This is a genomic window from Lysinibacillus sp. K60 (assembly GCF_019731275.1).
Classification (GTDB): domain Bacteria; phylum Bacillota; class Bacilli; order Bacillales_A; family Planococcaceae; genus Lysinibacillus; species Lysinibacillus capsici.
On record NZ_JAASJR010000003.1, the window covers coordinates 115,343 to 173,013 of the forward strand.

Here is a 57,671-nt window from a genome sequence, read left to right on the forward strand (position 1 = left end):
GTAAAAATGTTTTAATGGCAAGTGTTGTTACCAATGTCCTATCTGTTATATTAATGGGCTTAATAGAAGTGTATAGTGTCTGGCTAGTTCTGCGTTTAATTGCTGGCATTACAGGGGGCCTTATTTTTGTGTTAACATCGAGTATTATTATGGATTACTTGGCGAAGCATTCATTATCACGATGGTCTGGCTATGTATTTAGTGGCATAGGCTTAGGGATTGCTATTTCAGGTTTATGTGTACCTGCTATAGAAGCAAAATTTGCTTGGCAGGGTGCATGGTCGGGCTTAGGAATTTTATCAGCGATTTTTTTATTTATCACCTCTTATTTATGGAGAAGTTTAGTGGTGCAGGACAGCACAAAAGTTACGAAATCTCTTGATACAAAAATGACAAAGGGTTTTATGCCATGGCTGATTTTATCCTATGGCTTAGAGGGGTTAGGCTATATTATTACAGGTACTTTTTTAGTCGATATTATTCATAATATTCCTTCTCTTCAAGCTTACTCTTCCTATAGCTGGGTCATTGTGGGGCTAGCGGCTATTCCATCTGCTCCTGTTTGGACGGTCTTATTAGAGAAGTTTTCAGCTATAAAAATTTTGTTTGTGGCGTACATACTGCAGGTGGTTGGTATCCTGCTACCTGTTTTTGCGCAAACGGTATGGAGCGTTTTACTAGCATCGTTTTTATTCGGTCTAACCTTTGTAGGAATTGTCACGCTAACTACTTCCTATGCAAGACAGCTTTTCCCGACAAAGAGCGGATTGGTTGTTTCCTTATTAACAACCTTTTATGCTTTTGGACAAATTATTGGACCGATCATCGCAGGAAAACTGGTTGAAGTTTATAGTAGCTATAAAGCAGCACTTGTATTTGCTGGTGTCATTGTGTTTCTTGCATTGCTCGTTATGGTAATTGGTAGATGGCTAACTGTAAAAAAAGAAGCTGTTGCTGAACATACAATTTCTATATAACGCATAAAAGCCAGAAATCCTATTTGGATTTCTGGCTTTATCATTTACTTAAAGAAGCCGTGCCTCTATCTACATGATATTAAAAAATAAAATAAAAGTCTATATATTTTTTTCTTTATATGGAAAAATAGACAAGTGCACAAAGAACGTAACGTTACGATTTTACTTTGAAATGGGGACTTTATATGAACACAGAACAAGCCATTCAACGCTGGAATCGATATGCGGAAAGGTATACAGCTAACTACGATGAGCAGGGTGACATACATCGTGTCGTACTGTTAAATCCCACTATCTTTTCTTTGCTAGGAGAGGTAGATGGAAAGCATCTATTAGATGCAGGATGTGGAGAAGGCTATTTAAGCAGATTGCTGGGAAAGAAGGGTGCAAGAGTAACAGCTGTTGATTTTTCACAAAAAATGCTAGATATTGCTATGCAAAGAACACCACAGCAGGAAGCTATTCAATTTTTACACGGGAATTGTGAAAATCTATCATTTTTAGCAGATGAACAATTTGATGGTATTGTTTCAAATATGGTTCTCCAAGATTTAGAGGATTATCAGGGTGCTCTATGTGAGATGTATCGATTATTAAAACCTAATTGCACTTTTATTTTTTCAATTTTACACCCATGCTTTGTGACACCAAATAGTGGATGGATAAGACATGAGCAGCTAGATCAACAGTATTGGAAAGTCCAACGTTATTTTTATGAAGGGGAGTATCACCAGCTAGATGCTGACCCACCGATCGTTCTATACCATCGAACATTAACAAGCTATGTGCAAGCAATTAGGCAAGCTGGATTTACTATTGAGGCTATTGTAGAGCCCAAGCCATCACAAGACATGCTAGAGAAGTATCCTCAATTTGTGGAAGATTTGCATTGTGCAGATTTTATTGTTTTTAAATTAAGGAAATAAAGGAGAAATAGCCATGCGTTTATTTCATGTCAGTGAAGACCCTACTATTATGATTTTTCATCCTCGACTGCCTGAGCGACCAGATTTAGATGCCACAAAATGGCTAGTATGGGCAATCAACGAAAGATGCTTGCCAAACTATTTAACGCCAAGAGATTGTCCGCGTGTCTGCTTTCATGCAGGAGACCAAACAACAGAGCAGGACAGGCAGCACTATCTACCTCAAGCTTCACATGTAGTAGTTATAGAAAACAAGTGGTTGGAAGTATTGAAGACTACAAGTCTTTACCTATATGAGTTTGATAGTAATGGATTCACTTTACAGGATGATATTGCAGGCTATTATACGAGTGAAATAACACAAATGCCCTTCAATGTCTCTGAGATCAACGATATAACGAAAGCATTAAGAGAACGGAATGTTGAATTGCGAATCGTAGATAGCTTATGGGAAATACATGATGAAATCCAAAATACAAGCTTAAATTGGTCGATGTGCAGAATGCGCTTTGCACAACCGAGATTCTAAAATCAAGCCTCGTTATGCACCTATTGCATGGACGAGGCTTATTTTTTATTAGACAGTAGATGTTTGTTCAATTGGTGCTGAAGAGATATTGACTAATTTCTTGTCTTGATAGGTAAAAATATAGTCATAGTTAGTTGTTTCATTGAGCATCGTAGGTAAATAATATTTTAAGTCCGCAATCCCTACATTTTCAGGGTGGAAAATCCAAGTAAGCTCCTTCCAATCAAGAATGCCCTCAGCAACCTTTATCGGTGTTACATATGTAAAAGATTCAGGTAGTTCCGCTATAAATGCATACATACAGCCATAATTAACAACGCCATCTGTCCAGGTTATTTTACCCTTATAGGTAATATCCTCAACCGTAATGCCTGTTTCTTCTTTAATTTCTCGTAAGGCACCAGCTAATGGTGTTTCATTCTGTTCAATTTTGCCACCTACACCATTCCATGCTCCCATCCATTGTGGCTTGTCTCTATTTAGTAAAAGGATATCATCACCCTTCTTCAGAAAACAAATTGTAAATTCAGCCAAGTTTGTTCCTCCTTTTTTAGTTATCTGAATTGGCAGGAGACCAGCCAGTCTGCTGACTCCAATGATTTGCTTGTTTTAAAATTTCCCATATAATCGATTCTTTAGATTTTGTATAGTGTTGACGATTAAGTTTGTATTTCTTAGCCAATTCATATTTTACCTGCTCATAGCGATGACAGTAATCTGGATGACAGCGCAAAAAATCTCGAAATAATAAGGCTAGCTGCTCTGCCCAACTCCCAGCTTGTCGAACATGAATATGTACTCGTTTATCTCCTGAAGCCTCTCGAAAATAGCGTTTAGACTTGTCTGGATTTTCTACTCGATAGCTAAAACCTAGAGATTCTAATGGAGCTTTAAATGCTGCCAATGGTGTAAACGATGCGACGGATATTTGTATATCAATTACAGGTTTTGCTGCTAAGCCGGTTACAGCGGTTGAGCCAATATGATCAATTCTCAGCGCTATGTTTCCTAAGGCCTCCCGCAATTGACAGCCTATGCTCTGAAATTCCTTAGCCCATTCATCTGTATAAGGTAAAATCAAAATAGGATCAGGCATTTTATCTCCTCCCTTAGTCCTCATAAAATTATTGTAGCACGCGTGTTATAGTGGAATAAAGATAGTAGAGGGAGTGAGAAAACGATGATTTTAATAAGTGCTTGCTTAGCAGGTTTAAATGTTCGTTATAATGGCACAAACAGTCTAGATGAAAAAATACAAAAGCTTGTGTTAGAAAATAAAGCTGTCACGGTTTGTCCAGAGCTGATGGGAGGTTTTTCAACGCCCCGTGAGCCCGCTGAAATTGTGGGAGGCAATGGACAAGATGTACTTGATGGCAACGCAACAGTGGTTGAAAGTTCTGGACAAGATGTCACAGATTTATATCTGAAGGGAGCCTATGCAACCTTACAAAAAGCGCTTGAGGTGGGAGCAACTCATGTCATTTTAAAGGAATATAGTCCATCCTGTGGCAGTGCAAAGATTTATAATGGTAAGTTTAACGGAACAAAACGAGCTGGTGAAGGAGTAACTACGGCTTTGCTGCGAAGAAACAATATTATCGTGCTATTTGAAGAGAATTTTTTGGAATGATTAAAGAAGAGGCCCCTAAACTAGTAGGGGCCAAAATATTTATTCAACAATTAATATGCGAGGCGACGTTTTAGCAATTACTTTGGTCGAAATCCAGCCGCCCAAAATGGCAGCTATCACACTTACAAAGCTTATACCGATACTTGTTGGCCAGTTGATAACAAGCGGTAGTTCGAGTAAGCCATAATCTAAAATAATCGACTGAAGTGCAAGAGGAATTAATTTTATCCCGATAAAGATTCCTGCTAATGCACCTATTATGGATAGAATTAAAATACCTATTGTAATCGACCATCTAATATTTGTAGAGCTCATTCCAATGGATTTATAAATGCCATACGTGCTACTTTCTTTTCTAACATTAATTCGCGATACACTAAAAATAATAATGCAGGTTACGATGATAAATAAAATACCAACGATTGAAAGGGGAATGACTAAAACGGCCACGACTTCTTTAAAGACGGCATCTAATAATAGCTGTTGTGTGACAGCTGATACAGAACTTTTAAAGTGCGTATTTAAATCCTCAACGAATGGCTTAGCGACTGTTTCATCTAAAAGATTAATCATACTTACCTCTGAAGTAGTATAGGTAGTGTTATAAACTTTAATAACCTCTGCTGTAATTCTTGCTGAATTCGACATGTTCGCTATAGATTGATAGATTCCGGTCACAATAAGAAAATGCGGTTTCCCCTCAAGATAAACTTCTACAATATCGCCTATATTTTTATTTAAAGCGCGAGCGACATTGAGTCCAATCGCGATTTCGTTCTTACTGATTGGATTACGGCCAGACATTGTTTTATAGCCAGCAGCATCAAAACTACCCTCGATTACATTGACATTAATATTTAATGGAGGATGGCTGTCATTAGGAAGTACGCCTGTGAATTGATCAAGCCATGCATGATCCTTAACCCGTTCATCAGCCTTTAAAAAATCTTCAAAATGTCGTTTTGAGAAGGTTTCTTTATTAGATACTGTTACTACTACATGTGAGTCATCATATCCCCATGAAGGAGATGTTTCCTTGATGGAAATAAAACTATTTAATATGACTACACTAAAGACTAGTATGGCAGATGTAATGGAAGTAAGTGAAATGACAAGGATAGAACTTTTTATGTTTTTGGTGATACTTTTAAGACCAATTTGAAGTTGAATCGGTAGACTACTTAATCGAAATAATCTATTCGAGCTGTTTCTGCGCCGATTCATTTTACTATTTGCACTTTCTGACATCCCATATTTGATGGCTTGAACAGGCTCTACATTTCGAGCCTTGTGTGAGTAGAAATAGGCAGTGAGTAGCACAATGCCAAATAAGATGAGAGCAATCACCATATTGAGTAGAGTATCTTGATGTATGGTTAAATGATTTCCTGCCTTCATATAGGATAAGGAGCTTTCTATAATTATTCTGGAAAGGAATTTACTAATGATGATGCCAGGAATAATCGCGACAGCAGATAACAATCCGAATTGCAATACATAAGTGATACTTATCTCTCGAGAAGAAAGACCCAATGATTTTATAACACCTATAGTTCTGTAATTCGTTAAAATGGCATCGGAAATGCTAAAACCAATAACAAACAAGGAAACCAAAAGCATAGCTATACCAAAGGCGATCATGATAAAGCCAATGAATTTATTAATAATCAAATAAAAAGAAGCCATTTCTTCATATTCCATTTTAGATTCAAGATAAGGTCCCTGCAGATATTTTTCAAAATCAGCCCAATAATTGGTGTTTTGCTGATAGTCATTAAAGCGTAATGCCATCATGTACTGATCAGAACCTGTTATGGTTGCTAAATGCTGTTGATAGTCAGTATTGTTCATCCAGATACGGGCATTTGTTGTAAAAGGGCCTCCATATGGCATATCAACCACAATACCTGACACTGTTAAATTAAACGTGCTCTCACCTGTATGAAATTCAATTGCATCACCGAGCGAAATGGTAGCGCTTGATGCCAATGATGTGGGAATCCAAATCGTACCCTCAGGAGGAGAGAGTTGCTTTTCACCCTCAGAAAATAGTAATTGATCAATTATAAACGGTGTATTTGGCGTATTCATCATAAATAAATAGAAATTGGATATTTCTTTCCCATTGAGGGTAAATCTAGATAAATTTCTATAGGGTATGAGACTGGAGGTAGTCACGCCTGGTTGCCCCTGCCACCAATCGTTTACAGCGATCGGGTTATGAATATTGTTACCCATTGTTAAAATTTGATGGGCACCATTTGAATCATGATGAGCCTTTTCAAAAATATTGTTTGTATTGGTCAGTATAGTGACAGAAGTCGCCAGTAAAAGTGTTGATAGAAAAATAAGGACAACCATTAGTCCATTTTGTATTTTCCGTTTTCTTATATAGGAAGAGCAAAGGGTAATAATCGCGTACATTTTTTACTCCTTCCCGGCAACATAAGAAAAGATAATGTGTTCCCGTTCTTGTATGTTGGTATGATCATATTTTTCAAAGTTTAAGATCCCATCTATCTTTCCATCCTGAATGATGATTAGGCGATTCGCACGACAAGCTGCCTTCATATCATGTGTAATCATGACAATGGATTGCCCATTTCTATTTAAATTCGTTAAGGTATCTAATACTGCTACACCTTGATCAAAATTTAAACTGCCAGTAGGTTCATCTGCAAATAACACTTCAGGATTGTTGACCAATGCTCTAGCAATGGCAGCTCTTTGTTGCTGTCCACCTGATGTTTGAGAGGGTAATCGATTTCTTTGCTTTTCAAGTCCCATTAAACTTAGTAGTTGCTCCGCTTTTTGTATGACTTCCTTTTTATTTTTTTTCGCGATGTATCCAGGAAGAGCAATATTTTCTAGTAGCGTCATATCTGGAATGAGATTGCTACTTTGATAGATATAGCCAACCTTCTGTGAACGAAAGGTAGCTAACTTTCGTTCAGAAAAGGTATCAAGTTTTTCTCCTTGAAAATAAACTTCACCTGCTGTAAGGGCATCAAGCCCACTTAAAAGATAAAGAAGCGTTGATTTACCAGAACCAGAATTCCCCATAATAACGGTGAAATCCCCTTTATAAATGTCCACATTCATATTCTTAATAGCATGGAATTGTTCGCTGCCTGTTGAATAGGTTTTACATAAATTTTGGGCTCGAATCAGTATCTCTTTTTCCATGATAAGGCCTCCTTGACTCATTTTCTTTAGTGTAATATGTAATTATTAGTAAGCCCTTATGAAATTATTAATAAATTCTTACAGAAGAGTAACCTTTCTTAATAGTAAACGTTATAATATGCGATTTAATAGATGTAATAAATAAGGAGGTTAGAGATATGCCCTTAACATTTGCTCATCCAGCGGCAGTCTTACCTTTTTCTCGAAAAAGTAAATATATCCGTTTTTCTGCATTGGTTTTAGGAAGTATGGCTCCAGATTTTGAATATTTTTTAAGAGGTCGGCCGATAGGGGAGATTGGTCATACCTTTGCAGGGTTCTTTTTATTCAATCTTCCGCTCGTTCTTTTAATCTACTTGATTTATCAAAGGTTTATCCAACAGCCAATCATGAGCCATTTACCACAGTTTTTACAAGATACAGAAAGCCATCAAATTGCAGGAAATAACATATGGAAAATCTTTGTTTTTGGCTATTCTGCATTGCTGGGCATGTTAACACATGTCATATGGGATTCATTTACACATCAAAATGGGCTTATGGTGACAAAACTCCGAGTTCTTACTCAAACATATACTTTCTTTGGCTATCAAATACCGATTTATAAATTTCTACAACACGGGAGTACATTGCTAGGAATTGTGCTAATCTTTGGATATGTATATTACAGAGCAACTTTAAGCAAAGATAAAAAAACACCAGCTATATCTTCACGGAAAAAAATCATCTTTTGGAGTTTACTAGCTGTTTTAACGCTCGGATATATATGTCTATGGCAGCTTATTAACGGCATTTCTTTAAGAAATTATGGAGTATGGGTTGTCCGTATTATCGATTCATTCTTTGGTAGTATACTTACCCTTTCTTTCTTTTTAGCATATAAGAAAAGAACGTTGAAAGAAAAAAAGACTTCCTAAAACGGGAGTCTTTTTACGAGATGGGAAGTATAAGTGTAAAGGTAGTGCCTTCATCAGGTTTACTATGAAATGAAATGGACCCATGGTGCGCTTCCATAATATGCTGACAAATGGATAGGCCAAGTCCTGCTCCTTCATTTTTAATGACTGATTCACTTCCAGGTTGCCGACCTCTAAAGTAACGTTCAAAAATAAAAGGCATATCTTCGGGAAGCATCCCATTTCCAGTATCTATTACTTGGATATAGAGTGATTGATTTTTGATATAGGTAGTAATGGTGATGGTATCTTCATGAGAAGAATGCTTTAACGCATTGGTAATAAGATTGGAGATCACCTGCTCTAGTCGATCCGCATCTACTAGAATAAGGACATTAGGAATCCTAGTAGGTCTTATAAAATGAATATTGGTTGTTTGGACATAATATTGAATTGGTTTCAAAATGTTTGTAAGAACGTCTTGGCTATATTGTTCTTTTAAATGGATCGGGATATGACCAAGCTCCTTTAAGGTATGAATAAATAAATCATCAACTAGCCTCGACATCTTATCCGTATTAGACTGCATGATTTGAATATAGGCCATAAGCGAATCTTCATCTCGACAAATCCCCTCTGAAATAGCGTCTAAATATGCTTTGATGGTGGTTAAGGGAGTTCTCACTTCATGAGATATATTAGATATGAGTTTCTTTTGAGTTTGCTCTTGTTCATTGTGCTGGATGGCTAACTGTTTAATCTCTAATCGCATTTGATCAAATACTGCATACAATTCACCAATCTCATCAATTTTCGAGTGGATGGTAATTTGTTCGTAATTTCCTTTTACAATTTCCTCTGTGTTGTCCTTCAGCTCATGTAAAGGCTTTAAAATATCTTGATGAACTTTCCTTACTATGAATAGGGCAAGGCAAATAATCAAAAGACTCAAGAAGCTAATAAAGACTAATAAAAGAATTGAGCTGGAATTCGTCTGTTTTAAAGGAAAGAGAATGTCTTTGTTCAGGGAAAAAATAGCATTACCTATTTGTTCATTGTTTTCTCCATTCATAATCGGAAAGGCTATATTAATCTTTCCAAGCTCTTGTTGTGAGGTAAATAAATCATAATGTATATCATGTTTAATATGAATAGTTGAAACATCATTTTTAAATGAAGTGTAACTTACTGTTCCATCTAGTTGAACTACTGTAATATCAATATTCTTGTCATCACTCATTTGTTGTAGCGTGCTACGTATAGCCGAATCTAATGCTAAATTTGGAAAATGATCTTCTATGTACAATAATAATGGATTTACTGATAAACGAATTTGATTAATAACATATTTATCTTGTGATTCTTTTTGAGAAGGCTCTGTTGCAAAGAATAGTGAAAGGACAACGATAAACAATAGTACAACACAGATTAATAGGGCCCATATCCACTTACTCATCCAATTTTTTAGGTACATTTGATTCTCCTATGAGTGATTGGCTGTACTGAATTTATATCCGACTCCCCAAACTGTTTGAAGATAAACAGGATGAGAAGGGCTGACTTCAATTTTTTCTCGAAGCCTTCTAATATAAACCGTAATTGTATTTTCATCTCCATAGGTCTCATAACCCCAAACGGCATCAAGTAACTGACCTTTAGAGAAAACATGATTTCTATTTTTAGCTAGGAAAAATAGCAGTTCAAACTCTTTTGCTGACAGTGGTATTGGCTTGCTATCACGTAAAAAAATATATTCCTGTTTATTTATGACCATATTATCTATGTGAATGACATCTACTCCCATTTGACCACCATTATGCTGAAGCCATCTATCCTGTCTTCGTAAATGAGCGTTTATTCTCGCGACAAGTTCACTTAAAGAGAATGGTTTTGTCATATAATCATCTGCTCCAAAACCTAAACCCAGTACTTTATCTGTCTCACTTCCTCTAGCACTTAAAATAAGAATGGCAACATTGCTATTTTCACGGATTTTACGACATATTTCAATGCCATCACAATCTGGTAGAGAAAGATCAAGGATAATGAAATCAGGTTTAGATTCTTGCAAATAATGGATTGCTTCATGACCTGTTCGAACAATATGAGAATCGAACTGATGAACACTTAAGTAGTCCCTTATAATATTAGCTATATCATTTTCGTCTTCAACAATTAGTACTGTGATGTTCCTGTTGCTCATACATACTATCTCTCCTTAGTAAGATGTCTAAATCATTTTCTTCGGTTGACTAGGAAAAAAAACAAAACAATGATAAGGAATGCATAAATTATAATCCATGTGTATTGCCAATAAAAAACATTGGGTATCACTTCAATTTGATCGCCCACACTCATCATTTCTAATGAAAAATGAAGAGGAGGCAGTAACCAAAGAAGTCCAGTTAGAATAGAATCTTTTAAAGTAGCGATAACGACAGAAATAATAAGGATGCCTATTACACCCCACCATGTATTTCTTCTATTTTTCACGAGTTCCCTAGTAAATAAAGCAGTGAGTGCAATGGCAAGTAACGATAAACTAAAATGAGACAAGAAACCAAGTAAAATATGTAATAGTTTAGGCTTCTCAAAAAATGCCTCTATTAGGATTGGATAGATGACAGAAACACAGCTTAGGCTAAAGGCAAGCAGCCCACAAATTATGAATATCCCTAAATTGTAGTCTAATGTTTTTTTCGTATGAAGGGTAGTAATCATTTTTTGTCCTTCATCTTCAGCATGAAATAATGTAACAGTAAACCAGCCCATTAAAAAAAAGAGCACAAGAGATGTAAATGAATAACTATCTAATATTGGATTAGGGACAAAAGTATAATTAACGATAAGACATAGAATGAAGATTGTAAAAGGTGGAACGTATTGATAGGTTCTTAAATAATTTATCAATTGATAACGTACTAAACTGCTCATCTTTTTCGATTCCTCCTTTCAAAAATGAGAAGAGAATTGTTCTTTTTTGTAGTGGACAGTAGCTAAATATTTAATTGAAGCATTTTGTTGTAATAATTTCAGTAAAATTTGATCTGAATCCTTTGCTGGAACAATCGTCACTATTTCATAATGTCCATTCACTAAAAGTTGTTGTTGTTGAATCTCTATCGAAGGTATGATTTCATCGAGTAATGATAGGCTAGCAATCTCAAAAATTAATCGATGCGTTGGATTGCGATCGAAATCCTCTATCTGAAAGATCGTATTCTCTTGAATAAGTAAAACGGAGTCTACAAGGTTTTCGAGTAATTTGGTTTCATGACAGGTTAAGAGGATACTGAGTCCTTTGCTTCTTACTCTAGCTAAGATTTGTTCGAAATCATTTTGTGCCTTGACATCAAGTCCTGACAATGGTTCATCCATTATCAGTAGATCAGTTTCTTCTAGCATCGCCTGCATAATCATCACCTTTTGCTTCATCCCTTTAGAGAAATGGACAATCCTTGTATCTTTTTCCTCTTTTAGTTGAAACATCTCAAGTAATTCTTCTATCTTCTGCAAAAGCTGCTTTTTAGCCATACCTCGTATACAGCCCATGTGATAAAGATATTCTTGAGGCGTAAATAAAATATGAGTAGGAGTTATTTCTGGTACATAGCCAACTTTTAATGATGTTTTAAGCTTCACAATAGAACCACTGTCTGGTTTAATGAATGCTGCAATAATTTTGAGTAAAGTGCTTTTTCCAGAACCATTTTTCCCTACTAGAGCAATGATTTGATTGGACGCAATTGAAAACGATACATTCTCTAAAATTTTTTTCCCATTGTATTGTTTACAGATGTTTTGTACTTCCAAAATAGTAGTCATCTTCACACACCTTTATTTTTGGATAATCTTCTCCATAAAATAATTATAATGAAAATCGACCATTCACTTCAATTAAATTGGTTATATTTCCTGTTTTTAGTTATTTCAATTACATAAAAAAGCTCTGCCTTTCAAATAGCAGAACTTTTAAGGATTGATTACAACGAACGATATTTTTTTAAACTGATAATATTTAATGTAATGAAAACAATGGCAAAACAAGTAAGAATGCTGAGATTCACTATAATATCAGGAAGTGAATAACCTTTATACATTACACCATTCAATGCGTCCGCAGCATAGTATAGAGGCATGATACGCCCAATATTTTGAAGCCATTCCGCCATACTATCCAGCGGGAAAATACCCGAAAAGAACACTTGAGGAACAATAACAAGCGGAATAAATTGCATCATTTGAAATTCTGAAGCGGCAAAGCTAGATAGCAACGCACCTAAGGATAACGATACAAGAGCGACCATCATATTGATGAGTAGGACAAGCCAGATGGAGCCTACATGAACAATATCGAGCACATAAATACCAAACAGGACGATAATAATTGTTTGCAGGAACGCAAATAAACCATAGCCAACCATATAGCCTGCTACAATTTCTGAGCGTTTAATCGGTGTCGCTAGTAAACGCTCCAATGTTCCAGAAGTACGCTCCTTTAATAAGGCAATGCCAGTAATTAAAAAAACAAAGAAAAAAACAAAGAAGCCAATGAGCATAGGACTAAATATATCAAAAATAGCCGTATCCTGATCTCCATAAACATAGTCCGTTTTCATACTACCTATAGAGGCTTGTGTAGGCTGTAAGATTTGAGCAAGTTGCATCGTTAAAGCCTTTGCACGAGAAGGATCATCATTTAATAAAGTTAACTTACTAGTATTTTGCTCTACAGCTAGCCAACCACTATACTCTTTATCTTGTAGCTGTTTTTTTGAAAAACCATTGTCCACGATAATGGTAAGATCAGCCTCTTTTAATTTGTCGATTAATGGGGCGGGCGCATTAGAGACAACAAGTGTGACGGAAACCTCGTTACTATTAAAAATAAAATACATTAAGGACAAGACAAGAAGTGGAGCTAAAAATAATAGAGCAAGTGTCCGTCTATCTCTTTTCATTTGTTGGATGATTCTTGTGATGATAGCACCTATTCTCATTGAACGTCACCTCCAGCTTTTACAAACACCTCATCAAAGTCTTTTGCTTGATAATGATCTTTTAACTCCTGTGGGGTACCCTGTGCAATAATATGCCCACTTCTCAGCATGGCCAATTGATCACATCTTTCCGCTTCATCCATCGCATGTGTCGTCACTAAAATGGTTTTTTGTTCTTGATCTTTTAAACGAATAAGTTCTTGCCAAATTTCCTTTTTTAAGACAGGATCTATCCCCACCGTTGGTTCATCCAAAATGAGTAATTTAGGATTTTGAATAAGGGCAATAGCAAGAGATAATCGACGTTTCATTCCTCCCGAATAATTTTCCACTTTTAGTCGTAAGTCATCTGTTAAACGAACGAGGCTTGCCGCATAGGCTACTCTTTCTATTCGTTCCGCCTTTGCTAAGGAATAAAGCTTTGCAAAAAAATGTAGATTTTCTTCCCCAGTTAAATCTGTATAAAGTGCATCTGATTGTGCCATATAGCCAATGTCATTTAATAATTGTCTATGAGGAACATTCAAATCTAACACTTGAATAGTACCACCATCAGGTTTCAGCATTCCCATAATCATTTTGATTAGTGTTGTTTTCCCACAGCCTGACGGACCGAGTAAGCCCATTAACTGTCCTCTAGGAACATCCAAAGATAGGGGAGCAATAACTTGCTTATGTTGAAATCGTTTTTCGAGAGATTGAATAGAGATTGCCTGGTTGCCCATATGGTCCTCACTCCTTCACTGAACACAATGTTGATTTGATAAAAATTTTACGGTAGCATGTGAGCAAATACAATCAACAGTTTGCCAGCAAGTGTTAAGTAAATGGAGGGAATTATGTGTCTGTACATGAAAAAATGAATTTTGAAACGAAGCAAGCCATTAAAAATGCTTTTATACAACAAGTAGAGGAGGTAGGCTTTGAGCGTGTGACTGTAAAGAATTTAGCGTTAGTAGCTGAAATTAATCGTGGCACGTTTTACTTACATTATTCAGATAAATATGATGTGATGGAGGACTTGCAGCAAGAGCTATTAATGGAGTTGGAGCGCTATGTCAAACATGTTCAGCCGTTGGATGCTTTTCAAACGCTAAAAATGGGGCAACTCTATCAGCCATTTATCAAGGTGATAACGTGTATAAAAGAGCATGCACCAGCTTTTCGTATGTTATTAGGAGAGCAGGGGAGTCCTAGCTTTACACAAAAGGTGAAAATGATCTTTGGGAGTCATATTTTGGACAGATTATCGCTTATACGCAAGGAAGCACAAGATCCCGAGTTTCAGCAATATATACAAGCCTTTATAGCATCCGCCATTTTAGGGGTCATTCAGCAGTGGTTGGACAAGGGGAACGAGAACTTAACGGTAGAAGAAATGGTCGCTCTACATTTTCGATTAATACGTTTTTTAGGAAATGTAGTAGGTACTATTTAATAGAAAACCGCTACAGTATTGGAACTGTAGCGATTAGAAATTAGAGATGTAAATCTCGCTTTACAAAAAAACGAATGGCTAGACTATAGCAAAGCAAACCAATAAGTAAAAGTGTACCTAGCATCCACCAGCAAGAGCTATTTTGTTGGATTAATTGAACGGAATCGAACAATGAATAGATTGTAATGTATTGTAATTTGTCTAGTGAACCACCCATATTGCTCAGTGCCTCAATCAGATAAAAGACAATGGGAATGCCAGCACTATAGGCATAAGATGTTCTTAAATCTTTGCTGCTGCAAGACATAAGAAAGCAGAATCCACTAATGGCAAAGTGCAATAAAAATAGCCCGAAATTTAACAGCAGTAGAGCCGTTATGTCCAGCTCATTAGGGAATAATATTTCCGCAAAGACAATCATGACCAACGTAGTAACAGCAAGAAGTGTAAAAAGACTAATGATCAAAAATAGTGCTTGTGTAAAGACAATTTTAAAACGTGTATTCGGTGTAGCGATTAAATATGCCATCGAACCATTATCAATATAGCCCATGATGAGCTTATTGGCTAACATGATAGAAAATACCATAGGAAGAATCATTAATAAAAATCCATATAAATAGGTGGAGAGAAATTCTATCAAGGTATCGCCAATGCTGGTCATACCAAAGGCTGCCATCATCTCAGGCATTGTTTCTGTTAATTTTTTTAGCGTATCCGTCATTTCTGGGTTATACATATAAATCACACTGACAATATATAGCATTAGTACACCTATAATAATGGTGAATAGTTTAAGAGAGGCTAATAACTCATGCTTGAATAAGGTAAAATTCATGATTGAGCACCTCCACTTTCGTAATAATGCATAAAAATATCTTCAAGTGATTGGGAAATAACGTCTAAGTCTATAATTTTATAATTAGATAGCGTATGGAGAAATGCTTGAAGGTCTCCCATTATAGTAATCATCACTTTTGTAGAAGAGATTCGTTCAAGTACATATTCCTCATCAAGGAAGCGAGTGAGCTCTTGCTCATCTTGAAACTCAAGCATGTATTTTTTAGATTTACGTTTCTTTAAATCTGTAATGGTTTCAGTCGCTACGATTTTACCTGCATTAATAATCGCTACACGATCACAAGTTTTCTCTACTTCTTCAATCATATGGGAGGACATAAAAATGGTTGTTCCTTTGTTCTTTTCAGCTAAAATGAATTCAATAAATTTTGTTTGCATGAGCGGGTCTAAACCACTAGTAGGTTCATCTAGAATGACAATTTCGGGATGATGCATGAAGGCACAAACTAAGCCAACCTTCTGCTTCATACCTTTCGACATTTTTTTTATGAGCCCAGAAGCATCTAATTCAAAGAAATGCATTAATTCCTCGGCATGCGTGTAATCATTCATACCTCTTAACTTAGCAATAAAGTGAATAAATTGCTTACCCGTCATTTTATCAATAAACGCAATTTCTCCAGGTAAATAGCCAACAAATTGTTGAATGGTTGCAGATGCTTCCCGACAATTTAAACCGTTAATGAAACAAGAGCCCTCAGTTGGCTGTAAAAAACCCATTAAATGGCGAATGGTTGTGGATTTTCCTGCCCCATTTGGTCCTAAAAAACCGAATACTTCACCCTTTGGGATTTGTAGATGAACATTTTGTATACTATAAAAATCGCCAAACTTTTTAGTTAAATGGTTTACTTCAATCATGGACACGACACACACCCCATTTTATTGATACAATAATGTTTTCAAAAATAGAAAATATTCACTAGCCTCCTCCATGCATTGCTCAATTAATTCGTTAAAGAGCTCTTGATTATCTGCATGCGCTTTTAATCTTTCCTCATAACGATGACTGATGCCATCTGTTACCCATTGAATGGTATCAATTGCCTTTTTTATTTCCAAATTTTCTCGGAATAAACTCGTATCAATTCCTTCAAATGCAGTTGCATAAGCATTTTTTTGAAAAGCGGCATTGTAATGATTTAGTTCATCTCGTACCTCAGAGCTTGTTTCAGCATAGGCCTTTTTCAAAAAATCAAACAGCGCATGATATTGCTTCATAAGATCAATTTTAATTTTCATGATCTGTTCATAACGCTTAAAAATATCAGGCTCTGCTAAATCAATTTGGCGATTAAGTGCCTCGGAGAATATAGTAGTTGTATAGTCATATAAGAAAAGATATAAATTTTTTTTACTACCAAAATAGTGATATAAAATGCCCTTTGAAATATTAGCATTGCTCACAATTTTGTTTGTTGAAGCGGTAGCATAGTTATTGAGTGAAAATTCCCTTAAGGCAGCATTAATAATTGCTTGGCGCTTTTCTTCGGTTAAATTCATAAAAGCTTGATACAATTTTTTACTCCTTTCCATGCTATTTTATGCCATTACATAGAAATTGACTACTGTGGTCAACGTGATTTGGAAAAATAAAAAAGAACATGATTGTGACCATTTCCAATAGTCTCACTCATGCTCTCCATTGCTCTAGTTTACTTATCATAATAATCGTTCAATGCAATTTCTAAACGTTCTTCTAAATGCTTTGAAATATAGCTTAGAACGAATTGCTCTTTGTCCATTTCAATTTGTGCGGACTTAAAAAATTTGGTGAAAAAACCGATTTTATTATTTTGGGAATATTGCTGTAATGCTTCTGTTCGTAATGTAGAAACGATTTCATTTTCTATATGACGCTCTCTAATCTTTTGTACAATGTCTTTCACGCTATTTTCTTGCAGCTCGGTAATTTGCTTTTGAAGATGTTCATTTTCCTGCTTTAGTTCCAACGTTTCTTTTTGAATTTCTTCCACTTGAAGGGCAGAATCGGTCGAAAAACGTTGAATGTTTTTGTCAAGAAAGTCCTGATTAATGTTAACTTGTAACGTCCCTTGCTCTTCATTCGGCAAAATCTGAAAAAGACCTGTTTGAATCATCTGCTGTAGGACGTTTCCAAGCAAATCAATTTTATGTGATAAATCCTCAGAATCCATGGTCGTTGCGGTAATTTGGTGTTTCAGCAGCTGTCCGTTATCATCAATACCTAGCAATAATTTAATCCCCCTGACACGATACTCATCCTTCAATAATAAAATCATGCGCAATCTCAATATAGCAGGTAGGTTTAAACGAATATTACTATTTGTATTGGGCGAAGCATTGTCAAAAATATACTGTTCAAACGGCTTTAAATAGTAGCGAAGCATGGCGTCTGTAATATCAAACCAGCCCGCGACTTCTGCAATTGTATAGTGTTTCGATTCATCGATCTCTGCTAAATACCCATCATTATAGAGGTTTTCCTCTAAAGGTGTATGTTGCAGTGCAACATACAATGGGTCATCTTGCACAATTTCAAGTACCATTTCTTTTGCATCATTTACCTTAAGCATCCTTACACACCCCACTTTATTTTTCCCATGACTAATGGTCTCTATATAGGTTTCTATTCGATTGGCAGCAATTGTATGCCTATTTTATGTAGGAAATTGTCATTAGAACGAAGTACCTTTTAATCTTTTATGAACCTTAAGGGAAATTGTACTGATGTTCAGGAGGAAGTTAATGCAGAAGAATTACCGTCCTATACATTTTATTTTTTATAGATAAAAGATTATTTTTAGGGTAAAATTACACTTTAATAATCATATTATATTTTTATCAAGGTGTAGCTGAAATGAAAAGATTTATTCAACGTATTTTGTCGCTATTTCCATTTCCGTTTTTATTTCATTTTTATGAGTATAATAGCCACCTCTCAAATCAAGAGGCTAGCTTCTTATTTCCATTATTTCTTTTTTTCATCATTGGAGTTGGCATAGTATCTAGAAATGATCATCTACCTTTGTTCATTGTCCTAAATTTTTTAATGACTGCTTTGTCTTTAATGTTAGGCCATTTTTTTATAGATGATGATGGAAGTTGGTTTAAGCCTTTTGGAAGAGATGTAGCCATTATCTTTGTTTCATTCTTTTATGTTTTAGGGCAATTAATTATAAGAGGGATTAATAACGGAATCATGGGAAATAAAGTAAATGATGAAAATAACAATTAGTTATATAAGAAAGGATCATGTCTTTATACTGCTGTTAAGAAAAGAGGATACACCTAAAAATGAAGATTATATTGTGTTTAATCATCTTGTGAGCAGAAGAGCACGAAGAACAAGCTATGAAAGGGCCAACAGTTTTTAAAAATGTTGAATCTGTGATCCAGATGTTTCATTATAGGCTTTGCTGTCGTTGGTATTGAATGTGCACCTTCATTCCATTCTTTAATAGAGCGTCAATATGCGTATATTCATGATTTTGGTGTGAGTTCAATACTAATGAAATGGAATTTTATGAGCGAAAAATGAAGATGAATATAGAAATTAAGCAATTAAGTCACTCATGAATAAAAGTGAGCGACTTTTTTTGTTTTCACCATAGGGTATCGTGTTAATCTACTAACTAAATAATGTCAATTATTAAGAAAAAGTTAAGAATTCTCCTTGCAAATCTTTAAGAAAGTCTCTTTATAGTTAAAACCATCAATAAAGAACGCAAAGCGAGGAGACAACGAAATGCAGCTTATCACCTTCCTTACTGAATTTATAAAGCATCCAAAAACAATAGGCGCCATATCACCTAGTTCTAAGAAATTAGCGCATAAAATGGTGCAACCTATTTGCTTTGAAACGGCTCAATGCATTATAGAGCTTGGCCCAGGGATGGGGGCCTTTACAAAGGAGCTTGTGAAAAGAAAAAAGCCAGCTACATGGCTTGTTCTCATTGAACATAATGCGATTTTTTGTGAGAAACTGCGTAGGCAATTTGCTCATGTAGCTAATGTTGTAGTGATCCATGGTTCAGCAGAAAATTTGAAGCAATATTTGACGGACTTAAATATCGAAAATATAGATTATGTTATTTCTGGACTGCCATTTACATCGTTAAAGGCGGAAGTATCGTGTTGCATTTTAAGAAATGTGAGGGATTGTTTGTATAATGGAAAATTCATTACTTTCCAATATTCACTTGTGAAAAAATCATTTTTTCAAACCTATTTTCAGGATATTTCACATGAGAAAGTATGGATCAATATGCCACCAGCGTATGTATTGAGCTGTAGGTTAGGAAATACGAGGGTCAGCTAATGGAGCTACAGGATCTTTTATTATTTATAGAACAATATGGCTATTTTGCTTTGTTTTTTAGTTTATGGCTAGGGATCATAGGCATGCCGCTACCAGATGAAATGATTGTCATGAGTGGTGGTTTTCTATCTTCGCTAGGAAAATTGGTCATATGGAAATCTTTTTTACTTACTTATTTAGGCGTTGTTTCAGGGCTTTCTCTAGGATTTATACTTGGAAAACTGTTTGGTCATCGTGTACTCGATAAACTTGTGAAAAAGAAAAAGGCAAAGTACTTATCTAAATCAAAAGAATTGTTAGATCAATATGGACGTTTTGCATTAGTCCTGAGTTACTTTATTCCAATTGTTCGACATATTCTCCCTTACTTGGTGGGAATGAATAATATGCCTTTTAAAACATATGCCTTATTTTCCTATACAACAGGCTTTGTTTGGACATTGATTTATTTTACACTAGGTTTATTGTTCGGCAGTCAAATTGAATATATTTCTGTTATTGCTACGAAATATGGTATTTACTTTGGGTTATTCATCGTGACTGTTAGCTGTATTTATTATTTTTATATACGGAAATTTAAAAAATAGCTAAAATGGAGGAACATTATGAATGGAAAATATTTGATTAATGGTGGGATTAGATGAGTAATGAAACAATTTTAATTGTAGATGATGAAAAAGAGATAAGAAATCTGATTTCAATTTATTTGAAAAATGAGGGGTTTCAGGTGTTAGAGGCATGTGATGGAGAAGAGGGTTTACAGTTAGTAAAGAAGCATAAAGTACATTTAATTGTATTGGATTTAATGATGCCTAAAGTAGATGGCATTAAAATGTGTATGAAGGTAAGAGAAGTAGCAGAAATGCCTATTATTATGCTAACTGCCAAATCTCAAGATATGGATAAGATTGGTGGTTTAACAATAGGTGCTGATGATTATGTGACGAAGCCCTTTAATCCGTTAGAGCTGATTGCCCGCATTAAATCACAGCTTCGTCGCTATCTGAAAATGAGTGGCTTACATAGCAGCTATAAAGAGGAGCTGGAAGTTGGTGATTTACGTATCAATACGGCGACACATGAAGTTTTTGTTAACAATGAAAGAGTAAAGCTGACACCTAGGGAATTTGCTATTTTGGAATTGCTTGTTAGTAATCCTGGCATTGTCATGAGTGCAGAGCAAATCTATGAAAAAGTTTGGAAAGAGGAAGCATTTCAATCGGAAAATACTGTAATGGTACATATTCGAAAAATTCGAGAGCGAATTGAGACAAATCCAAGGAATCCACAATATATTAAAACCGTATGGGGAGTAGGGTATAAAGTTGAAAAAGTTCTTTAGGCTTTTAAAGATCCCAAGGTTTCTGAAGCATATTGGTGCGAAAATAAAAAATAATATTCAACGTAGCATTCGTATTCAACTATTTACAACGTTTTTATTATGTGCACTCGGCAGTTTTTTAGTGGCACGTGCAATAGTGCCATTTTTTGAGAATATCAATGAGACAGTGATTGTGGATTATAGTGGTAGTATGAAGTTGATGTATTATCATGCGCAGGATACAGCAGCAATGGCAACTCAAGAAAATAGTGTTAAAGCATTAAGAGAATTGATCGATCAAGAAAATGGAAAAATAGAAAATGAGGATAATGCATTAAAAATAGTCGTCACAGATGAGACAGGGAAGATCTTATATAAAACAAAGCAGGTGAAGGAGCAACAAATCGATTTGCACGAAGAGATAAGGCATGTCATGGACTTTACAATGAATCAACCTTTTGAAAATGCCTATCATGTGATCGAAACGTCTCGTGAGGAGTTTACAACATTAGTGCCACTAACTTTACAAGATAAAAATTATTATTTCTTTGTTAGTGGGCTTCCACAAGGAGAAGCCATCACAAGTACGAATGAAGGCCCCATACCTTTTTTCATTGGTGTTATGTTGTTTATCGTATCATTTTTCTCTATAACAAAACGCAAAATGAATCAAATTGAGGCATTAGCGGAGGGGGTTATGGAAATCGCAAAAGGAAATTTAGCCTTTCGTATTGAGAAAAAAGGCCAGGATGAAATTGCTTTACTCACGGATAATGTTAATCAAATGGCAGAAGAAATTATGACAAGTATCGAGATGGAGAGGAAAATTGAACAACAAAAAAACGAGCTCATTACAAATGTTTCACATGACCTTAGAACACCTCTTACCTCAATCATGGGTTATTTGCGTTTATTAAGAGAGGAGAAGTATGAGACGAAAGAGCAATATGACGAATATTTGAAAATAGCCTTTTCTAAATCCGAGCAATTAAAAAATTTAATAGACGATTTATTTGAGTATACTAAGCTCACGAATGATAAAAATACTTTAATGCGACAACAGGTTTGTATAAATGAGCTACTCGAACAACTAATGGAGGAATTAGTACCAATAGCAGAGGAGAAACAACGTATTTTTATAAAAAATTTTCCAGAGAAACGAATTTTTGCTGCCCTGGATTCGGAAAAAATTGTACGAGTATTTGATAATCTACTCATCAATGCCATCAATTATAGTACAGCTGAAGGGAAAATTATGGTTTCCCTTGATGGACAAGCAAACCATGTGCGTATTTGTGTAGCGAACCAAAGTGATGCCTTTACATCTGTGGAGCTTGCTAGTTTATTTGAGAGATTTTATAAAAAAGATCAATCGAGAACAAATGTAACCGAGGGCTCAGGGCTTGGATTAGCGATTGCGAAGAGCATAGTGGAGCTTCACGGAGGAACGATTCACGCAAAATACAAAAACGAGACACTGTACTTTATTATCACATTGCCATTAGCAGCTTCATAACTGACTACAATGGAAGAATAGTAATGGCATGTTGTATTTGTTTATGTTGTGAAAGCATATCTTGTAGGGTTGCTAGGGTAGCTGTGTTTCTGATTAATAATTGGATTTCTGTCTGCTTGTATTGTCGTTGAAAGTCCAGAATATAATCTGCAATAATATGTAAATTATATTGATTTTTAATCTCTACCTCGACGAAAAATGGCAGTGTTAAATCTGGTAGCTTAATACTACCGCCACGTCGAATCCAAATTGCTTCCTGCACATAGTAGCGGATAGGTAATTGGCGGTTACTAGCGATAAAAATATCCATAAAAAACTCCCTTCAGTGTCTAATTACAGCCTAATGGAAATGCATACAGTCGTCAAAAGAAAACATGTGAAAATCTGATTGAAGATTTTTTCATGTTTTTTTTGTTTGTTTTTTTGTTGAATTTGATTTGAATATGTCCGTTTTTTGGACTAATTGTAAAGGGAGTGTAAATATTAATTTAATCCATTGTAAATGATATGTACAGCTAGCTTAAAACTATTAATAATAAAGTCTGACAACAAGGAAAGGGTTGAATAGATTGGCTATCAATGTACAGGAGATGATTTTCCAATTTCTTGGAGGGTTAGGCTTATTTCTTTTCGCTATTAAATTTATGGGAGATGGCTTGCAGAAGGCTGCAGGTGATCGACTAAGAGATATTTTAGATAAATTTACAACAAACCCATTAATGGGTGTACTAGTTGGTATTGTAGTTACAGTTCTCATACAATCAAGTTCAGGTACGACTGTTATTACCGTTGGACTAGTGAGCGCAGGACTTATGAAACTGCGCCAAGCAATTGGCGTGATTATGGGTGCTAATATTGGGACAACCATTACAGCATTTATTATAGGAATAGATGTAGGTGCTTACGCATATCCAATTATGGCAGTGGGCGCAATATGTTTATTTTTCTTTAAGAAAAGTTTCATTCAAAATATGGGGCAAGTATTATTTGGCTTTGCAGGTTTATTTATTGGTTTAGAGCTGATGAGTGGTGGAATGAAGCCGCTTAGAGATTGGCAACCATTTTTAGATTTAACTGTACAAATGTCTGATGTGCCGATTTTAGGCGTATTAGTAGGAACGATATTCACTCTGGTTGTTCAATCTTCCTCGGCTACAGTAGGGATTTTACAAGGGCTTTATGCTGAAGATTTGATAACATTACATGGGGCATTACCTGTCTTGTTTGGAGATAATATTGGCACAACGATCACAGCCATCCTAGCAGCTTTAGGTGCTTCCATTGCAGCAAAACGAGCAGCTGCCACACATTTACTATTTAATGTAGTGGGTACAATTATCTTTATGCTCATATTAGGATTATTTACGAACTATGTGGAATGGATTGCAGGGGTGCTCAATTTAGAGCCGAAAATGCAAATAGCCTTTGCACATGGAACGTTTAATGTCCTCAATACAATCATTCAATTACCATTCATAGGTGTTTGGGCTTATGTCGTAACGAAACTAATTCCGGGCGAAGATTCAATCATTGAATACAAACCAAAATTTTTGGATAAAAATTTAATTATCAAATCACCGTCAGTGGCATTAGGTCAAGCAAAAATGGAAGTAGTACGCATGGGCGAGTATAGTATTCAAGGTCTAGAAGAAACATTAAAGATTTTGAAAACGGATGATGCTAAGTTAATAGGTAAGGTCAACCAATTGGAGGAAGCCATTAATAATTTAGATCGCAAATCAACGGAATATTTAGTGGAGTTATCAAAACAATCTTTATCAACCCATGATTCCCAAGTGCACCATGCATTATTTGAAAATATTCGTGATATCGAACGAATTGGTGATCATGTAGAAAATATAATTGAGCTTCTACAATACAAGGATAGTAATCGCGTTCGTTTAAGTGAACAAGCGATGCAGGAGTTAGAGGATATGTTTGTTTTTACATTAGAAACTGTGAAAATGTCTATTGAATCACTTGATAAGCGTGATCTTTCCTTAGCACAGCAAGTGATAGAAAAAGAAAATGAAATTGATAATATGGAGAGACGTTTACGTAAATTGCATATTAAGCGATTAAATGAAGGAGTTTGCTCAGGTTCAGCAGGTATTGTATTTGCGGATATTGTGAGTAATTTAGAAAGAATCGGTGATCATGCTTCTAACATAGCGGAAACCGTTATTGCCTAATATAAAGCTGTTCAGAGGAGATAATCTGCTGAACAGCTTTTTTTTTCGGGGAAGGATAGAATTATTAAACTGACGGAATAAATTCCTAAAATTGACGGATAGAATTTCAAAACTGACGGATAGAACCCTCAAACTGTCGGATAGTTATAAGCTTCTATGGCTTCTAAAAAATACATTAGGATGGGGGATTGTACTTCGTCTTTACGATAAATAAACCATGTAGGAATATGTGCTTGCTTGTTCTTTATCTTGTGCAAAGTTAATGCTTGTGTTGCCATGTGTTTTTCTGCAATGGCACGTGGTAGTAAGGTAATACCTAACCCAGCAGTAACACAGCCAATAATACCGTCAAGCGTACCAAGCTCCATTCGATTTTGTGGTCGAACTCCTTCTTCATGTAACCAATGTTCCAAGATGGCTCGATAGGAACAGCCATGGCGGAATGTAATCACGGAGCTTCCCTCTAAATCCTGTAGATGCTTAATAGGCTTATGCTTGTTAGAAGTGAGAATAACAAGCTCTTCAAAGACAAACTCTTTCATCATTATATTTTCTTTATAAACAGGCCCAGTAACAAATGCGCCATCTAGTTCATAGTTTTCAACCCGTTCAATATTGTGCTGAGAAGGGCTTGTTAATATGGTGATATCCACTTGTTCATACGCTTGATGAAATGTGCTTAACAAAGTTGGTAAATGTAATGCAGCAGTTGTTTCCATTGAACCAATTCGTAAAACGCCTCGTTGTTCCTCCGTATCATGTATGATCTCAAAGGTTTTTTCATAGAGATGAAGCATTTTTAGGACTAACTCGTAGAATTGTTCTCCTTTTGGAGTTAGCCGTATCCCTCGATGTCCACGATAAAAAAAGGTTGTTTCGTAGAGTGCCTCAAGACTTTGTATTTTCATAGAGATGTTGGATTGCGTGTAATTAAGTGCCGTGGCAGCTTTAGAAAAGCTACCTGTTTGGACGACTGTTCGAAAAATCGTTAAATCATTAATATTCATATGTCCTCCAGCTATCAATTTTATTGATACTTATTATAAAGAATTGGATCTATTTTTGATACCTAGATATTCGATATAGTGAAATAGAAGGAGTGATGATATGCACAAGCAAACAGTACGATATTTAATCGGGGGCATTTTTGCTTTAGTAATCGCTATGGGGATCGGCCGTTTTTCGTATACGGTTATTTTACCTTATATGCAAGAAGCTTTTGAATTTAGCCGAGCAACAGCAGGTTACTTAGCAACGAGTAATTACTTAGGCTATTTGGTTGGAGCCTGGGTGGCAGGCCGTTTACCAATAGGGAATAAACGAATCCTCTTTTTGCAAATTACCCTTGTTATCAGCATTTTAACAACAGCCTTCATGGGCTTTACAAATGCAATCATCATTTGGTATTTATTACGATTTATCTCGGGGGTTGTGAGTGCTTTTATTTTTGTTGTTATAACAAGCCTAATACTAGACCAGTTAGCTAGCAGTAGTCATATGCATCTATCGGGGCTGTTCTACAGTGGGGTGGGAGTAGGGATTGCATTAAGTGCGGTGATTGTTTCACCAATCCAAGCAGTTTTCCATTGGAATGGAACTTGGATCGTATTAGCTTTATTTAGTATTGTATTGTTTGTCTTGATTGTGCTATTCATCAAGCCTATTACACCAAGTAAACAACTAGTGGAAAGCCAGATAATTTCACAGAAAACGCCTCCTCAGTCTTGGATGAAATGGTTAATCATCGCTTATAGCTTAGAGGGACTTGGCTATATTGTCACAGGTACATTTATTGTATCAATTGCACAGGAGTCGACAAGCTTTCATGGAGATGCAGCCTTTGTATGGTTTGTTGTGGGTGTTGCAGCAATTCCCTCATGTATCGTCTGGTCTAAGCTAGCACAGCGTTATGGCTATGTGAAAATTTTGCTCATCTCTATGCTACTGCAAGCGATAGGTATTATTTTACCTGCGTTAGCTACAAGTTCGATGACCCTTTATGCTAGTGCCTTTATTTTCGGGGCAACCTTTATGGGAATTACAACTGTTTGTACAACATTAGCGAGGAAACTTGCACCAGTTAATAGTCATCAAATGATAGGCTATTTAACCGCTGGCTATGCGCTCGGACAAATGATTGGTCCATCCATTGCAGGAACACTTGCAAGCTACACAAATAGCTATCAGTACGCCTTAGTTGGGGCTTCCTTAGTTGTAATGCTGGGAGGATTATGTTTAATAGGTGGCATAAAATATGATAGAAGCACCTAAAAAAAGTAAGTAAGGTATGTTGCGCCTTACTTACTTTGAAATTAATGGATATCTCGTTTCTTAAAGTTACCACCACGAACTTCTGATACATCAGAAATCACAACAAAAGCGCCTTCGTCGATGTCTTTAATAATCGAAACTAATTTATTTTCTTCCATACGGTTAATGACACAGTTTAAGATTTCTGTTGGTTCATTGGAGAAACCACCACGTCCATGTGTATAGGTAACACCACGGCCTAAGCGGGCTTGAATAGCGTCTCCAATCTCCTCGGATTTTCCACTAACCACACGAACTTCTTTTGATTTTTCTAAACCAACTTGGATTATATCGATAACATTTTTGGCAATATAGTAAGTTAACGCTGAGTAAAGAGCACTCTCTAAGCCAAAGATAAAGCTTGCCCCTATGAAAATAAAGGCATTGATAAATAATATAATATCGCCGACTGAAAATGGAATCTTACGTGACAATAGTACAGCTAAAACCTCTGAGCCATCTAAAGCGCCACCATTTCGTAGGACAATCCCAATCCCCACACCAAGAAGCATACCACCAGATAAAACAATTAGGAGGGGATCATTTGGGCCTAAAATGGTTTTGACGTCATGTAAAAGCACTGTAGAAATCGATAAAGCTGCAATACCAGCACTACTCATTAAGGCAAAGGTTTTTCCAACTTGCTTGTAGCCAATATAAATGAACGGAATATTTAAGACAAAGAGCAGTACGCCTAATGGGATACCAAAGAGGTGCGAGCCCATAATACTAAGACCTGTTACACCGCCATCAATGACAGCATTCGGAATTAACACGGCCTCTAGTCCGTAAGCGGCTATAACTGCCCCAATAATGATCATAATTAATTTTCGTATATTTTCTAGTGACTTTCCTTTTTTCATAAATCTTCTCCATTTCTTTACGTCAATAGTACCTAAGGTTTTGGAATAATATTTAAAGCAATTGTTTTAGTTTCAAAACCTTTATTTGAGTCGGTCATATTATAGTATTTAGTTAATAAATCGTTTAATTCAATTTCAAAGTTTTTGAATTGATCGTCCGTTAACGTTAGGTCGATTAAAGAAAAAGTTGCTAAATCTGTTGTGCTTTCTTTTTCATCAAGTGAATGTAAATAATTTTGATATTGAGATAGTAAAGCCAATTGATAGTAGGAAATATAATTTAATTTTTGCTTGGTTGTGAGTTGCGTCCAATCCTCCTTACTAAGTTTTGCTGCTCCTTCATTTAATGCATAAAACTTCTCTGTAACAGAACGAACTTTTCGCTCTTTCACAATTTTTATAATATTTTCATCGACTAAAATTTGGATGTGACGATATAGAGTGGCTTGTGGTACATCTTTAATGACAGAAATCATCTCCAATGTGCTTAAACCCTCTTCTTTATTGTGCATCAGAGTTTGTAAAATTTTCATTCTCACAGGGTGCATTAATACCTCTGCTTTATTTCGCATAAACCGATCCTCCTACCAGAAAATGAGATAGTATCAAGGGAAGCATTCAAATGTTATCAATTTGAGAACATTATCAAAAAATATACTATAGCGTTTTTTTAAAGATGTACAGTAAAAAGGTAATGAAATTTTTTCATTCTTTTGTTATCATTATTGATAATGATAATGAAAGGGGTTATAAAAATGAAATTACACTATGGTTTTGAAGACTTAAATCAAATTGATTGGGCAAGCATACTACCAATCCTTTTACCATTTGTACTCGTAGGTTTTTTACTTATCACTGTTGCACTCATAGATTTATATAAACATAGAGATAGCAGAGAAAACATACTAATGTGGGCAATTATTATTTTGTTCTTTAATACAATTGGTTCTGTTCTATATTTCGTGATAGGTAGAAAGGATGTCAATAAACGTGCGCTTAGAAATTAATAATATAACGAAAAAATTTAAACAGAAAACGGCAGTAAGTAGTTTTTCAATGGTTATTGATTCGAATGAATGTGTAGGGCTTATTGGACCAAACGGGGCAGGGAAATCCACATTAATTCAGATCATTGCTGATATTCTTTATGCAGATGAAGGGGACATTGTACTTGATGGACAAAAAATTTCAAAGATGAAAAATCATATTGGTTATTTACCACAGTATCCTAATTTCTTCTCGTGGATGACAGCATCAGAAACTTTAGCCTTTATGGGGACACTTTCGGGTATTTCGAAAAATCAATTACAAAAAGATATCCCAATTCTTCTGGAAAAGGTAGGCTTAGGGAAAGAAGCACATGCTCATGTTGGAACATTTTCAGGAGGTATGAAACAGCGTCTTGGTATCGCACAAGCTTTATTACACAAGCCAGCTCTCATCATTATGGATGAACCCGTATCAGCCCTAGATCCAATCGGTAGACGTGAAGTGCTGAATCTATTAAAAGATATAAAAAAAGAAACGACCATACTACTTTCTACACATATTTTAGGCGATGCGGAAGAAGTTTGTGAGCGCTTTGTGGTAATTAAAAATGGTTACAAAATAGAAGATGCAACAAAATTAGAGTTACTAAATCGCTATCAAGATTCAGCTATCTTTTTAGCGGTTCAAAATAAAGATGTAAAATGGCTAACAACGATTGAAAATTTACCTTATGTAAAGAAAGTCGAAAATTGTGGGGATGGTTTTAAAGTATATGTCAATCACTTGGAAGCAGACGCCCATCGATTGCTACAGTACGGATTGGATTCAAATGTACTATTTACAAAGTTTGATCTTGATCTTCAAGAAAGCTTAGAAGAAATATTTTTAGAATTGGTGGTGTAATTTAAAGTGAATACGTTTATCGCACTAAGTAAAAAAGAAATGAATCAAATGACAAAGGAATATAAAGTCGTTTGGCTACCAATCGTTTATATTCTCCTAGGTTTAACTCAGCCGATCATGATGTATTTCTTGCCTGCTATTTTACAATCAATGGGTGGTATAGAAGGGATTATAATTGATCCATCAATGACAAAGCCAGGGGGAGAAGAAGTGCTTGCTTCAACCCTTAATTCGCAATTTGATCAATTAGGTATAATCATACTTGTTATTGCAACGATGGGAATTATTCAAGGAGAAAAAGCCAATGGGATGATGGCATTCATTTTAACAAGGCCAGTATCTATCACATCATACTTAAACAGTAAACTGCTTACTCATTATGTTTTAGCTGTTCTATGTATTACGCTTGGCTATGCAATGTCCCTTGGCTATACATCTTATTTATTTACCTCTGTACCGATAACGCGCGCATTGATAGCTTTAGCATTTTATTGTATTTGGCTGTTGTTTGTCATTACATTTGTTGCCATGATGAGTACATTTTTTAATAGTACACCATTTATCGCTTTAATCAGTATTGGTGTCTTATTTATTTGTCGTTTTTGTGCTGGCTTACATCCATTCTTAGATGTCATAAATCCAGCTAGTAATAGTTTGTATGCTACAACGATAATAATGACAGGTGACATAGAAACATGGTATAGCTTTCATATTGTTGTCACACTGTTACTTGTACTATTCATGATGGCTATCATGCATCATTTTATTGCCAAAAAGAAATTTTAATATGGAGGAAATCCTCGACAAATGAATGTAAAAGTAAATCGAAGAAGCAAAATTCCATATTATCAACAGCTCGCACAGCAGCTGCTTTTATCTATAGCGACTGGAAATTTAAAAAAGGGGGACCATTTGCCTTCTATTCGCCAGCTAGCGGCACAAACAAACCTCAATCTGCATACAGTTCATAAAAGCTACAAAGAGCTTCAAAAAAAGGGAATCATCACCATTAAACCTCATTCTAGAGCATTTGTTATCGTAGATCCTAATAAAGCAACGACTATTTCATTTCACCAAATAGCTATGAATGTGGAGCAATTATTGTTAGAGGCTTATATTTTAGGCATGAAAAAATCTCAACTAAAAGAAATGTTTTATGACATTTTACAAAAGTATTATACGGAGAGTGAAAGAGATGGTTACTGATAATCTAGTGACCATCTCTTTTACAATTTTATCAAATTAAATCAAAAACACAGCAACTATCGTTGTCACAATCAGACCAATGACTACAGGAATTAAATTTCGTCTTGCTAGCTCAAATGGGCTGACATTACAAATAGCAGCTGCTGGGATTAATGCCCAAGGAATCAATGCACCGCCGCCTACCCATATAGCTGTGATTTGTCCTAAAGCAGTTAAAGTGGCTGTTCCCCCACCAATGGCATTCCCGAATAGACTACCAACCGAACCTGCTAAAGAAATTCCTGAAAAGCCAGAACCATCTAATCCAGTAATAGCACCAACAACTGCTAGCGTGACAACAGCAATTTCCTTTGTTAACGGAACTATTGCTGCAAGACCGACACCAAGATCATTGACAATACCGTGTGAAGTTGCGGGGAGGTGGTCGCCGAGAATTTGTGTAAAGCCAGCATCTCCAAGATAGAAGAAAGCAGCAATTGGTATTACGGGTCCGAAGACTTTAAAGCCGAATTGAAATCCTTGAATCAAATAACTTGTTGTCTTTTCTAATCCCGCTGATTTATGAGCAACCATACTAAGCAACAATAAAATAAAAACAGAGGTTCCCCCGATTAAAGCCGTTGCATCTCCGCCCGTTAAATTGAATACTGACATAGCGATAACGTCTAAGATAAAAGCAATAGGAATAAGGACGGCGAAGAATCGCTTTTGCCCAATTGACAGTAAGTTTTCCGCAGTCTCTTGTTCACCATTCTCCTCTTCATTGTTGCCAGTATTTAAAAGTAGCGTTCCTCGTTTCATATCACGTCGTAAAAAAATATAAGCAACAATTGTCGTTACAACGCCCATTGTGATCACAAGCGGAATACTGGCTGAAACAACATCTCCAACAGGGATACCAGCAGCATCAGCCGTTAATTTTGGAGCCCCTTGAATGACAAAATCACTCGATAACGCAATACCATGACCAAATAAGTTCATCGCCATGGCAACCCCCAGTGCTGGGAGACCCGCCCGAATGGCAACAGGCAAGAGCACTGCTCCTAATAGCGCTACGGCAGGTGATGGCCAGAAAAACCAAGAAATAAACATCATTAATAGTCCAATCGTCCAATAAGCGAGTGCGGGTGTTTTAATGATCTTTGTGAAAGGGGCCACCATAACCTCATTAATACCTGAAGACATCATGACCCGGCTCATCGCCACAATAATCGAAATAATAAGAATCGTTGATAGCAGCTCAGTTATGGCATAAATAAAGCTGTTAAACACACCACTTATGGACGAGGTAAAATCACCAGTCGCAACAATCGCTAGCATAAAGATGCCTACTACACAAATGAGGGTGGTATCACGACGTTTAACCATAAATCCGATGATGAGCACAATAAAGACCACGTAAATCCAATGGAGAGCTGTGAATTCAATCCCCATACGTTTCCCCCTCAATATTCTGATTCTATAGAATATGAAGATAAAAAAAGATGGTGATGATTTTAAAAAATTTAACTTGGGCGAAAGCGAAACAACAACCAAAAAGGTATTTTAAGTTACACCCAAAACAAGATATTTGAAAGAAATGAAGTTATAGATTAAAATACTTTTATAGATTATCGATAATCTATAATCCATAATATATAACGCTTTTAGCTAATCACCCTATACACTGAACTATGTTAAAATAAAAAGATATAAATTTATTGGAGTGGTTTAATGGGGTTTGATGAAAATTCAATTTCAAAAAAAACAATTTCTGAGCAAATAGCTGAACGATTATTATTCCGCATATTTTCTGGTTACTATGAACAAGGTCAGCGCTTAATAGAGGCAGAAATTGCAAAGGAGTTACAAGTAAGTCATGCACCTGTCCGTGAGGCCCTTTATCTTTTACAAAAAGATGGTGTAGTTGAAAAAGTACAACATAAAGGTGTAAGAGTGAAGATTATAACGGATCAGGAATTAAAGGATTATTTGGAAGCGCTTTATCATCTATTGGATATAGCACTAACCAAATGTGAATCTAAATGGACTGCCGATTTGCAAAATGAACTATTATTTCGATTTGAAGCTATGAAACAAAGAAAGTCCGCTGAAAATATTTATGAATATGTTGTTTCGTTTGCCCACTTGTTACAATTGTTTTTTGATGTTACAGGAAATATTGCTATGCTACGATTCTTTAAAGAAACAATATTTGTTACAAATGTAGCTGCACAAACAAAATGGAAGATGAATCTAGTTGAATCCTATCATATGTCCATCAATACTTTTATCAAGTGTATAGAAGTGTCGGATTTTGATCATGCACGAGTAGCTATTAAGGATGTTATTTTATGGTACCAATTTAAATAATTTTATGGGGGTAACATAAATGAAAGCTGCAGTTTGGCATGGTGTGAAAGATATTAGAGTTGAAGAGGTTGAATTACGCGCTTTAAGAGAAGAAGAAGTGAAAGTAAAAGTAGCGTGGGCTGGTATTTGTGGAAGTGATTTACATGAATACGAAGAAGGTCCGGTTTTCGTACCAGTTGATGAAAAAGCTGAATTAACAGGTGAAGTTGCCCCACTTACAATGGGACATGAATTTGCTGGTATCATCGAAGAAGTTGGCTCTAAGGTTACTGACTTTAAGGCTGGGGACCGAGTTGTCATCAATCCTACATTAACATATAGAAATAAACATGAAGAAGTCGATCGTTATGATGGATTTAACTTCATCGGTTTACATGGAAATGGTGGATTTGCAGAATATGTTAATGTCCCTGTAACGAATATACATCGTTTAGCAGATAACTTAACATTACAAGATGGTGCATTGGTAGAACCAATGGCTGTTGCAGTACAAGCTGTCAAGGATGCTGGGGTTACATTAGGTGATTCTGTTGCTGTATTTGGGGCTGGACCAATTGGATTATTAACAGTAATCGCTGCAAAAGCATCAGGTGCTAGCAAAGTTATCGTATTAGATTTATCCGATGATCGATTAGAAAAGGCAAAAGAATTGGGTGCAACACATGCTATTAATTCGGGTAAAGAAAATCCTGTACAAGCAGTTCGTGCGATTGTTGCAGATGGGGTGGATGTATCCTTTGAGGTGGCAGGAGTTGCTCCTACGTTTAAACAAGCAATTGATGTAACAAAACCCCGTGGTAACATGATGATTGTGTCGATTTTTGCAAGACCAATCGAATGGAATCCAATGCAACTTACAAACACAGGTGTTAATGTATTATCTTCCATTGTTTATACACCATCAATTTTCCAAAGAACAATTGATGCAATGAGCGCTGGTCAACTTAATCCACAAGGGATCATCACAAGCCAAATTGAACTAGATGAGATTGTTGAAAAAGGATTCAAAACGTTAACGAATGACAAAACACAATCTAAAATTTTAGTCGAAATTAGCGGAGAAAATTAATAAAATTGAGAGGAGTATGGCTGATGACAGCCATGCTCTTTTTTATAGTTTGGAGGAGCATGGAGCTTAAGAAAAAATAACAAAAGGAATCGAGAATGAACTTCTCGACTCTTTCAGTAACTTAATCTCTTTCTCTTGCTCTCTGTGTGTCTCTAATATTCTTTTGAACCGTGATGGATGCAAATAAACTTAGAACAAATGACATACCATAGAACCCTTTTTCGCTTAAAACAATACTCCCAGCATTATATAATCCAATGCCCATTAATGATATAGATACAATAAGTGCAACCCAACTAATACCATAATAAATATTAGTAACGGGTATTCCCTCTTCTTTATCTCTTACTGCTTTTTGTAAGGATATTGCTGAATAGAGTCCAAATACTAAAACAGCTATGTAATATCCTTTTTCGTTTAGTTGCATCGTTGCATTAAACAAGCCTATAAAATATGCCGTAACACCTACTAACAATGCTGCCCAGGAAGCCCCCTTGAAAGCAGCAGTTGGTTCTCCCTCTTTTCTTTCTACTTTAATTTTCGGATCAGGCTGTTTTTCCTTATCTAATGAAGAATCATTTTGATTAGACAATATCTTTCTCCTCCTTCTATCACTGTATAAAAACATTCTATCATTCTACAGGGAGGTTATGAGAATAGAAATTTCTCTAATTCTCGTTCTTCAATATTCTCCTTAAAGGAGGCTGCTTTAATTTGGCTTTTATTTTGCTGGAATAAAGAGTCAATATGGCTTCATCAAATCTGAAGGCTCTCTTATCATTCCTTGGTAAAATTGTGTCCTACACGGAGAACCTTTTTGCTGCAATTATTTTGTACAAATAAGAGCTACGTGTCTAACTTTTTTTATATTATTCAAATAGACAGCTAAATATGTTAGATGTATATGTCTGCCTGTTATTGCTGTGTCCACCGCTTATTACGATTTGTGCCACTGATGAACAAAATAATTGAAATGGTTGATAAAGCTGTGAATACCACCGTTTTTAGATGAAAATAAATCGCTAGTCCGCTCACATAGAAAGCGATTGCGCCACTGTAACCAACTTTTTTACTCCTTCTCTTAGTTGTTTTTCATTTGCATAGGAATAGCTTAAACGTATCCAGGAGGATAGTTGTTTTAATGGATCACATACTTGACCAGGCACAAAGGATATCGATTGTTCGATACATTTAGATAATAATAATTCAGTTGGAAGATCATCTGGGAGCTGTACCCATAAATTTAGACCGCCTTTTGGACTGTTCCATCGCCAGCCTGTTACAGCTAGCTCCTCTTCCATAATTTCCTTTCGAATCTGTAGGGCAATCCGAATTTTCTCCAAATGTTGTTGCAATCTTAGTGAGGTGAAGTAATGGAGAAAAATTTTTTGATTGAGAAGTGGTGAGCCATTATCAGCTAGCAATTTTTCTGTTAATAGTGATTTCATTAATGATGATGGACAAATAACAGTTGCAATTCTCAAACCAGGAGAGATGTATTTGCAAAAGCTTCGGATGTAAATGACCGTCCCAGCACTATCAAATGTGTAAATTGGAGGTGGTGGGGCTTGGTCAAAATAAATGTCGTGATAGGCATCATCTTCTATTAATAGAAAGCGATAGTGCTCAGCTAATTCCACTAATCTTTTACGCTGCTCGACAGAAACCGTATAACCAGTTGGATTATGGAAAGTGGGGTTAAGATAAAATAGGCGGGGCTTGTATTTTTTAATATAGTATTCGACCTGTTCTAAATCGTAGCCCTCAGGATGGATATCAACCGTAACAATCTGTGCGCCTTGTGCTTTAAAGATATCAATCGCAGCACTATAACTTGGGCGTTCAAATAAAACGACGTCTCGTGGCTTAATAAAAGCTTGAGCAATTAAGTGAATGGCTTGCTGTGAGCCAGATGTTATTAACAGTTCTTCTGGACTCAAATGTGTTTTATAGTGGTTGATAAAATATTGGGTCAGTGTCTCACGTAGCTCTAAATCACCTTGCACCGTTGAGTAGGTTGCCAGTACTTTCGGATAAAGGTCAAACACTTCCTTCACGTAATTTGAAAAATAGTGATTAGGCAAAAGATTGGGATCAATCAATGCCTGAGAAAAATGATAGGAAACAGATGGTTGATGGATTTCGGATAAATGATTTTTTTTTACATATGCTGAAACAATGGGATTGTCCTGATCTAGATATTCAATATATTTTGTTACTGTTGATTGGACAAAATAGCCTGATTTATCTTTTACATAAACTTTGTCATGCTGTTTTAATAATTGATAAGCTTTTAATACCGTTAGCCGATGGACATTCATTTCAGATGCTAATTGCCGGACGGAGGGAAGCTTTTCATGTTCTTTCCATTCTTTTCGCTCTATTCGGTGCAGTACATCATCATAGACTTTCTTAAAAAGATAATCTTCATTTTGAATTGCTTTGCCCACATCGATTCCTCCTATTCACACCGATTGTACCACGAACCAAACTGATCTGTTCTATCCTTTTTAATCTGTTCTATCCAACTTCTTTTATGATAGAAAAAGAGGGGGAGTTTGATATGGTAATGATTAATTATTTCTTTATGTGTTTGATTTTTGGGACAACATTTTTAGCAATTAAAGTTGGTGTTGATGCAGGAGTTCCTCCGTTTTTATCAGCTGGTCTTCGTTTTCTCATTGCCGGTTTACTACTATTTAGTTTTATGGTTTGGCGCAAAAAAACGACAATTCGGTTATTATTTCGGAAAGAAATGTTTTTTACAGGAATGGGCTTAACCTTTGGAACATTTGCCACATTATACTGGGCTGAACAGTATGTAACATCTGGAATCGCAGCTGTCTTATCTGCTACAGGTCCAATGATGATAATTGTTATTCAGACATTTATATTGAAGCAAAAAGGAGACCGAAAATCATTTATTGGATGTGTTGTCGGAGTCATTGGTGTTATGTTCTTAATCTTACCAAGTTTTGCAATAGAGATTAGTCCCTTCTGGATGGTTGGTTGTTTCGCTATTATTTTAGGTGAAGTTTTTTACGCATCTGGAACAATTTATACGAAGCATGTCATCCAAAAATTTGGAACAACATCTCCAATTGCTTTAAATGCGGCACAAATGATGTATGGAGGGATTTTATTAATCATTTTGTCACTTTTAACTGAGAACATTCAGCTACAGCATCTTTTAAGTCCAGCTTCAATTGGTTCTCTTTTTTATTTGATTATTTTTGGCTCAATGATCGGTCACAGCATTTATTATTGGCTTGTGTCACGAACAAATCCTGTTTTTCCGTCCACATGGCTGTATATTTCACCAGTAATTGCCGTTATATTAGGTGTTACCTTCTATCATGAATATCTTTCGTGGCTAACAGGAATAGGTACTCTGACGATTATTGTTGGAACGATTCTAGTCAATTTTGAAACATTGAGAGAGTTGCTTTGGCGGAAGAGGACTGTTCTTCAGGATGTAAAAGAATAATAAAATCTAATGATAAAGGGGATGAAATGATGAAAATTTCTAGAGGAGTAGAGATTCTGGAGCTTGAATTTAATGGAGCTTTCATTTATTCAACGCTTTTATGGGATCAGGAGATGGCTGTTTTAATTGATACTGGATGTTCAGGTCAAATGGAAGATTTACGTATAGCAATGGAAAAGGTAGGCGTGTCGTTCAACCAACTCAAAGTTGTGATTTTGACACATCAGGATATCGATCATATAGGCAGTCTTCCTGAAATATTGCAAAATTGCGGTAGTCATATAAAAGTTTATGCACACGAGCTAGATAAGCCTTATATTCAGGGGGATTTACCACTTTTGAAAGACGAGCACATAGAGAATCCACCCAAGGGGAAAGTGGATGAGACCTTGAAAGACGGTCAAGAACTACCATATTGTGGGGGAATACAAGTTATCCATACGCCAGGACATACGCCTGGCCATATTAGTTTATATTTGAAGCAAAGTAAAACGCTTGTTGCAGGCGATTCGATGTATAGTGTAAATGGTGTATTGGGAGGGATTCATGTTCCAACCACTTTGGATATAGAGGTTGCTCAACAATCTTTAAAGAAATATGCAGACCTAGACATTGAATCTGTGATTTGTTATCACGGAGGAATATGCAAGATGGATATTAAAGAGCAGATTCAAAAGCTTTGAATCTTAAAAATATTGATTAAAGATGAAGGTTCCATAGAATGCCAAGTGCTAGGAGGCTAGCTCGAATCGTAACATGCAAGAGTATCACCCCCAGTACTAGTCAAAGGCTTGTCAAACATCTATTTTAATGTGAGTCAGGTCATGTTATAATGAGGCACTTAAGATACTTAAGCACTTTTTTATAACGGATGCCAAGAAAAGCCTCCGCAGAACGATCAAATATGGAGGTGTAAGGAAATGAATAAACGTTGGACGATTGGTGAAATTCAGAAATTTGTTGCGAGCAATTCAGAAAGTAAGTTGCTAACGACTGAATACCATGGTTTTTCTCAAAAACTACTATTTAAATGTGCATGTGGTAATAACTTTGAAAAAACATTTACGAAATTTAAAAATAAAAACCAACGAAAATGTGATGTATGCCAACCGCCAAAAGAGTCACGCTAAACGCTTTGCGGCCGTTCAATAATAATATTACTGAACATTAAAAATATCTCACTTCTATATTCTTTATAGAGGGGGATGTTTTTTTGATTGGATTATCAGAATAAGATTGATCATGCTGAAGAAAATTGAGAAAAAATATTCAATTTAACATTCTTTATTAATGAAAGATAAAGATAAAAGCCAAGCCCTTGATACATGCGGGTTTTGGCTTTTTTATCATTTTTAAAATTAGACTTTCCTCTACGGGAGGATTCATTATTAACGAAAAAAAGATTGTAAAATAACAATCAGTGATATATATTGGAGATTATGATTTTTTTCGACATCTCAAAATCATAAACAAAATTTCATCAAGACAAGTTTTGAGAGGGAAGTGAATAATCAAGATGTATCTTTATCCCCTATTAGTAGTGATTGCAGCTAGTAGTTTTGGTATCGTTTCAACTATTATAAAACTGGCAATGCGTAGTGGCTTTTCTGTATCTGAGGCAGTTACAAGTCAGTTTTTTATCGGCTTTTGTATAGCAGTATGTATTTCCTTAGTTACAAATCGATCAAATTTTAGCTTTAAAGGTGTTAAAATCCTTCTATTTGCAGGTATGTTAACAGGGTTAACAAATATTTTATATGGTCATTCTTTAAACTTTTTGTCTGCTTCCTTGGCAGTAGTATTACTGTTCCAATTTACATGGATTGGTATGCTTATTTCTTGTATTATAAAACGGCAAGTTCCAAGTAGAATTGAATTCATCTCTTTAATTATATTAGTAGCTGGAACGATACCAGCTGCAGGCATAATTGATGTTGATTTGTCTCAAATACCTTTTCAAGGGTGGTTATGGGGTTTAGCAGCTGCTCTTTGTTACTCCTTATTTTTATATGTAAACGGAAAGACAACAGCAAGTATGACAACCTCTAATCGCTTAGTATTGGTTTCTTTCTTTGCTTTCATGACGACTGCGGCTTTTCAGTCTCCAGAAATTATTTGGAATGGCACTTTGTTTAACGAAGGACTGTGGATTTATGGTTTAGCATTAGGGTTATTTGGCATGATTATACCAGTTTTCTTATTCACAATTGCAGTGCCTAAAGTTGGATTAGGTATGTCATCCATATTGAGTGCTGTTGAATTGCCAATCGCGGTGATGGTATCAGTTATCCTCTTAAGCGAAACGGTTACAACTCTGCAAATAGCAGGTATTGTAACAATTGTTATCGGTATCAGTTTACCAACTTTGCTTGATAAAGATGGATTGTTAAGAAACGTTAAAACTAAATATAAAAAATCCGACAAAGTAGCAAAAGGATCTTCGATTTGAAGATCCTTTTTTCATGTCAATTAAGCAATGTCATAGCAAAAGAATCATTGGGTCCTTTATTTATTTAATGACATACTATTTTTTTGTTCATACCCTGTTCATTTTGTTGTCATAGGCAGTACACCTTCATTGTATAAGCTATCCTTAACGGTTTATGAAAGTAGCCGAGATAGATTGATAGAGAAAAGAGAGTATGAAAGGGAGGTGCGGTACGAGAAGAAAGGAAAACACGGTTATCGCTTGCCGTTCTACACTCTCGTGCCAATATAATGAAAAAAACGATAACCTTTATAAGTAAAATAGTAGTAGGTTTAATTATAGCCATATTACTTTTTTTAGCGGTTGTTTTCCTTGTTCATATTGTTTGTAGCAAAATGGAGCAAGGAAAACTAGAAACTTATGGTCAGTCTGTAACCGTAGATGGGAAAAAAATGAATGTCTTCATTCAGGGAAAAGGAGAAGAAACCGTCGTACTCTTACCTGGTTATGGAACAGCAGCACCAGCACTTGATTTTCAACTACTAGTAGATGAATTATCTCCATTTTACAAAGTTGTGGTCATTGAGCCTTTTGGTTATGGATTAAGTGCTCTTACCGAAAAAGAAAGAAGCACTGAGAATATTGTTAGTGAAATCCATGAAGCATTACAGCGCCTTCATATTGAGCGTTATATTCTAATGGGTCATTCCATTTCAGGCCTTTACGGATTGGATTATGTGAACAAATATCCAAACGAAGTAAGTGCATTTGTCGGGCTTGATAGTAGTGTTCCAACGATAAGTGAAAGAAAGATTGAACCTTTAGTAATAACTACTTTAAAACTACTAAAAAAATCAGGTTTAGCTAGATTGCAGGTGAAGCTTAGTGATGACCCATATACCGAACTACCCTATGATGAGAAAACAAAAGAACAAATGAAAATTCTTAAGCACAAAAATATGTATAATCTCAGCCAGTTAAATGAAGCTGAAATGATGTATGCTAACTTTAAAGCGGCTGAAAGTTTAACATTTCCTAAAAATCTCCCAGTTATTTTCTTTATACAAGAGAACCATCCAGTAACGGACAGATGGACACCAGAGCATAAAAGACAAATAGTCAATTCTATCCATGGGAAAGTGATGACATTTGAAGGGGATCATTACTTATATCGTACAAAAGCAAAAGACATCGTTGAAAACTTTAGAGAATTTATGAAAGAGATAAAGTGACTGTTCTAAGAAAGATTTTACATTTATAAATGGAAAAAAACAGATTTAACTATTGTATTGTATGTGCAGCAAGCATATTATTCTGCACCTAATTATAGGAAGTTTTAACAAATAACCAGGCGCTCAAATGAGAACCTGGTCTTTTTTACTGTTTGTGAACCATATGTTTTAAGCCCCATGTTTAGCTCTCAGAACGGAAGTTATTACCAAGGTTGCTACCCAAACCAAAGTAATGACGAAAATTATAAATGAGTGGACTCCATTTATTTGGATCAATATGATTTTCATCCATAATTATTTCTTCGTGGGCATGTACTTGTGTCATTTGGGTCTCGACGATAGCAAAATTAGGAGAATAATCTGGAATACGTATATGTTTTATCTTTGCTTCGATTTGAATAGGACACTCCATAATTCGAGTAGGAATAACCGTTGTGGACCCAATAGGTGTTAAGCAACTAATATCACATTTCTCTTTTCTAAATGTAAAACCGATCTGTTTCTTAAAATCTGGAACTGGATTTTTTCCTGTGTAAGGAGCTAACTGTTCCACGTTTTCCCATAGAGAGGGGTCTGGGATATTTATGACACATTCAGGATGATGTTCTAAGTTTTCAATTGCCTTTCCTCCAAGACCAATCCCTAAGATAATACAGTCTCCTAATACCCAAGAAGAAGATAAAGGGCTAATATTTACTGTTCCATCCTCATTTAACGTACTTAGTAAAATTACAGGAAATCCATAATATAAAATTTTAGGATTTATTATTTTTGTATTTGGCATTTGTTTCATTATTTTCATTTTTAGTTCCTCCCATAAATGTTTTCACTGTCAGACTTATTGTAAAATATAAACATTTCGACGTTCATCGAAGTGTTGATTACAAAATTGATACTTCAAACTAATAATATTGAGCAAAGAAATTTAAAGTCTCCATATTGCAAAAGTCCTGAGTCCGACGCTTGATCATTTTGTACAAACTTATGAAGTAAAATTGTTATAAATAGTAGCTTTATCTGGGAATCAAAGGTTTACAGAAGCCTTCCACATAAAATCTTTTTCACAAGAAATAGAGATGATTTGCAAGGAATTACTTTTAGGAAGAGGACAAAAGATAGAGAAATGACATGAGTGAGATTGATGGATCGTTCAGGTATAAAAGGGAGGCTCTAATTTAATTGACAATGATAATCGTTATCGATAAGGTGGGGATAGGTGAGAGTCGTCATTCTTACCTTTTCATATTTTTAGTAATGAATATGTTGAAAACTATAATTGAACCCAACTACAGAGGACTACACCTTGAAAAAGCAGTAACTTATTATGTTATTTGCTGTTTGCCGTATGACAAATCATGGTTTTCCAAGCAAACTATTATTGAAATGAGGTATATAAGTATGGAAATCGACGTAAATCAGCTTGCCGAGCATTTAGCAAACACACCTTTCCAAGTAAAAGGAATCTATCGATATTCTAGAAATACAGGTGTACCTTACGCTGATTATACAGATTCTTTTCCAGGATTTGTTTTTCCTCTTTCTGGAAAAATAGAATTTCACTTTAATGGCACCCCTTATATCTTTTCGCCAGGAAAAGTTGTGCACGGGGGAGCGAAGATGAAACTCAATCAAAAAAATTTTGATGATACAAATTGGGAATATATTCTGGTTTTATACAGGATATGTACGGAGAAATTGGCAGAGACAAGCTTTTCACATCAGCATTTTGAATTACCGATAGGACAATCTCCTCGACTAATGGAGTTAATTATGCGTCTATGGCATGTATATAATCAGCGAGGCGGTATATCAATGTTTCAGACCGAAATGCTATTTCGTGATGTACTGAATGAAGCATTATTATGTGTAGCTAATCGACAAAATAGCTGTGAATCATACACTCTATTCGAACGAATAACTACATATATTCATGCAAACTATTATCAAAGCCTTTCCATTACCTCTCTTGCCGAACAATATAACGTCAATCGAAATCGACTAACTTATATATTTAGAAAGCATGCAGGGATGGGTCCAGCAGAATATTTATTAAACTATCGTATAAACATGGCTCAAAAAATGCTATTTACAAGTGATGTGCCTGTACAACAAATTGCGGAAACGGTGGGAATTACTGACCCCTTTTATTTTAGTAGAGTATTCAAGAAGCAATTTGGTATCTCTCCTACTGAATATCGAGATAAGTTCATCAATAATCCATGCTAAGTTCAGCAAGCATCCATTCTCCGCCAAACATGACTTTACTATACTAAGTGTATATCAGAGATTTTATGTTGGAGGAATTTCAATGCAAAAGATTAAAGGACTGTTATTTTTATTGCTATTACTAGCAGGTATATTGGGAGGTTGCCATAAATCACCTGCAGAAAATAAGGCGTTAACTACAGAAGACATATCTTCATCAGCAGTTGATGTAGAAGCAACTGATTGGCCTAGAACAATTAAAGATGCCCTAGATAAAGAATTTGTCATCGAGAAAAAACCAGAAAAAATTGTTTCATTATGGTATTTTTACCCTGAAATTTTAGTTGCATTAGGTGAGCCACCTACAGCTTCTACTGATAAAGAATATTTATCCACTTTGTCTTATTTAAACGGTAAGCTAGATTCAACAGAGGAATTAGGTGATAAATTGTCTCCTAGTATTGAAAAAACGCTATCGATTGGTCCTGATTATATATTAGCAACAGAACATCATGAAAAATTGTATGAATCACTAGAAAAAATTGCCCCAGTCATTACGTTGCAATCTCAGGACATCTACGAAGACTGGCAATATGGACTTCGTACAGTAGCCGAGATTATCGGAAAAGACGATGAGGCGGAAAAAGTAATTGATAAAATGATGAAAGCTATCTCAACAGGACGTGAAGCATTAAAGTCAATTCAAGGAGAGTCAGTAGCACTTATTTTGTCTTGGGATGGAAAAACGTTTAATGTTCTTGGTGAAGATAACCCTGTTTATACACTTGCTTTTGATAAAGAAAAGGGCTTGGGTCTAACACCAGATCAGACATTTAAGGGGAAGAATAACCAATTCGCTGCATTTGAAGGAATCTCAACTATTCAAGCAGACCATATTTTCCTTATTGGTGATATTACAAAAAAGGAAGCATTAATGAATGAGTTAAATCAAAGCAATGTCTGGAATAATATGAATGCCGTAAAAAAAGGGAATATTCATTTAATGGATACTTCCGCTATTACTGGAGGTCCATTAGCTATCGAATATGCTTCGCAAAATATAACAGAAGCCTTACAAAAGGACGAATAATAGGAAAAACCTTTTCCAAAAGTAAATAAGGAGAGATGAATATGCAAGATCAAGTTATCCATATAAATGAGAAATTATCCGAATTAAAAGAGCTTTGGTCACCGAAAATTATTGGCGAAATACACGATTTTCAATTCAAAGTGGTGAAGATTGCTGGGGATTTTATATGGCATGAACATCAAGGGGCTGATAAGGTATTTATTGTGCTCGAAGGGGAGATGTTCATTGCTTTTCGAGATGGCCAGGTGAAAATATCCAAAGGTGAGATGTTTATTGTTCCTGGAGGAGCGGAACACATGCCCTTTGCTGAAAAGGAATGCCATATTATGCTTGTGGAGCCTAAAGTTGCAGTAATGGCAACTGATATAGAGCCTGAATAACCAATGGCGGAAGAGACTGGTATTTTGTTTTTCCAACCAATAAAACAAAGGAGATCGTTTAAGATATGTAAACGATCTCCTTTTGCTGTTCCTAAACTGGTACCTGTGTTATTCATGCATTAGTATTTTCTTCTATGCTATTTTATTTAATCTAATTTTCTTTAAGATGTAGTTCGTCTATAAAAGTAATTGCTTTATTAGAGTGCTAGATGAAATTTTAAAGGAAAAATATTATTATATCAAAAAAACAACAGAAGAAGATTTGAATAAAAATGTAGTTATTTGTAAAACGCATCCAAATGGGTAGTTTTGTCGCACTACGTAATATTATTTCCTTATTTTAGAATTTTTTTATGAAAAGATTCCCTATATAACCAATGCAGTATTAAAATTACCTTATTTTTAGCGTTTATTTATTGGTAATGAAGTTATATTATTGTCTTGTAAAGCAAATTACAGTTTGATTGGGATATTTAATCATGAAAAATTTAGAAGATTGCTTTACATATAATTGGTTGAATTATTATTTGTGGGAACGATTTATACATATTTTTATAATCTTATAATTAAATAGCGCGATAATATTGTTCTCACAGAATAATATAATTTATTAAAATTCTGGAGGAATATACTATGACAAAACAAAACAAAGGTCGTAAATTTTTCGCAACTACAGCTACAGCAGCACTTGTAGCATCAGCAATCGTACCAGTAGCATCAGCTGCTGAATTTCAAGATGCAGCTAGCATTTCATCTTGGGCAAAAGAAGCTGTACAATTTTTAACTGATAAAGGCTACATCCAAGGCGATGAAAAAGGAAACTTCAACCCAGCTGGTACACTTACACGTGCAGAAGCAGCTGAAATTTTATCAAAAGCATTAGATTTAAAAGCTACTGGCACTGAAGATTTTTCTGATGTTAATGAAAATGATTGGTTCTATAATGCAGTACTTGCAACTTCACCAGAATTATTTGATGGTATGGGCAATGGTAAATTTGAGCCTAAAGCTCAATTAACAAGAGAACAAGCTGCTAAAGTTATCGTTCAAGGCTACCAATTAACAGGTAAAGCAGATCTTAGCCAATTTGCAGATGCTTCTGAAGCTTCTAAATGGGCTGTATCTTACTTAGAAACAGCTGTAGAAAATGGTGTAATCAATGGGAAAGGCTCTTTATTAGCACCACAAGATAAAATTAGCCGCGAAGAATTCGCTACAATGGTAAAACGTACGATTGATGCAGTTCAAGAAGTAACACCAGCTGTAGAAGCTGTAAAAGGGCTTAATGCAAAAGAACTTGAAGTGAAATTCAACACAGCTGTTGATGCAAAAGATGCAGCAATCACAACGAAATATGCTGTTGAAGGTGTAGCAATCACTAACGCAGTAGTATCTGAAGACGGTATGACTGTTATTTTAACAACAGATAAAGAAGTAAAATTAACAAATGGTAAAGTAACTGTAAAACCAATTAAAACAAAAGCGGATGCTAAAGTTCTAACTGAAGAGTTTAACAAATTAATCACATTTGCAGATACGACTCCTGTAAGCGTTAATTCTGTAGAAGCGAAAGGCACTACAGCTGTTATCACTTTCGACGAGCCTGTACAAAGTGAAGGAACAATCAGCTTAAATGGTACAGAACTATCAAAAGATCGCTATACTTTATCTGGTAAGAAATTAACAATTACTGGATTAACAGCAGAACAATCTTATAAAGTAGACATTGTTGGTGCAACTGACTTCGCTAATAATATCGCAAATCCTATCGCAGTTAACTTCACAGTTTTGAAAGCAGACGTTGATAATTCAAAACCAACTGTTTCTACAGCAGTGAATGGTACAGAAATTACGTTTGATTTCTCTGAAGAATTAATGAAACAAAATCTTAATGCAGATGCAGAGACTAAAGAATATGCAAAAGTAACAGTAGGATCAACTGTATTCTATTTAACAGATGCTGATATTAAAGATACTGAGGATAAAACTGTATTCACGATTGATGCTAAATCTGCTTTAGGTACAGCTACATTCATTAATACAAACATTAAAGTTGAAGGACAAAAAGATTTAGCTGGTAATGCAGGCGATGCATTTGAGTTCAATGCTATTCTTTCAAAAGATTTAACGCCTGCTACACTTGTAGCTACTGCTACTAAAATGTTAGTAGCTGATGATGTGAATGCTACTACAGACGTTGATGCACTATACCTTACTTTTAGTGAGCCAGTAAAAGTAGACGGAAAATTAACAGTTAAAACACAAAATGGTATTGCTTACACTACTGGAAAAGAAACAGCAGTAAAAGCAGATGCTGGTTTCGATGTAGATGGTAACGGTAAAATCGAGGGTACAGAGAAAAACACTGTAAAAGTTGACATTGATCTAGATAGCAATTCAACATACACTTTCGAGTTATCTGCTAAAGCAGTAACAGATTTAGCTGGCAATGTAACTGCTGATACTGTTACGTTCAATGTAACAACAGGCGTATTTGAAGCTACACCTGAAACACCAACAGATTCATTAGTATTCGGAGCTACTCCAGTTGTTGTAACTGACAATAACGTATTCACAGTTGAGTATGCTAAAGATGTGACTGCAACAGCAACAAATGCTGCTAACTATACACTTGGAGGAAAAGAACTTCCTGCAGGTACGCAACTTCAGTTTGTAGATGGTACTAAGAAAGTAAGATTCACTTTACCAGAAGGTTCTATCACAGCTAATGGTAATTATGTACTTGAAGCTAGCAATGTAGTAGATACAAAAGGTAACACTCTTAAAGGTGGAAAAGTGACAACTCAAGTAGCACTTAAAGAAAATATTGTTCCTGTTGCTACTAAAGTAACTGCAGTAGATAGCAAAACATTTACAGTAGATTTCTCTGAAAATATTGCTGATCAAGCTGCACCAACAGGTGTTACTGTTAAAATTGCAGGATCAACTGTAGAACTTACTTCTATTACAGTAGCTGGTGGTAAACTTACTGCAACAACTAAAGCTGACTATGCATTAACAGACAGCATTGTAGTTGAATTCAAAGCAACAAACTTAGTTGATGCTAATAACAACAAAGTAAAAGACGGTTCAATTGCAAAATAATTAAATCGTTCATTGAAAAGCCCTGTGGAGAGTTCTCTACAGGGCTTTTTTATTAGTATCTTCTTATTAATATGTACCATAGAAGAAACTCTAATTTTTTATACAATTGAGCATAGGTAAATAGGTTCTCAACTAAATACACAGCCAGTTGACGGAAACTAATCGACGACTGGCTGTGCATATTAAACAGCTATTTGTAAGGGAATTTGCTCGGGATAGGACCAAAGGCAATCCAATGGTACTTAAAGAATCTGCCCATCAATAGCACGACCATCCATGGAACGAAGAGGGCAAAAATAAAGCCCCCAATGCTCCAAAGATGATACATAATACTATTACCACCAGTATTTAATTGTCTATAAAGGAAAAGGAAAAATGGATGTAGTAGATAGATGCCAAATGATACTGTTCCCAGATTGATTAAGCCATTTACAACAGCTTGGTTCCATTTATCATAGATCCAGAAAGAAAACTGTAAGAAGACAATACAGGCTGTAAAAGATTGTAGCTGAAAAACTAATTCAAATACGTTGCTGTTCACTAAATAGGATTGGGATGAATAAACAAAGTAATATAAATAAACATTATACATAGTAGAAATTAGCCATATACACCAAAGAAAAAGTATCGTGATTGGAAAATTTTCTTTTTTTACTTGAAGCCATCCTTTGTATTTTTCAAAATAAATTCCTAAAAATGCCCCTGCTAAGAAATATAAGAGATAAGAGAAAGCGATACTCCCTCTATAGGGATACTGCCAAAACTCTGCGTTTAATAGAATAAAGACCCATTGAAGAACAAACCCAATCCAAATTAAATAAGGAGATAGGGCTGGTTTTTTCTTTAAAATATATAGGAATAATGGAAACATAAGATAGAATTGGACGATTATAAATATATAGTATAGATGGGTATATGCTTTGCCTAGCAATAGTTTTTCAAGAAATTCGACACTAAATAGGGAGCGCCAAGTGTCTGCTAAATCATGTGTTCCATAAAATTGCATAGCTGCATAATAAAAAATAGAAAAAACGAGGTAAGGAATGAGTATTTGGGTCACTCTTTTTTTATAAAAATGAATGATAAGCTCCTTTGTTAAATCCTTTTGTATATAATTGTAAAATAATACAAAGCCACTTAAAAAAATAAAAGCAGGGACAGCGAATTTTGGGGCGATATTGAAAAATACATAAAATGGATATAATTTTGAGTCACTAGATAAAGCCGTTACAGGTGTACTAGTAGAATGAATAAGAAGAACAGCTAGAATGGCTAAAGCCCGTGTAATAGCTAATTCATTAATATGTGCTCGCTTCATACGATCATCTCCAAATTATTAATTATAGTATTGAATTCCCATAATACTGCCTACATACTCTATTGGTATGCTTGTTCGTACAAATTTAGACAAGTTTTGTTGCCTAAATTTGTCTAAAGGAAACAGGCTGGGCGTTCATGAGTTACTATAAAGTGCTTATATGTCAGGGAGATGTCAACAATAAAAAAAGCTACCACGCTCGCTATGCGTAGAAGCTTTATGTTGTTATTTGACAACTAGAATTATTTTCTGGGAAATAGAATGGAGAAGGGAGCTTGATGAAACTCCTTATAATGCAACAAGGATTCTACCTCTTGCTTGACCCTTCAGTAAAATAGGTAAAACATCAGGAAGTTGTTGTAGTGTTACTTCTTGCTGAATGAAATCATTAAGGTTGGCTGGTTTGAAATCAGTCGCTAAACGATGCCAAATGTTCAATCGAATGTCCATTGGGCAATAAACAGAATCAACTCCAAGTAAATTTACGCCTCTTAAAATAAAGGGAAATACACTTGTAGGAAGCTGTGTACCTGCTGTTAAACCACTACTTGCAACAGCCCCACCATATTGAATTTGGCTTAATAATGAGGCAAGTGGCTCTCCACCAACAGAATCAACAGCAGCAGCCCATTTTTGTTTTCCTAATGCTCTAATTTTTCCATCATAAACCTCTTCACGATTTACGATTGTAGTAGCTCCGAGTAATTGTAAATATTCATGTTCAGATTCTTTTCCTGTGCTCGCTTCAACTTGATAACCCAGTGTTGAAAGAATAGAGACGGCAAAGCTACCTACACCACCTGTAGCCCCTGTCACAAGAATTTTCCCTTTTTCAGGATGAATACCATTTTCCTCTAACTTTTGAACAGATAATGCAGCTGTAAATCCTGCAGTACCAATTACCATAGCCTCTTTAAGGGAAAGTCCTTTTGGAAGCGGTACAATCCATTGTGCTGGGATGCGGGCATATTCACTAAAGCCACCAAAATGGGAAACACCTATTTCATAGCTAGTTGCAATGACCTCGTCACCAATTTTAAAGCGTGGATCCTCTGAAGAAACAACAGTCCCAGCTAAATCAATACCAGGGACAAAAGGATAAGACGCAACGATTTTACCATCAGGAATAGAGGCAAGACTATCTTTATAATTAATACCTGAATAACTAACTTTAATTAATACCTCACCCTTTGGTAGATCTTCTAAAGTTAATTTGTTCACTTTCACTGTAAATGTATCATCTTTATTGACTACTAGTGCACTAAAATTTTCTGCCATCATCGTAAACGTCCCCCTACAATTTTATTCCATTAAACAGTACCAAAATTATTCTGACCGGTCAATATAAAATTGGATTGTTGCTACTCTTCATGTATAATAACTTCTATCAAGTCATCGGAGGCTCCTATGAAAAAGAAAGAGGAAGAACGTAAAAAACAGATTATGAAAGCAGCCTTTAACGCTGTTTCACAATTAGGTTATGATAAGGTTACACTACAAGACATAGCCAATCATGCCAGTGTCTCAAAAGGGGTAGTTCACTACTACTTTACAAGCAAACAAAACATTTTATTAGAATTACTTGAATCCACTACGAACAAAATCTACAGCTATGAAATACAAGAAATAGGCAAGCATCAAACAGCTATAGACAAGCTTCATGCCTACTTAAATGCTGTATTTGTATCCCCTATAGAAAATAAAAAATTTTATAGCGTTTATTTAGATTTTTTAGCTCAGGCAAATAGCAATGAAGAGTACAAAAGAATTAACTTAAAATTTTATGAGAATTGCTGGGGAATTGGACAAGAAATTATTGAATTAGGAAAAAGAGAAGGGGTCTTTAGTTCAGACGTTGATTCCTTAACCTATGCAAAAATGATGCGGGCAATGATAGACGGTTCATTAATTCAGTGGTTAACATGCGATTTAGAAGAACAACATAAATTTTATAAAGAAACCTGTTTGAATAGTATTGTGCGATTATTAAAATAGGTAATTGAACAGCCTTATTACTATTGTAGTAAGGCTTTTTTTTGCCGTTAAAAAGAAGAATAATTGAATGATTTTGGAAAATAATTATGAACATATTGCATTTATAGATAAAATTACCGTCAAAATTTTCGGAAAAAACTATAAAAAAAGAACAGTTTTAATATTTTGTTTAGTAATTTCTTACAAAAAAACGCATTAAAAAGGGAAAAAATGTTTTTTTATGCAGTGAAATAGCGTTTATGCATTCGTTTATACAAGAAAAAATCTATGTTTTTAATAATTTAAACTGTATAAAAATTTAAAATAATGTCGAGTTGAGTCAATGTTGCAATTTCTTTATACTGTGAAAGTAATTATTGGAGAGGAGAAAACATCATGAATAAAGAAGTGACAATTATTGGGGTGCCCATGGATTTAGGTCAAACAAGAAGAGGCGTAGACATGGGACCAAGTGCTATCAGATATGCAGGGGTAACTGAACGACTTGAGAGCCTTGGTTATTCGATTTATGACGAAGGGGATTTAACTATTGACTTCGTACACGAAGATAAAGACGCAGAAGGAAAGACAAACTTAAAAAATTTAAAAACTGTCACAGAAAGTAACGAGAAGCTAGGCCAAAAAGTAGACCATGAAATTTCTTTAAATCGTTTTCCTTTAGTATTAGGTGGAGATCATAGTATTGCTATTGGAACATTAGCAGGAGTTTCCAAGCATTATGAGAATCTAGGTGTCATTTGGTATGATGCCCATGGCGATTTAAATACTGGTGAAACATCTCCTTCAGGAAATATCCATGGCATGTCTTTAGCTGTAAGCTTGGGCCTTGGACATCCAGCACTTACAAATATCGGAGGCTATGCTCCAAAAGTAAAGCCTGAAAACGTTGTTATTATTGGTGCTCGTGATTTAGATCCAGGAGAAAAAAAGCTTATTAAGGAAATTGGTATTAAAGTATACACGATGCATGAAATTGATCGTTTAGGAATGACGAAAGTGATGTCCGAAACGATTGACTATTTAAAGGAGCGCACAGACGGTGTTCACCTATCATTAGATTTAGATGGACTTGATCCAAATGATGCACCAGGTGTAGGCACGCCAGTAGCAGGTGGTATTAGCTATCGTGAAAGTCATTTGGCTATGGAAATGCTATCAGAAGCAAATATTATTACTTCAGCAGAATTTGTTGAGACAAACCCAGTATTAGATCAATACAATAAAACGGCTATTGCTGCGGTAGCTTTAATCAGCTCACTATTTGGCGATACATTACTTTAAGCCATGATTAGAAGTCATTTGGTATCTCAAAAGGAAGAACTTTTCTTAGAAAATTAGGTCGCGACAACCAACTATAAGAAAATAGCTCTCCCTATAGTAAGTTTACAATACAATTTAGCTATTCAATAGCCTTTATTTTGTCAGAAAATTGACAGTTCATAAAATATATAAAACAGTTTATCTATTAACATTCAAATTTTAGATTGTTATCTGTTTTGTACGAAAAAAAGAAAGTGCTTACACAGATAATGAATGTAAGGAGTTTTTTATGGCAGCAGAACAATATGAATTAAAAAGAAGTATGAAAGCAAGACACTTATTTATGATTTCACTTGGCGGATGTATTGGAACTGGTTTCTTTCTTGGATCAGGCTACACGATTAACCAAGCTGGGCCAACTGGTGCCATCCTAGCTTACTTAGTAGGCGGAGCAGTTATGTATTTAACAATGCTATGTTTGGGTGAATTGTCTGTTGCTATGCCGGTATCAGGTTCATTCCAAACGTACACAACGAAATTTATCGGTCCTGCTACTGGTTTTGCCGTTGGATGGCTATACTGGCTAGGTTGGGCAGTAACTGTTGCTCTTGAGTTTTTAGGGGCTGGACAACTAATGCAAAGATGGTTTCCTGATTCACCAGTATGGATGTGGTGCCTAATATTTGCAGCACTACTCTTTGTATTGAATGGTTTATCAGCAAAAGCATTTGGTGAAGCAGAATTTGTCTTCTCCAGCATTAAGATATTGGCAATTATTATGTTCCTTGCGGTTGGTGGAGCAGCTATGTTTGGGCTAATCGATATGAAAGATGGAACAAATGCCCCTTTCCTTACTCATTTTTATGAGGGTGGATTGTTTCCTAATGGTGTAACAGCACTGCTTATTACAATGATTACCGTGAATTTTTCATTCCAGGGTACAGAATTGATTGGTATTGCTGCTGGGGAGAGTGAAAATCCTGAAAAGACTATCCCTAAATCTATTAAGCAAACTGTTTGGCGTACGCTGTTCTTCTTTGTGTTATCCGTATTTGTACTTGCAGCAATGATACCAATGGATAAAGCAGGGGTGGTGGAAAGTCCATTTGTAGTCGTATTAGATAGCATTGGTATTCCATATGCAGCAGATATTATGAATTTTGTTATCCTAACAGCCTTATTATCTGTCGCAAACTCTGGTCTTTATGCTGCAACACGTATGCTGTTCTCACTATCTGTCGAAAAGATGGCAAGTCCCGTTTTAGGGAAAGTTAATAAAAGAGGTATTCCAATGAATGCGTTATTAATCACACTCGCTGTAGCAGGTCTGTCATTACTGTCAAGTGTATTTGCTGCTAATACAGTCTTTGTGTGGTTATTATCTCTAGCAGGCTTAGGTGCACAAATTGGTTGGATTGCGATTACAGCATCTCAAATTGCATTTAGACGCTCCTATATACGCCAAGGAGGAAAAGTAGAGGATTTAAAATTCAAAGCGCCATTGTATCCAGTAATCCCTATTTTAGGTTTATTAGCGAACTGTATTGTTATGGCAAGCTTGGCTTTTGATCCAGCTCAACGTTTAGCACTCTACTGTGGTGGAGCATTCTTCATTGGTTGTTATATCGTTTATTATTTAAAAGTGAAAAAAGTGACAAACCTAGAAATAAACCAACAAGAAGTCCAATTAAAATTAAATCAAAAAATATATCTTTAATATCCAAGAGTAGCCACTTATATGGCTACTCTTTTCTTTATAGATAAGCAACAGCAAAGACGTATTTAACAAGGAATTGTTCCAGTGTTAAGAGAAAAAATTTATTGTTTTTCGATAAAAAAATATTGAAATAAGATAATTTATCGTTTATTCTTCATACAAGAAGCAATTAAATAATTGAACAAGTTTATTTGAGGTGGATTCATGTTGAAGAATTTTATTAAAAACTTAGGAGTCTTTACGTATCATCAATCATTATCGTGTATTTTTCCTGTTGTGATATTTGCTACACTTGCACTATCTAAAGCCATTCAAATACCTGGGGTAGGAAGATATGACTTTATTCTGGCAATCTGTCTATTGACTCAGTACTTGATGTATAAATTTGGTTTAGAAACAAAGGATGAAATAAAAGTCATTTGCTTGTTTCACATTATTGGGCTCGTGCTCGAATTATATAAAGTGAATTTCAATTCATGGTCATATCCTGAAGAGGCGTGGACAAAAATAGGGGGTGTGCCTTTATATAGTGGATTTATGTATGCGAGTGTGGCAAGTTATATTTGCCAAGCCTGGCGTAGGTTTGATTTAAAAATTGTAAGTTGGCCAAAAAGTTATGTAGCTATTCCACTTGGAGCCGTAATCTACTTGAATTTTTTCACACACCATTTTATTTATGATTTTAGATGGCTGTTAATGGCACTACTATTTATTGTGTTTTATCGTACTATTGTAAAATTTACAGTACGGAACAAAATCTTTAAAATGCCCATCGTTGCATCGTTCTTTTTGATTGGCTTTTTCATTTGGATTGCTGAAAATATTGCAACGTTCTTTGGAGCATGGTCATATCCGAATCAAGAGGTGTCTTGGTCGATTGTTCATTTTGGTAAAATCAGTTCATGGTTTTTACTTGTAGTCATTAGCATTATGATTGTTGCACAACTTAAACTATTCTATCGTGATGTAGGTGAAAATTTGGAGAAGAAATCATTCAATATATGACATTCATTTGTAGAACTAGAGAATTACAAAGCGTCTAAGAAAGATAGTATGGGCTTCTGATAAACTAGTATTTTTTTACCTTGTACCCATGTCCTTTCATCAAACTGTCCCTTTTTTAGCGTGCAACACTGCTGTAGACTCCTTTTTAGAAGAGGATAGGGGGAAATAGGATGGTAACAGATATTCGAATGAAAAAACGAGCTTGTACAGATGAAATGCAAATTAAGCAATTTTTAGAAGGTGCACAAACTGCATTTCTTGGTTTAGTGGATCAACATATGCCATATGTTATTCCGCTAAATTATGTCTACAAAGATGGAAGCTTTTATTTCCATGGTGCCAACGAGGGAAGAAAAATAGAGATTTTAACAACCAATCAAAATGCATGTATTACAATAAGTGAAAATTATGGAACTACGGTAGACCCTATTCCTGCTAAGACTGATACTGCTTATATGAGTGTAGTTGCAAATGGTTTAGTGGAAATTGTTACAGATTTAAATGAAGCTACTGCTGCGATGCAGGCAATGCTTGATAAATATGTGCCAAATTATTACCAAGCACCTTTATCAAAAAAGCATATCGAAAAATATCAATCATCTTTAGGGAGTGCGACCCTTATTCTGAAAGTGAAACCGAGCAGTATAACTGCAAAGGAGAATAAATTAAATAAACAAATGCTATATTACGCAGGCAGAGTGGTGACACAGGATATGAGTCAAAAATCTACTGCTACAGCAAACAATCCAACAAATTAATTATCGGAAAAATGTAAGGCTTGGGATTTTACCTAAGCCTATTTTTGATGTAGTTATAGTTCATTATGAAACTATCTATGAGTTTGCTAACATAAACCTATCAAAAGTAGAGTTGGAAAGATGTTTTCATCTAACTACCTTAATAATAGATATAGTCATGCGTAAGTGCTATAATCCCAGTGAAAAATCATTGGAAAACAAGTGGGAAGAAGGAGAGGGCAATACGGTTGAATATTTTAGTTGTTGACGATGAAAAGGAAATTGCAGATTTAATAGAACTTTACTTAAAAAATGAAAACTATCATGTATTTAAGTTTTATACAGCTCAAGAGGCTTTGGCATGTATTGAGCATGAGAAAGTAGATTTAGCTGTTCTGGATATTATGATGCCTGATATAGATGGCTTTACTATTTTACGAAAAATCCGAGAAACATTGAATTTTCCAGTGATAATGCTTACGGCAAAGGAAGAAGAAATCGATAAAATAAATGGCTTTTCTCTGGGAGCAGATGATTATATAACAAAGCCATTTCGTCCATTAGAGTTGGTTGCTCGTGTAAAGGCACAAATACGAAGATTTACTTTCTACAACCAAGGTTCGAAGCAGCAAGAAGATATCATTGATTTTGCTGGCTTGGTGATTAATAAAAACACACGACAAGTCTTTTTAAATGAAAGGCCCATATCCCTTACACCTACGGAATTCGCTATTCTTTGGTATTTATGCGCAAATCGAGGGACAGTTATTAGCTCAGAGCAATTATTCCAAGAAATTTGGGGGGAAAAGTACTTTAGCAGCAATAACACGGTAATGGTTCACATTCGACATTTACGGGAAAAAATGAAGGATGCTGCGGAGAACCCAAAGTATATTAAAACGGTTTGGGGAGTGGGGTATACCATTGAAAAATGAGTTTGGCAAACTGAAAAGGAAAATGGTTTTACAAATTATTTCTATACTTGTCATCGCTAGCATCATAGGCCTTTTTATCAATTTTGCATTTATTGATGGGGTCTTACAAGCTCCCTTTGCAGATGCTTTTATTGCTTTTTGTGAAAATGTCTTGCAGCTTGATTATTATGCTGCAAGCAATGCCTATCATGTGTTATTTCGACAAAATAAATCGCTTTGGCTAGCGATAGGATTTATTTTATTATTATTGATTATTTTCTATATCGCCTCGTCTCGATTTACCCGATATTTTCATCAAATTAGTTCAAGTAT

Annotated in this window: 59 protein-coding genes (2 of these 59 running past the window's edge); 35 read left to right on the plus strand and 24 right to left on the minus strand. The window is 35.5% G+C overall.

Annotated elements, in window-relative coordinates:
• From HCH28_RS07895 to HCH28_RS07905, 3 genes are all read left to right on the plus strand, one after another.
• Positions 1-977, plus strand: partial view of a YbfB/YjiJ family MFS transporter gene (locus tag HCH28_RS07895; RefSeq protein WP_221680504.1) — the 3' portion only. Its footprint begins 208 nt before the window's first position; 977 of the gene's 1,185 nt are visible here — the last part of the coding sequence; the start codon falls outside the window, past its left edge; its stop codon occupies positions 975-977.
• Positions 978-1,162: 185 nt separating this feature from the next.
• Positions 1,163-1,903, plus strand: coding sequence for a class I SAM-dependent methyltransferase (locus HCH28_RS07900; protein ID WP_221680505.1), 741 nt, complete (start codon positions 1,163-1,165; stop codon positions 1,901-1,903).
• Positions 1,904-1,916: 13 nt separating this feature from the next.
• Positions 1,917-2,432 (plus strand): DUF6886 family protein, encoded by a 516-nt coding sequence (locus tag HCH28_RS07905; RefSeq protein ID WP_221680506.1) that lies wholly within the window; start codon positions 1,917-1,919, stop codon positions 2,430-2,432.
• A 48-nt stretch (positions 2,433-2,480) separates the two neighbouring features.
• Here the strand turns inward: HCH28_RS07905 and HCH28_RS07910 are convergent, their stop codons facing one another.
• Both HCH28_RS07910 and HCH28_RS07915 read right to left on the minus strand, forming a co-directional pair.
• Positions 2,481-2,966 (minus strand): NUDIX hydrolase, encoded by a 486-nt coding sequence (locus HCH28_RS07910; RefSeq protein ID WP_221680507.1) that lies wholly within the window; start codon positions 2,964-2,966, stop codon positions 2,481-2,483.
• Positions 2,967-2,982: 16 nt separating this feature from the next.
• A complete protein-coding gene (locus HCH28_RS07915; protein ID WP_221680508.1) occupies positions 2,983-3,528 on the minus strand; it encodes a GrpB family protein in 546 nt (181 codons plus the stop codon).
• Positions 3,529-3,612: 84 nt separating this feature from the next.
• On the opposite strand from HCH28_RS07915, the gene HCH28_RS07920 reads away from it, so the two are divergent.
• Entirely contained in the window at positions 3,613-4,062 is a 450-nt protein-coding gene (locus HCH28_RS07920) for a 2-thiouracil desulfurase family protein (RefSeq protein WP_221680509.1), read from the plus strand.
• Between the two features lie 39 nt (positions 4,063-4,101).
• Here HCH28_RS07920 and HCH28_RS07925 read toward each other — a convergent pair whose 3' ends face one another.
• Together HCH28_RS07925 and HCH28_RS07930 are read right to left on the minus strand one after the other, a co-directional pair.
• Positions 4,102-6,486: an ABC transporter permease gene (locus tag HCH28_RS07925; RefSeq protein WP_221680510.1), complete on the minus strand. Its 2,385-nt coding sequence runs from the start codon at positions 6,484-6,486 to the stop codon at positions 4,102-4,104.
• Between the two features lie 3 nt (positions 6,487-6,489).
• Complete coding sequence (locus HCH28_RS07930; protein WP_221680511.1) at positions 6,490-7,248, minus strand: ABC transporter ATP-binding protein; 759 nt, start codon at positions 7,246-7,248, stop codon at positions 6,490-6,492.
• 158 nt (positions 7,249-7,406) lie between these two features.
• On the opposite strand from HCH28_RS07930, the gene HCH28_RS07935 reads away from it, so the two are divergent.
• Positions 7,407-8,165: a DUF4184 family protein gene (locus HCH28_RS07935; RefSeq protein ID WP_221680512.1), complete on the plus strand. Its 759-nt coding sequence runs from the start codon at positions 7,407-7,409 to the stop codon at positions 8,163-8,165.
• 13 nt (positions 8,166-8,178) lie between these two features.
• Here HCH28_RS07935 and HCH28_RS07940 read toward each other — a convergent pair whose 3' ends face one another.
• From HCH28_RS07940 to HCH28_RS07965, 6 genes are all read right to left on the minus strand, one after another.
• Positions 8,179-9,618, minus strand: coding sequence for a sensor histidine kinase (locus HCH28_RS07940; protein ID WP_221680513.1), 1,440 nt, complete (start codon positions 9,616-9,618; stop codon positions 8,179-8,181).
• Between the two features lie 9 nt (positions 9,619-9,627).
• Entirely contained in the window at positions 9,628-10,347 is a 720-nt protein-coding gene (locus tag HCH28_RS07945) for a response regulator transcription factor (RefSeq protein ID WP_221680514.1), read from the minus strand.
• Between the two features lie 32 nt (positions 10,348-10,379).
• Positions 10,380-11,078 (minus strand): ABC transporter permease, encoded by a 699-nt coding sequence (locus tag HCH28_RS07950; RefSeq protein WP_221680515.1) that lies wholly within the window; start codon positions 11,076-11,078, stop codon positions 10,380-10,382.
• An 18-nt stretch (positions 11,079-11,096) separates the two neighbouring features.
• A complete protein-coding gene (locus HCH28_RS07955) occupies positions 11,097-11,969 on the minus strand; it encodes an ABC transporter ATP-binding protein (RefSeq protein WP_221680516.1) in 873 nt (290 codons plus the stop codon).
• 158 nt (positions 11,970-12,127) lie between these two features.
• Positions 12,128-13,144: an ABC transporter permease gene (locus HCH28_RS07960; RefSeq protein ID WP_221680517.1), complete on the minus strand. Its 1,017-nt coding sequence runs from the start codon at positions 13,142-13,144 to the stop codon at positions 12,128-12,130.
• The gene (locus HCH28_RS07965; RefSeq protein WP_221680518.1) at positions 13,141-13,869 is read right to left on the minus strand and encodes an ABC transporter ATP-binding protein; all 729 of its coding nucleotides are present in this window, start codon (positions 13,867-13,869) and stop codon (positions 13,141-13,143) included. The genes HCH28_RS07960 and HCH28_RS07965 overlap by 4 nt, the downstream gene beginning before the upstream one ends.
• Positions 13,870-13,985: 116 nt before the next feature.
• Here HCH28_RS07965 and HCH28_RS07970 point away from each other — a divergent pair, with 116 nt between their 5' ends.
• Positions 13,986-14,582: a TetR/AcrR family transcriptional regulator gene (locus tag HCH28_RS07970; RefSeq protein ID WP_221680519.1), complete on the plus strand. Its 597-nt coding sequence runs from the start codon at positions 13,986-13,988 to the stop codon at positions 14,580-14,582.
• Positions 14,583-14,622: 40 nt separating this feature from the next.
• Here HCH28_RS07970 and HCH28_RS07975 read toward each other — a convergent pair whose 3' ends face one another.
• The 4 genes from HCH28_RS07975 to HCH28_RS07990 form a co-directional block, all read right to left on the minus strand.
• Entirely contained in the window at positions 14,623-15,420 is a 798-nt protein-coding gene (locus tag HCH28_RS07975) for an ABC transporter permease subunit (RefSeq protein ID WP_221680520.1), read from the minus strand.
• On the minus strand, positions 15,417-16,304 hold the full coding sequence (locus HCH28_RS07980) for an ABC transporter ATP-binding protein (protein WP_255601033.1): 888 nt from the start codon (positions 16,302-16,304) through the stop codon (positions 15,417-15,419). Before HCH28_RS07980 ends, HCH28_RS07975 begins: the two co-directional genes overlap by 4 nt.
• Before the next feature lie 21 nt (positions 16,305-16,325).
• Positions 16,326-16,961, minus strand: a complete 636-nt coding sequence (locus HCH28_RS07985) for a TetR/AcrR family transcriptional regulator (RefSeq protein ID WP_221680522.1) — start codon at positions 16,959-16,961, stop codon at positions 16,326-16,328.
• A gap of 137 nt (positions 16,962-17,098) precedes the next feature.
• Positions 17,099-17,998, minus strand: coding sequence for a hypothetical protein (locus tag HCH28_RS07990; RefSeq protein ID WP_221680523.1), 900 nt, complete (start codon positions 17,996-17,998; stop codon positions 17,099-17,101).
• 284 nt (positions 17,999-18,282) lie between these two features.
• On the opposite strand from HCH28_RS07990, the gene HCH28_RS24985 reads away from it, so the two are divergent.
• From HCH28_RS24985 to HCH28_RS08015, 5 genes are all read left to right on the plus strand, one after another.
• Positions 18,283-18,660, plus strand: coding sequence for a hypothetical protein (locus tag HCH28_RS24985; RefSeq protein ID WP_255600962.1), 378 nt, complete (start codon positions 18,283-18,285; stop codon positions 18,658-18,660).
• A gap of 510 nt (positions 18,661-19,170) precedes the next feature.
• Positions 19,171-19,743, plus strand: a complete 573-nt coding sequence (locus tag HCH28_RS08000) for a class I SAM-dependent methyltransferase (protein ID WP_221680524.1) — start codon at positions 19,171-19,173, stop codon at positions 19,741-19,743.
• Positions 19,743-20,330, plus strand: a complete 588-nt coding sequence (locus HCH28_RS08005) for a DedA family protein (RefSeq protein ID WP_221680525.1) — start codon at positions 19,743-19,745, stop codon at positions 20,328-20,330. The genes HCH28_RS08000 and HCH28_RS08005 overlap by 1 nt, the downstream gene beginning before the upstream one ends.
• 53 nt (positions 20,331-20,383) lie before the next feature.
• On the plus strand, positions 20,384-21,085 hold the full coding sequence (locus HCH28_RS08010; RefSeq protein WP_221680526.1) for a response regulator transcription factor: 702 nt from the start codon (positions 20,384-20,386) through the stop codon (positions 21,083-21,085).
• Complete coding sequence (locus tag HCH28_RS08015) at positions 21,069-22,580, plus strand: HAMP domain-containing sensor histidine kinase (RefSeq protein WP_221680527.1); 1,512 nt, start codon at positions 21,069-21,071, stop codon at positions 22,578-22,580. Before HCH28_RS08010 ends, HCH28_RS08015 begins: the two co-directional genes overlap by 17 nt.
• Before the next feature lie 4 nt (positions 22,581-22,584).
• Here HCH28_RS08015 and HCH28_RS08020 read toward each other — a convergent pair whose 3' ends face one another.
• A complete protein-coding gene (locus tag HCH28_RS08020; protein WP_221680528.1) occupies positions 22,585-22,890 on the minus strand; it encodes a hypothetical protein in 306 nt (101 codons plus the stop codon).
• A gap of 280 nt (positions 22,891-23,170) precedes the next feature.
• On the opposite strand from HCH28_RS08020, the gene HCH28_RS08025 reads away from it, so the two are divergent.
• Positions 23,171-24,772 (plus strand): Na/Pi cotransporter family protein, encoded by a 1,602-nt coding sequence (locus HCH28_RS08025; RefSeq protein ID WP_221680874.1) that lies wholly within the window; start codon positions 23,171-23,173, stop codon positions 24,770-24,772.
• Between the two features lie 128 nt (positions 24,773-24,900).
• Here the strand turns inward: HCH28_RS08025 and HCH28_RS08030 are convergent, their stop codons facing one another.
• Entirely contained in the window at positions 24,901-25,779 is an 879-nt protein-coding gene (locus HCH28_RS08030; protein ID WP_221680529.1) for a LysR family transcriptional regulator, read from the minus strand.
• A gap of 100 nt (positions 25,780-25,879) precedes the next feature.
• On the opposite strand from HCH28_RS08030, the gene HCH28_RS08035 reads away from it, so the two are divergent.
• Positions 25,880-27,043, plus strand: a complete 1,164-nt coding sequence (locus HCH28_RS08035) for a YbfB/YjiJ family MFS transporter (protein ID WP_221680530.1) — start codon at positions 25,880-25,882, stop codon at positions 27,041-27,043.
• 41 nt (positions 27,044-27,084) lie between these two features.
• Here HCH28_RS08035 and HCH28_RS08040 read toward each other — a convergent pair whose 3' ends face one another.
• Together HCH28_RS08040 and HCH28_RS08045 are read right to left on the minus strand one after the other, a co-directional pair.
• Positions 27,085-27,945: a YitT family protein gene (locus HCH28_RS08040; RefSeq protein WP_221680531.1), complete on the minus strand. Its 861-nt coding sequence runs from the start codon at positions 27,943-27,945 to the stop codon at positions 27,085-27,087.
• A gap of 32 nt (positions 27,946-27,977) precedes the next feature.
• The gene (locus HCH28_RS08045; RefSeq protein WP_221680532.1) at positions 27,978-28,517 is read right to left on the minus strand and encodes a transcriptional regulator; all 540 of its coding nucleotides are present in this window, start codon (positions 28,515-28,517) and stop codon (positions 27,978-27,980) included.
• 183 nt (positions 28,518-28,700) lie between these two features.
• Between HCH28_RS08045 and HCH28_RS08050 the strand changes: the two genes are divergently transcribed.
• The 4 genes from HCH28_RS08050 to HCH28_RS08065 are packed head-to-tail and all read left to right on the plus strand — an operon-like array spanning position 28,701 to position 31,044.
• Entirely contained in the window at positions 28,701-28,952 is a 252-nt protein-coding gene (locus HCH28_RS08050; RefSeq protein ID WP_004232404.1) for a PLD nuclease N-terminal domain-containing protein, read from the plus strand.
• Positions 28,936-29,838: an ABC transporter ATP-binding protein gene (locus HCH28_RS08055; RefSeq protein ID WP_221680533.1), complete on the plus strand. Its 903-nt coding sequence runs from the start codon at positions 28,936-28,938 to the stop codon at positions 29,836-29,838. The genes HCH28_RS08050 and HCH28_RS08055 overlap by 17 nt, the downstream gene beginning before the upstream one ends.
• 6 nt (positions 29,839-29,844) lie before the next feature.
• Positions 29,845-30,624 (plus strand): ABC transporter permease, encoded by a 780-nt coding sequence (locus HCH28_RS08060; protein ID WP_221680534.1) that lies wholly within the window; start codon positions 29,845-29,847, stop codon positions 30,622-30,624.
• Between the two features lie 21 nt (positions 30,625-30,645).
• Positions 30,646-31,044, plus strand: a complete 399-nt coding sequence (locus HCH28_RS08065; RefSeq protein ID WP_221680535.1) for a GntR family transcriptional regulator — start codon at positions 30,646-30,648, stop codon at positions 31,042-31,044.
• Between the two features lie 36 nt (positions 31,045-31,080).
• Here HCH28_RS08065 and HCH28_RS08070 read toward each other — a convergent pair whose 3' ends face one another.
• Positions 31,081-32,478, minus strand: coding sequence for a hypothetical protein (locus HCH28_RS08070; protein WP_221680536.1), 1,398 nt, complete (start codon positions 32,476-32,478; stop codon positions 31,081-31,083).
• Positions 32,479-32,757: 279 nt separating this feature from the next.
• Between HCH28_RS08070 and HCH28_RS08075 the strand changes: the two genes are divergently transcribed.
• Both HCH28_RS08075 and HCH28_RS08080 read left to right on the plus strand, forming a co-directional pair.
• Positions 32,758-33,396, plus strand: coding sequence for a GntR family transcriptional regulator (locus HCH28_RS08075; RefSeq protein ID WP_048391171.1), 639 nt, complete (start codon positions 32,758-32,760; stop codon positions 33,394-33,396).
• Positions 33,397-33,415: 19 nt separating this feature from the next.
• Positions 33,416-34,465, plus strand: coding sequence for a 2,3-butanediol dehydrogenase (locus HCH28_RS08080; protein ID WP_221680537.1), 1,050 nt, complete (start codon positions 33,416-33,418; stop codon positions 34,463-34,465).
• 121 nt (positions 34,466-34,586) lie between these two features.
• Here HCH28_RS08080 and yiaA read toward each other — a convergent pair whose 3' ends face one another.
• On the minus strand, positions 34,587-35,057 hold the full coding sequence (gene yiaA, locus HCH28_RS08085) for an inner membrane protein YiaA (RefSeq protein ID WP_221680538.1): 471 nt from the start codon (positions 35,055-35,057) through the stop codon (positions 34,587-34,589).
• Between the two features lie 439 nt (positions 35,058-35,496).
• Positions 35,497-36,915, minus strand: a complete 1,419-nt coding sequence (locus HCH28_RS08090) for an aminotransferase-like domain-containing protein (RefSeq protein WP_221680539.1) — start codon at positions 36,913-36,915, stop codon at positions 35,497-35,499.
• A 113-nt stretch (positions 36,916-37,028) separates the two neighbouring features.
• Between HCH28_RS08090 and HCH28_RS08095 the strand changes: the two genes are divergently transcribed.
• The 5 genes from HCH28_RS08095 to HCH28_RS08115 all read left to right on the plus strand — a co-directional run bounded on the left by HCH28_RS08095 (position 37,029) and on the right by HCH28_RS08115 (position 41,612).
• A complete protein-coding gene (locus HCH28_RS08095; protein WP_221680540.1) occupies positions 37,029-37,952 on the plus strand; it encodes a DMT family transporter in 924 nt (307 codons plus the stop codon).
• 29 nt (positions 37,953-37,981) lie between these two features.
• Positions 37,982-38,635, plus strand: a complete 654-nt coding sequence (locus HCH28_RS08100; protein WP_221680541.1) for an MBL fold metallo-hydrolase — start codon at positions 37,982-37,984, stop codon at positions 38,633-38,635.
• Positions 38,636-38,872: 237 nt separating this feature from the next.
• Positions 38,873-39,082 (plus strand): hypothetical protein, encoded by a 210-nt coding sequence (locus HCH28_RS08105; RefSeq protein ID WP_221680542.1) that lies wholly within the window; start codon positions 38,873-38,875, stop codon positions 39,080-39,082.
• A gap of 386 nt (positions 39,083-39,468) precedes the next feature.
• Complete coding sequence (locus tag HCH28_RS08110; protein ID WP_221680543.1) at positions 39,469-40,401, plus strand: EamA family transporter; 933 nt, start codon at positions 39,469-39,471, stop codon at positions 40,399-40,401.
• A gap of 269 nt (positions 40,402-40,670) precedes the next feature.
• The gene (locus HCH28_RS08115) at positions 40,671-41,612 is read left to right on the plus strand and encodes an alpha/beta fold hydrolase (RefSeq protein ID WP_255600979.1); all 942 of its coding nucleotides are present in this window, start codon (positions 40,671-40,673) and stop codon (positions 41,610-41,612) included.
• Between the two features lie 181 nt (positions 41,613-41,793).
• Here HCH28_RS08115 and HCH28_RS08120 read toward each other — a convergent pair whose 3' ends face one another.
• Positions 41,794-42,414, minus strand: a complete 621-nt coding sequence (locus tag HCH28_RS08120; protein ID WP_221680544.1) for a flavin reductase family protein — start codon at positions 42,412-42,414, stop codon at positions 41,794-41,796.
• Between the two features lie 596 nt (positions 42,415-43,010).
• Here HCH28_RS08120 and HCH28_RS08125 point away from each other — a divergent pair.
• The 4 genes from HCH28_RS08125 (at position 43,011) to HCH28_RS08140 (ending at position 48,392) form a co-directional block, all read left to right on the plus strand.
• Complete coding sequence (locus tag HCH28_RS08125) at positions 43,011-43,838, plus strand: helix-turn-helix transcriptional regulator (RefSeq protein WP_221680545.1); 828 nt, start codon at positions 43,011-43,013, stop codon at positions 43,836-43,838.
• 82 nt (positions 43,839-43,920) lie between these two features.
• Positions 43,921-44,907 (plus strand): ABC transporter substrate-binding protein, encoded by a 987-nt coding sequence (locus tag HCH28_RS08130; protein ID WP_221680546.1) that lies wholly within the window; start codon positions 43,921-43,923, stop codon positions 44,905-44,907.
• Positions 44,908-44,948: 41 nt separating this feature from the next.
• Positions 44,949-45,287, plus strand: a complete 339-nt coding sequence (locus tag HCH28_RS08135) for a cupin domain-containing protein (protein WP_221680547.1) — start codon at positions 44,949-44,951, stop codon at positions 45,285-45,287.
• A gap of 633 nt (positions 45,288-45,920) precedes the next feature.
• Positions 45,921-48,392, plus strand: coding sequence for an S-layer homology domain-containing protein (locus HCH28_RS08140; RefSeq protein ID WP_221680548.1), 2,472 nt, complete (start codon positions 45,921-45,923; stop codon positions 48,390-48,392).
• Positions 48,393-48,582: 190 nt separating this feature from the next.
• Here the strand turns inward: HCH28_RS08140 and HCH28_RS08145 are convergent, their stop codons facing one another.
• Positions 48,583-49,710: an acyltransferase gene (locus HCH28_RS08145; protein WP_221680549.1), complete on the minus strand. Its 1,128-nt coding sequence runs from the start codon at positions 49,708-49,710 to the stop codon at positions 48,583-48,585.
• A gap of 288 nt (positions 49,711-49,998) precedes the next feature.
• Positions 49,999-50,988, minus strand: coding sequence for an NADPH:quinone oxidoreductase family protein (locus HCH28_RS08150; RefSeq protein WP_221680876.1), 990 nt, complete (start codon positions 50,986-50,988; stop codon positions 49,999-50,001).
• 129 nt (positions 50,989-51,117) lie between these two features.
• Between HCH28_RS08150 and HCH28_RS08155 the strand changes: the two genes are divergently transcribed.
• The 7 genes from HCH28_RS08155 to HCH28_RS08185 all read left to right on the plus strand — a co-directional run.
• Positions 51,118-51,705, plus strand: a complete 588-nt coding sequence (locus HCH28_RS08155; RefSeq protein WP_221680550.1) for a TetR/AcrR family transcriptional regulator — start codon at positions 51,118-51,120, stop codon at positions 51,703-51,705.
• A gap of 375 nt (positions 51,706-52,080) precedes the next feature.
• Positions 52,081-52,986, plus strand: a complete 906-nt coding sequence (gene rocF, locus HCH28_RS08160; RefSeq protein ID WP_221680551.1) for an arginase — start codon at positions 52,081-52,083, stop codon at positions 52,984-52,986.
• A gap of 268 nt (positions 52,987-53,254) precedes the next feature.
• Positions 53,255-54,682 (plus strand): amino acid permease, encoded by a 1,428-nt coding sequence (locus tag HCH28_RS08165; RefSeq protein WP_004232450.1) that lies wholly within the window; start codon positions 53,255-53,257, stop codon positions 54,680-54,682.
• Between the two features lie 204 nt (positions 54,683-54,886).
• Positions 54,887-55,687 carry a DUF817 domain-containing protein gene (locus HCH28_RS08170; RefSeq protein WP_221680552.1) on the plus strand — a complete coding sequence of 267 codons (801 nt, stop codon included), beginning with the start codon at positions 54,887-54,889 and terminating at the stop codon, positions 55,685-55,687.
• 170 nt (positions 55,688-55,857) lie between these two features.
• Positions 55,858-56,445 carry a pyridoxamine 5'-phosphate oxidase family protein gene (locus tag HCH28_RS08175; protein WP_221680553.1) on the plus strand — a complete coding sequence of 196 codons (588 nt, stop codon included), beginning with the start codon at positions 55,858-55,860 and terminating at the stop codon, positions 56,443-56,445.
• Positions 56,446-56,666: 221 nt separating this feature from the next.
• A complete protein-coding gene (gene vanR, locus HCH28_RS08180; protein ID WP_221680877.1) occupies positions 56,667-57,359 on the plus strand; it encodes a VanR-ABDEGLN family response regulator transcription factor in 693 nt (230 codons plus the stop codon).
• Positions 57,295-57,671 carry the 5' portion of a sensor histidine kinase gene (locus HCH28_RS08185; RefSeq protein ID WP_221680554.1) on the plus strand. Its footprint extends 805 nt past the window's final position, so 377 of the gene's 1,182 nt are visible here — the first part of the coding sequence; its start codon is at positions 57,295-57,297; its stop codon lies off the right edge, out of view. Before vanR ends, HCH28_RS08185 begins: the two co-directional genes overlap by 65 nt.

Coding starts and splice junctions, on each gene's coding strand:
- HCH28_RS07900 (WP_221680505.1), top strand. CDS start 1,163: ATGAACACAGAACAAGCCATTCAACGCTGGAATCGATATGCGGAAAGG.
- HCH28_RS07905 (WP_221680506.1), top strand. CDS start 1,917: ATGCGTTTATTTCATGTCAGTGAAGACCCTACTATTATGATTTTTCAT.
- HCH28_RS07915 (WP_221680508.1), bottom strand. CDS start 3,528: ATGCCTGATCCTATTTTGATTTTACCTTATACAGATGAATGGGCTAAG.
- HCH28_RS07920 (WP_221680509.1), top strand. CDS start 3,613: ATGATTTTAATAAGTGCTTGCTTAGCAGGTTTAAATGTTCGTTATAAT.
- HCH28_RS07925 (WP_221680510.1), bottom strand. CDS start 6,486: ATGTACGCGATTATTACCCTTTGCTCTTCCTATATAAGAAAACGGAAA.
- HCH28_RS07930 (WP_221680511.1), bottom strand. CDS start 7,248: ATGGAAAAAGAGATACTGATTCGAGCCCAAAATTTATGTAAAACCTAT.
- HCH28_RS07935 (WP_221680512.1), top strand. CDS start 7,407: ATGCCCTTAACATTTGCTCATCCAGCGGCAGTCTTACCTTTTTCTCGA.
- HCH28_RS07940 (WP_221680513.1), bottom strand. CDS start 9,618: ATGTACCTAAAAAATTGGATGAGTAAGTGGATATGGGCCCTATTAATC.
- HCH28_RS07945 (WP_221680514.1), bottom strand. CDS start 10,347: ATGAGCAACAGGAACATCACAGTACTAATTGTTGAAGACGAAAATGAT.
- HCH28_RS07950 (WP_221680515.1), bottom strand. CDS start 11,078: ATGAGCAGTTTAGTACGTTATCAATTGATAAATTATTTAAGAACCTAT.
- HCH28_RS07955 (WP_221680516.1), bottom strand. CDS start 11,969: ATGACTACTATTTTGGAAGTACAAAACATCTGTAAACAATACAATGGG.
- HCH28_RS07960 (WP_221680517.1), bottom strand. CDS start 13,144: ATGAGAATAGGTGCTATCATCACAAGAATCATCCAACAAATGAAAAGA.
- HCH28_RS07965 (WP_221680518.1), bottom strand. CDS start 13,869: ATGGGCAACCAGGCAATCTCTATTCAATCTCTCGAAAAACGATTTCAA.
- HCH28_RS07975 (WP_221680520.1), bottom strand. CDS start 15,420: ATGAATTTTACCTTATTCAAGCATGAGTTATTAGCCTCTCTTAAACTA.
- HCH28_RS07980 (WP_255601033.1), bottom strand. CDS start 16,304: ATGATTGAAGTAAACCATTTAACTAAAAAGTTTGGCGATTTTTATAGT.
- HCH28_RS07990 (WP_221680523.1), bottom strand. CDS start 17,998: ATGCTTAAGGTAAATGATGCAAAAGAAATGGTACTTGAAATTGTGCAA.
- HCH28_RS24985 (WP_255600962.1), top strand. CDS start 18,283: ATGAAAAGATTTATTCAACGTATTTTGTCGCTATTTCCATTTCCGTTT.
- HCH28_RS08000 (WP_221680524.1), top strand. CDS start 19,171: ATGCAGCTTATCACCTTCCTTACTGAATTTATAAAGCATCCAAAAACA.
- HCH28_RS08005 (WP_221680525.1), top strand. CDS start 19,743: ATGGAGCTACAGGATCTTTTATTATTTATAGAACAATATGGCTATTTT.
- HCH28_RS08010 (WP_221680526.1), top strand. CDS start 20,384: ATGAGTAATGAAACAATTTTAATTGTAGATGATGAAAAAGAGATAAGA.
- HCH28_RS08020 (WP_221680528.1), bottom strand. CDS start 22,890: ATGGATATTTTTATCGCTAGTAACCGCCAATTACCTATCCGCTACTAT.
- HCH28_RS08025 (WP_221680874.1), top strand. CDS start 23,171: ATGATTTTCCAATTTCTTGGAGGGTTAGGCTTATTTCTTTTCGCTATT.
- HCH28_RS08030 (WP_221680529.1), bottom strand. CDS start 25,779: ATGAATATTAATGATTTAACGATTTTTCGAACAGTCGTCCAAACAGGT.
- HCH28_RS08035 (WP_221680530.1), top strand. CDS start 25,880: ATGCACAAGCAAACAGTACGATATTTAATCGGGGGCATTTTTGCTTTA.
- HCH28_RS08040 (WP_221680531.1), bottom strand. CDS start 27,945: ATGAAAAAAGGAAAGTCACTAGAAAATATACGAAAATTAATTATGATC.
- HCH28_RS08045 (WP_221680532.1), bottom strand. CDS start 28,517: ATGCGAAATAAAGCAGAGGTATTAATGCACCCTGTGAGAATGAAAATT.
- HCH28_RS08050 (WP_004232404.1), top strand. CDS start 28,701: ATGAAATTACACTATGGTTTTGAAGACTTAAATCAAATTGATTGGGCA.
- HCH28_RS08065 (WP_221680535.1), top strand. CDS start 30,646: ATGAATGTAAAAGTAAATCGAAGAAGCAAAATTCCATATTATCAACAG.
- HCH28_RS08070 (WP_221680536.1), bottom strand. CDS start 32,478: ATGGGGATTGAATTCACAGCTCTCCATTGGATTTACGTGGTCTTTATT.
- HCH28_RS08075 (WP_048391171.1), top strand. CDS start 32,758: ATGGGGTTTGATGAAAATTCAATTTCAAAAAAAACAATTTCTGAGCAA.
- HCH28_RS08080 (WP_221680537.1), top strand. CDS start 33,416: ATGAAAGCTGCAGTTTGGCATGGTGTGAAAGATATTAGAGTTGAAGAG.
- HCH28_RS08095 (WP_221680540.1), top strand. CDS start 37,029: ATGGTAATGATTAATTATTTCTTTATGTGTTTGATTTTTGGGACAACA.
- HCH28_RS08100 (WP_221680541.1), top strand. CDS start 37,982: ATGAAAATTTCTAGAGGAGTAGAGATTCTGGAGCTTGAATTTAATGGA.
- HCH28_RS08105 (WP_221680542.1), top strand. CDS start 38,873: ATGAATAAACGTTGGACGATTGGTGAAATTCAGAAATTTGTTGCGAGC.
- HCH28_RS08110 (WP_221680543.1), top strand. CDS start 39,469: ATGTATCTTTATCCCCTATTAGTAGTGATTGCAGCTAGTAGTTTTGGT.
- HCH28_RS08115 (WP_255600979.1), top strand. CDS start 40,671: ATGAAAAAAACGATAACCTTTATAAGTAAAATAGTAGTAGGTTTAATT.
- HCH28_RS08120 (WP_221680544.1), bottom strand. CDS start 42,414: ATGAAAATAATGAAACAAATGCCAAATACAAAAATAATAAATCCTAAA.
- HCH28_RS08125 (WP_221680545.1), top strand. CDS start 43,011: ATGGAAATCGACGTAAATCAGCTTGCCGAGCATTTAGCAAACACACCT.
- HCH28_RS08130 (WP_221680546.1), top strand. CDS start 43,921: ATGCAAAAGATTAAAGGACTGTTATTTTTATTGCTATTACTAGCAGGT.
- HCH28_RS08135 (WP_221680547.1), top strand. CDS start 44,949: ATGCAAGATCAAGTTATCCATATAAATGAGAAATTATCCGAATTAAAA.
- HCH28_RS08140 (WP_221680548.1), top strand. CDS start 45,921: ATGACAAAACAAAACAAAGGTCGTAAATTTTTCGCAACTACAGCTACA.
- HCH28_RS08145 (WP_221680549.1), bottom strand. CDS start 49,710: ATGAAGCGAGCACATATTAATGAATTAGCTATTACACGGGCTTTAGCC.
- HCH28_RS08150 (WP_221680876.1), bottom strand. CDS start 50,988: ATGGCAGAAAATTTTAGTGCACTAGTAGTCAATAAAGATGATACATTT.
- HCH28_RS08155 (WP_221680550.1), top strand. CDS start 51,118: ATGAAAAAGAAAGAGGAAGAACGTAAAAAACAGATTATGAAAGCAGCC.
- rocF (WP_221680551.1), top strand. CDS start 52,081: ATGAATAAAGAAGTGACAATTATTGGGGTGCCCATGGATTTAGGTCAA.
- HCH28_RS08165 (WP_004232450.1), top strand. CDS start 53,255: ATGGCAGCAGAACAATATGAATTAAAAAGAAGTATGAAAGCAAGACAC.
- HCH28_RS08170 (WP_221680552.1), top strand. CDS start 54,887: ATGTTGAAGAATTTTATTAAAAACTTAGGAGTCTTTACGTATCATCAA.
- HCH28_RS08175 (WP_221680553.1), top strand. CDS start 55,858: ATGGTAACAGATATTCGAATGAAAAAACGAGCTTGTACAGATGAAATG.